The sequence below is a fragment of the Psychroflexus torquis ATCC 700755 genome (assembly GCF_000153485.2).
Classification (GTDB): domain Bacteria; phylum Bacteroidota; class Bacteroidia; order Flavobacteriales; family Flavobacteriaceae; genus Psychroflexus; species Psychroflexus torquis.
Window position 1 is genome coordinate 1038088 of record NC_018721.1, and the last position, 57671, is coordinate 1095758.

At 35.6% G+C, this 57671-nt stretch carries 63 protein-coding genes (2 of these 63 only partly in view); 17 read left to right on the forward strand and 46 right to left on the reverse strand.

Annotation, left to right across the window (positions count from 1 at the left end):
* The 3 genes from P700755_RS04480 to P700755_RS04490 all read right to left on the reverse strand — a co-directional run.
* Positions 1–1140 carry the beginning of an efflux RND transporter permease subunit gene (locus P700755_RS04480; protein WP_015023550.1) on the reverse strand. The gene continues 2124 nt to the left of window position 1, outside the view, so 1140 of the gene's 3264 nt are visible here — the first part of the coding sequence; it begins with the start codon at positions 1138–1140; the stop codon falls past the left edge of the window.
* Positions 1137–2294, reverse strand: a complete 1158-nt coding sequence (locus tag P700755_RS04485) for an efflux RND transporter periplasmic adaptor subunit (protein ID WP_015023551.1) — start codon at positions 2292–2294, stop codon at positions 1137–1139. Before P700755_RS04485 ends, P700755_RS04480 begins: the two co-directional genes overlap by 4 nt.
* Before the next feature lie 62 nt (positions 2295–2356).
* Entirely contained in the window at positions 2357–4267 is a 1911-nt protein-coding gene (locus P700755_RS04490) for an ABC-F family ATP-binding cassette domain-containing protein (RefSeq protein ID WP_015023552.1), read from the reverse strand.
* Between the two features lie 63 nt (positions 4268–4330).
* Between P700755_RS04490 and P700755_RS04495 the strand changes: the two genes are divergently transcribed.
* Positions 4331–4726 carry a DUF983 domain-containing protein gene (locus P700755_RS04495; protein ID WP_015023553.1) on the forward strand — a complete coding sequence of 132 codons (396 nt, stop codon included), beginning with the start codon at positions 4331–4333 and terminating at the stop codon, positions 4724–4726.
* Here the strand turns inward: P700755_RS04495 and P700755_RS04500 are convergent.
* The 7 genes from P700755_RS04500 to topA form a co-directional block, all read right to left on the reverse strand.
* Positions 4698–5747, reverse strand: coding sequence for an NAD(P)/FAD-dependent oxidoreductase (locus P700755_RS04500; protein ID WP_015023554.1), 1050 nt, complete (start codon positions 5745–5747; stop codon positions 4698–4700). The genes P700755_RS04495 and P700755_RS04500 overlap by 29 nt on opposite strands.
* Positions 5748–5802: 55 nt before the next feature.
* Positions 5803–6828, reverse strand: coding sequence for a type IX secretion system ring subunit PorN/GldN (gene porN / locus P700755_RS04505; RefSeq protein ID WP_041758619.1), 1026 nt, complete (start codon positions 6826–6828; stop codon positions 5803–5805).
* 10 nt (positions 6829–6838) lie between these two features.
* Entirely contained in the window at positions 6839–8407 is a 1569-nt protein-coding gene (porM, locus tag P700755_RS04510) for a type IX secretion system motor protein PorM/GldM (protein ID WP_015023556.1), read from the reverse strand.
* Positions 8408–8431: 24 nt separating this feature from the next.
* Positions 8432–9082, reverse strand: coding sequence for a type IX secretion system motor protein PorL/GldL (porL, locus tag P700755_RS04515; protein ID WP_015023557.1), 651 nt, complete (start codon positions 9080–9082; stop codon positions 8432–8434).
* A 33-nt stretch (positions 9083–9115) separates the two neighbouring features.
* Positions 9116–10471: a T9SS ring complex lipoprotein PorK/GldK gene (gene porK, locus P700755_RS04520; protein ID WP_015023558.1), complete on the reverse strand. Its 1356-nt coding sequence runs from the start codon at positions 10469–10471 to the stop codon at positions 9116–9118.
* Between the two features lie 74 nt (positions 10472–10545).
* Positions 10546–11697 carry a formimidoylglutamase gene (locus tag P700755_RS04525; RefSeq protein WP_015023559.1) on the reverse strand — a complete coding sequence of 384 codons (1152 nt, stop codon included), beginning with the start codon at positions 11695–11697 and terminating at the stop codon, positions 10546–10548.
* A gap of 9 nt (positions 11698–11706) precedes the next feature.
* Positions 11707–14343 (reverse strand): type I DNA topoisomerase, encoded by a 2637-nt coding sequence (topA, locus tag P700755_RS04530; RefSeq protein WP_015023560.1) that lies wholly within the window; start codon positions 14341–14343, stop codon positions 11707–11709.
* Positions 14344–14553: 210 nt separating this feature from the next.
* Here topA and miaB point away from each other — a divergent pair, with 210 nt between their 5' ends.
* The 8 genes from miaB (at position 14554) to P700755_RS04570 (ending at position 22814) form a co-directional block, all read left to right on the forward strand.
* Positions 14554–16011, forward strand: a complete 1458-nt coding sequence (gene miaB, locus P700755_RS04535) for a tRNA (N6-isopentenyl adenosine(37)-C2)-methylthiotransferase MiaB (RefSeq protein ID WP_015023561.1) — start codon at positions 14554–14556, stop codon at positions 16009–16011.
* Positions 16012–16025: 14 nt separating this feature from the next.
* Positions 16026–17297 (forward strand): sigma 54-interacting transcriptional regulator, encoded by a 1272-nt coding sequence (locus P700755_RS04540; RefSeq protein ID WP_015023562.1) that lies wholly within the window; start codon positions 16026–16028, stop codon positions 17295–17297.
* Complete coding sequence (locus P700755_RS04545; protein WP_015023563.1) at positions 17297–17797, forward strand: LptE family protein; 501 nt, start codon at positions 17297–17299, stop codon at positions 17795–17797. The genes P700755_RS04540 and P700755_RS04545 overlap by 1 nt, the downstream gene beginning before the upstream one ends.
* Positions 17797–18564 carry a hypothetical protein gene (locus tag P700755_RS04550; RefSeq protein WP_015023564.1) on the forward strand — a complete coding sequence of 256 codons (768 nt, stop codon included), beginning with the start codon at positions 17797–17799 and terminating at the stop codon, positions 18562–18564. Before P700755_RS04545 ends, P700755_RS04550 begins: the two co-directional genes overlap by 1 nt.
* The gene (gene secG / locus P700755_RS04555; RefSeq protein WP_015023565.1) at positions 18564–18887 is read left to right on the forward strand and encodes a preprotein translocase subunit SecG; all 324 of its coding nucleotides are present in this window, start codon (positions 18564–18566) and stop codon (positions 18885–18887) included. The genes P700755_RS04550 and secG overlap by 1 nt, the downstream gene beginning before the upstream one ends.
* A 139-nt stretch (positions 18888–19026) precedes the next feature.
* Positions 19027–19302 (forward strand): co-chaperone GroES, encoded by a 276-nt coding sequence (locus P700755_RS04560; RefSeq protein ID WP_015023566.1) that lies wholly within the window; start codon positions 19027–19029, stop codon positions 19300–19302.
* 27 nt (positions 19303–19329) lie between these two features.
* On the forward strand, positions 19330–20961 hold the full coding sequence (groL, locus tag P700755_RS04565) for a chaperonin GroEL (protein WP_015023567.1): 1632 nt from the start codon (positions 19330–19332) through the stop codon (positions 20959–20961).
* 359 nt (positions 20962–21320) lie between these two features.
* A complete protein-coding gene (locus P700755_RS04570) occupies positions 21321–22814 on the forward strand; it encodes a S10 family peptidase (RefSeq protein ID WP_015023568.1) in 1494 nt (497 codons plus the stop codon).
* 70 nt (positions 22815–22884) lie between these two features.
* Here the strand turns inward: P700755_RS04570 and azu are convergent, their stop codons facing one another.
* The 3 genes from azu to eno form a co-directional block, all read right to left on the reverse strand.
* The gene (azu, locus tag P700755_RS04575) at positions 22885–23391 is read right to left on the reverse strand and encodes an azurin (protein WP_015023569.1); all 507 of its coding nucleotides are present in this window, start codon (positions 23389–23391) and stop codon (positions 22885–22887) included.
* 37 nt (positions 23392–23428) lie between these two features.
* A complete protein-coding gene (locus P700755_RS04580; RefSeq protein ID WP_015023570.1) occupies positions 23429–24715 on the reverse strand; it encodes a citrate synthase in 1287 nt (428 codons plus the stop codon).
* A 299-nt stretch (positions 24716–25014) separates the two neighbouring features.
* Positions 25015–26307: a phosphopyruvate hydratase gene (gene eno / locus P700755_RS04585; RefSeq protein ID WP_015023571.1), complete on the reverse strand. Its 1293-nt coding sequence runs from the start codon at positions 26305–26307 to the stop codon at positions 25015–25017.
* Between the two features lie 218 nt (positions 26308–26525).
* Here eno and P700755_RS04590 point away from each other — a divergent pair, with 218 nt between their 5' ends.
* Positions 26526–27071, forward strand: coding sequence for a fasciclin domain-containing protein (locus tag P700755_RS04590; protein ID WP_015023572.1), 546 nt, complete (start codon positions 26526–26528; stop codon positions 27069–27071).
* A 49-nt stretch (positions 27072–27120) separates the two neighbouring features.
* Here P700755_RS04590 and carA read toward each other — a convergent pair whose 3' ends face one another.
* The 33 genes from carA to rpsL all read right to left on the reverse strand — a co-directional run bounded on the left by carA (position 27121) and on the right by rpsL (position 45196).
* Entirely contained in the window at positions 27121–28239 is a 1119-nt protein-coding gene (carA, locus tag P700755_RS04595; RefSeq protein WP_015023573.1) for a glutamine-hydrolyzing carbamoyl-phosphate synthase small subunit, read from the reverse strand.
* 74 nt (positions 28240–28313) lie between these two features.
* Entirely contained in the window at positions 28314–28796 is a 483-nt protein-coding gene (rplQ, locus tag P700755_RS04600; protein WP_015023574.1) for a 50S ribosomal protein L17, read from the reverse strand.
* Between the two features lie 27 nt (positions 28797–28823).
* A complete protein-coding gene (locus P700755_RS04605) occupies positions 28824–29816 on the reverse strand; it encodes a DNA-directed RNA polymerase subunit alpha (RefSeq protein WP_015023575.1) in 993 nt (330 codons plus the stop codon).
* A gap of 21 nt (positions 29817–29837) precedes the next feature.
* A complete protein-coding gene (gene rpsD, locus P700755_RS04610) occupies positions 29838–30443 on the reverse strand; it encodes a 30S ribosomal protein S4 (protein ID WP_015023576.1) in 606 nt (201 codons plus the stop codon).
* 74 nt (positions 30444–30517) lie between these two features.
* A complete protein-coding gene (gene rpsK, locus P700755_RS04615) occupies positions 30518–30901 on the reverse strand; it encodes a 30S ribosomal protein S11 (RefSeq protein ID WP_015023577.1) in 384 nt (127 codons plus the stop codon).
* Between the two features lie 9 nt (positions 30902–30910).
* Positions 30911–31285, reverse strand: a complete 375-nt coding sequence (gene rpsM, locus P700755_RS04620; protein ID WP_015023578.1) for a 30S ribosomal protein S13 — start codon at positions 31283–31285, stop codon at positions 30911–30913.
* Positions 31286–31287: 2 nt separating this feature from the next.
* Complete coding sequence (gene ykgO / locus P700755_RS19080) at positions 31288–31404, reverse strand: type B 50S ribosomal protein L36 (protein ID WP_003442659.1); 117 nt, start codon at positions 31402–31404, stop codon at positions 31288–31290.
* A 5-nt stretch (positions 31405–31409) separates the two neighbouring features.
* Positions 31410–31625 carry a translation initiation factor IF-1 gene (gene infA / locus P700755_RS04625; RefSeq protein WP_003442661.1) on the reverse strand — a complete coding sequence of 72 codons (216 nt, stop codon included), beginning with the start codon at positions 31623–31625 and terminating at the stop codon, positions 31410–31412.
* 1 nt (position 31626) lies between these two features.
* On the reverse strand, positions 31627–32967 hold the full coding sequence (secY, locus tag P700755_RS04630; RefSeq protein WP_015023579.1) for a preprotein translocase subunit SecY: 1341 nt from the start codon (positions 32965–32967) through the stop codon (positions 31627–31629).
* An 11-nt stretch (positions 32968–32978) separates the two neighbouring features.
* A complete protein-coding gene (rplO, locus tag P700755_RS04635; protein WP_015023580.1) occupies positions 32979–33431 on the reverse strand; it encodes a 50S ribosomal protein L15 in 453 nt (150 codons plus the stop codon).
* A gap of 4 nt (positions 33432–33435) precedes the next feature.
* A complete protein-coding gene (gene rpmD, locus P700755_RS04640; RefSeq protein WP_015023581.1) occupies positions 33436–33618 on the reverse strand; it encodes a 50S ribosomal protein L30 in 183 nt (60 codons plus the stop codon).
* 11 nt (positions 33619–33629) lie between these two features.
* Positions 33630–34154: a 30S ribosomal protein S5 gene (rpsE, locus tag P700755_RS04645; RefSeq protein WP_015023582.1), complete on the reverse strand. Its 525-nt coding sequence runs from the start codon at positions 34152–34154 to the stop codon at positions 33630–33632.
* A gap of 4 nt (positions 34155–34158) precedes the next feature.
* Entirely contained in the window at positions 34159–34515 is a 357-nt protein-coding gene (rplR, locus tag P700755_RS04650) for a 50S ribosomal protein L18 (RefSeq protein WP_015023583.1), read from the reverse strand.
* A gap of 2 nt (positions 34516–34517) precedes the next feature.
* Positions 34518–35060, reverse strand: a complete 543-nt coding sequence (gene rplF / locus P700755_RS04655) for a 50S ribosomal protein L6 (protein ID WP_015023584.1) — start codon at positions 35058–35060, stop codon at positions 34518–34520.
* A gap of 18 nt (positions 35061–35078) precedes the next feature.
* A complete protein-coding gene (gene rpsH, locus P700755_RS04660; RefSeq protein ID WP_015023585.1) occupies positions 35079–35477 on the reverse strand; it encodes a 30S ribosomal protein S8 in 399 nt (132 codons plus the stop codon).
* 22 nt (positions 35478–35499) lie between these two features.
* The gene (gene rpsN, locus P700755_RS04665) at positions 35500–35769 is read right to left on the reverse strand and encodes a 30S ribosomal protein S14 (RefSeq protein ID WP_015023586.1); all 270 of its coding nucleotides are present in this window, start codon (positions 35767–35769) and stop codon (positions 35500–35502) included.
* Between the two features lie 2 nt (positions 35770–35771).
* Positions 35772–36323, reverse strand: coding sequence for a 50S ribosomal protein L5 (gene rplE / locus P700755_RS04670; protein WP_015023587.1), 552 nt, complete (start codon positions 36321–36323; stop codon positions 35772–35774).
* Between the two features lie 2 nt (positions 36324–36325).
* Positions 36326–36637: a 50S ribosomal protein L24 gene (gene rplX, locus P700755_RS04675; protein WP_015023588.1), complete on the reverse strand. Its 312-nt coding sequence runs from the start codon at positions 36635–36637 to the stop codon at positions 36326–36328.
* A gap of 9 nt (positions 36638–36646) precedes the next feature.
* Positions 36647–37015 (reverse strand): 50S ribosomal protein L14, encoded by a 369-nt coding sequence (gene rplN, locus P700755_RS04680; RefSeq protein WP_003442681.1) that lies wholly within the window; start codon positions 37013–37015, stop codon positions 36647–36649.
* Between the two features lie 2 nt (positions 37016–37017).
* Positions 37018–37275, reverse strand: coding sequence for a 30S ribosomal protein S17 (rpsQ, locus tag P700755_RS04685; protein ID WP_003442683.1), 258 nt, complete (start codon positions 37273–37275; stop codon positions 37018–37020).
* Between the two features lie 11 nt (positions 37276–37286).
* Positions 37287–37478, reverse strand: a complete 192-nt coding sequence (gene rpmC / locus P700755_RS04690; RefSeq protein WP_015023589.1) for a 50S ribosomal protein L29 — start codon at positions 37476–37478, stop codon at positions 37287–37289.
* A 6-nt stretch (positions 37479–37484) separates the two neighbouring features.
* Positions 37485–37904 (reverse strand): 50S ribosomal protein L16, encoded by a 420-nt coding sequence (gene rplP / locus P700755_RS04695; protein WP_015023590.1) that lies wholly within the window; start codon positions 37902–37904, stop codon positions 37485–37487.
* Positions 37905–37926: 22 nt separating this feature from the next.
* Positions 37927–38637, reverse strand: a complete 711-nt coding sequence (gene rpsC / locus P700755_RS04700; RefSeq protein ID WP_015023591.1) for a 30S ribosomal protein S3 — start codon at positions 38635–38637, stop codon at positions 37927–37929.
* A gap of 7 nt (positions 38638–38644) precedes the next feature.
* Positions 38645–39052 carry a 50S ribosomal protein L22 gene (gene rplV, locus P700755_RS04705; protein WP_015023592.1) on the reverse strand — a complete coding sequence of 136 codons (408 nt, stop codon included), beginning with the start codon at positions 39050–39052 and terminating at the stop codon, positions 38645–38647.
* Between the two features lie 7 nt (positions 39053–39059).
* Entirely contained in the window at positions 39060–39338 is a 279-nt protein-coding gene (gene rpsS, locus P700755_RS04710; RefSeq protein ID WP_003442697.1) for a 30S ribosomal protein S19, read from the reverse strand.
* A 3-nt stretch (positions 39339–39341) separates the two neighbouring features.
* Positions 39342–40169 carry a 50S ribosomal protein L2 gene (gene rplB, locus P700755_RS04715; RefSeq protein WP_015023593.1) on the reverse strand — a complete coding sequence of 276 codons (828 nt, stop codon included), beginning with the start codon at positions 40167–40169 and terminating at the stop codon, positions 39342–39344.
* A 9-nt stretch (positions 40170–40178) separates the two neighbouring features.
* Entirely contained in the window at positions 40179–40469 is a 291-nt protein-coding gene (rplW, locus tag P700755_RS04720) for a 50S ribosomal protein L23 (protein WP_015023594.1), read from the reverse strand.
* A gap of 5 nt (positions 40470–40474) precedes the next feature.
* The gene (gene rplD, locus P700755_RS04725; protein WP_015023595.1) at positions 40475–41104 is read right to left on the reverse strand and encodes a 50S ribosomal protein L4; all 630 of its coding nucleotides are present in this window, start codon (positions 41102–41104) and stop codon (positions 40475–40477) included.
* Positions 41104–41718, reverse strand: a complete 615-nt coding sequence (gene rplC, locus P700755_RS04730) for a 50S ribosomal protein L3 (RefSeq protein ID WP_015023596.1) — start codon at positions 41716–41718, stop codon at positions 41104–41106. The genes rplD and rplC overlap by 1 nt, the downstream gene beginning before the upstream one ends.
* 177 nt (positions 41719–41895) lie before the next feature.
* Positions 41896–42201, reverse strand: a complete 306-nt coding sequence (gene rpsJ / locus P700755_RS04735) for a 30S ribosomal protein S10 (RefSeq protein WP_003442714.1) — start codon at positions 42199–42201, stop codon at positions 41896–41898.
* Between the two features lie 12 nt (positions 42202–42213).
* Positions 42214–44322 carry an elongation factor G gene (fusA, locus tag P700755_RS04740; protein ID WP_015023597.1) on the reverse strand — a complete coding sequence of 703 codons (2109 nt, stop codon included), beginning with the start codon at positions 44320–44322 and terminating at the stop codon, positions 42214–42216.
* Positions 44323–44325: 3 nt separating this feature from the next.
* The gene (gene rpsG, locus P700755_RS04745; RefSeq protein WP_003442717.1) at positions 44326–44802 is read right to left on the reverse strand and encodes a 30S ribosomal protein S7; all 477 of its coding nucleotides are present in this window, start codon (positions 44800–44802) and stop codon (positions 44326–44328) included.
* A gap of 19 nt (positions 44803–44821) precedes the next feature.
* Positions 44822–45196: a 30S ribosomal protein S12 gene (gene rpsL / locus P700755_RS04750; protein ID WP_019039484.1), complete on the reverse strand. Its 375-nt coding sequence runs from the start codon at positions 45194–45196 to the stop codon at positions 44822–44824.
* A gap of 326 nt (positions 45197–45522) precedes the next feature.
* On the opposite strand from rpsL, the gene P700755_RS04755 reads away from it, so the two are divergent.
* The 7 genes from P700755_RS04755 to P700755_RS20555 all read left to right on the forward strand — a co-directional run.
* Complete coding sequence (locus P700755_RS04755; RefSeq protein ID WP_245536003.1) at positions 45523–47091, forward strand: ShlB/FhaC/HecB family hemolysin secretion/activation protein; 1569 nt, start codon at positions 45523–45525, stop codon at positions 47089–47091.
* A gap of 119 nt (positions 47092–47210) precedes the next feature.
* Positions 47211–50276, forward strand: coding sequence for a SusC/RagA family TonB-linked outer membrane protein (locus P700755_RS04760; RefSeq protein WP_015023600.1), 3066 nt, complete (start codon positions 47211–47213; stop codon positions 50274–50276).
* 18 nt (positions 50277–50294) lie between these two features.
* On the forward strand, positions 50295–51734 hold the full coding sequence (locus P700755_RS04765; protein ID WP_015023601.1) for a RagB/SusD family nutrient uptake outer membrane protein: 1440 nt from the start codon (positions 50295–50297) through the stop codon (positions 51732–51734).
* Between the two features lie 12 nt (positions 51735–51746).
* Positions 51747–52178, forward strand: a complete 432-nt coding sequence (locus P700755_RS04770; protein WP_015023602.1) for a hypothetical protein — start codon at positions 51747–51749, stop codon at positions 52176–52178.
* Positions 52179–52277: 99 nt separating this feature from the next.
* On the forward strand, positions 52278–54137 hold the full coding sequence (locus tag P700755_RS04775) for a S8 family serine peptidase (RefSeq protein WP_015023603.1): 1860 nt from the start codon (positions 52278–52280) through the stop codon (positions 54135–54137).
* A gap of 356 nt (positions 54138–54493) precedes the next feature.
* A complete protein-coding gene (locus P700755_RS04780; RefSeq protein WP_015023604.1) occupies positions 54494–56332 on the forward strand; it encodes a S8 family serine peptidase in 1839 nt (612 codons plus the stop codon).
* Positions 56333–56653: 321 nt separating this feature from the next.
* Positions 56654–57671 carry the 5' portion of a T9SS type A sorting domain-containing protein gene (locus P700755_RS20555; RefSeq protein ID WP_015023605.1) on the forward strand. The gene runs 71 nt beyond the window's last position, so the window shows 1018 of its 1089 coding nt (coding positions 1–1018); it begins with the start codon at positions 56654–56656; its stop codon lies beyond the right edge, outside the window.

Below are 57671 nucleotides of genomic sequence, written 5' to 3' on the forward strand. Positions count from 1 at the left end.
GATAGTCACTCCAAAGGCACTAGCAAAAATAAACATACCCAAAAACGAAATCGGTAAACCAAAGGCCACCCAAAAAGCCAAACGTGTATTTAGAAAAAGGGATAAAAACACCAAAACCAAAAGTATACCCACGGTTCCATTTTCAATCAACAAATCGGTACGCTGACTTAAAGTAATGCTCCGGTCGTCTTCCACGATAATTTCAATGGTATCGTTTTTCTCGTTAAACTCCTTGACGTATTGCCTCACTTTTTCTGCTGCAGCCATCAGATCCTCGTTGTTGGTCGTTGAAATATTGACACTTACCGCTACTCTCCCATTGATATAAGACGCATTGGGAGTTTCCGAAAATCGATCACGGATAGTCGCCACATCCCTTAGAGTCACTAGTGTCCCGTCCGGTTGAGATTTCACCACCAAATTATTTAATTCCTTACCATAATAAGACCGATTATCAGCCCGAATAAGAAAGTCCTCTGCTTCTGTTTTTATACTTCCGCCAGTAGTCAAAATATTAGCTCTAGATACGGCTTCAGCAACTTCAGCGAAGGTGAGGTTATAGGCCAATAAATTATTTTCATCTACAGCGATTTCAATTTCTTCTTCAGGATACCCTTCGATTTCAATTTGCGAGAGTCCGTCCATAGCTCGTAGATCATATTCCATTTGCCTCGCAATCTGCTTCAGAGTGGCAAGATCTACATCTTCACCACTTACAAAATAATCGAAGGTTTCACGAATGTTTTCTTGTTTCGCCACCACCAAAGGTTCCATACCCGAGGGGAAATTGGGCACACGATCTACTGCATTTTTAACTTCGGTCAACATGACATCAATATCCTCATCGGTCTCGATTTCAACCGTGATGCTTCCTCCATTTTCACGGGAAGTTGAAGTCACCCGTTCTACACCAACCAGTCCTTTTAAATTGTCCTCAATCTTGAGAACAATACCCTCCTCAATCTCTTCAGGAGCAGCCCCCGGATAAGTCACGTTTATAGTGATGATTTCCGACTCAATCAAAGGAAAGTAGGACGATTGTAAGCTAAACATCCCGACAACACCAAAAATCACGAAAGCTAAGATCATGACATTCACAGCCACATGGTACTTTATAAAATAAGAGATTATTTTTCTCATTGGTTAACCGCTTCTAGGCTTGTATTAGATTCGCTTTTGCTTAGACTATCGCCAACAACTTTAACCAGCATGCCTTTATAAGCCCCTGAAATTTGCTTCGCTAAAATAACTTCTCCGTCAGGAATTCCTTTCACCACGACGTGTTTGTCTGAAAAGTAGATGGGTTGCACCTTAATAGTGCTTAAAATAGTATCCTTTACTACAAACATCTCATCGCTATCGTTTACTAAACTGCGATCTAAAGCGATAGCATTCTCTACTTTTTTCGCTTCAATATCAGCTTTTAAATACATGCCTTCTTTTAAAGAAGAGCCTCTGACTTCAATAAACACGCTTACAGTTTGAGTCGACTGTTCTATACTAGCATTAATTCGACTCACTGTACCGGTATAGCTTTGTGTTTTCTTGTTGTTGCTTAATGAAACTGATTCCCCTTCCTGTAAGAGGTCGGCATACTCTTTAGCAATTGCTACTTGGAGCTCGTAGACTTCAGGATCGATATATTCACCCAACTTTTGCCCACTTCGTATAAGAGTACCCTCAGTCACAAGAGCCTCGATCAGTACCCCGTTAAAAGGCGCCGTAATTTTGTATTTCACCAAGCGCTCTTCTAAATTTTTAACATTATAGTAGGCTGTATTGATACCTCTACCATAAATAAAAAACCGCTCTTTATCCGTTTTAGACTCAGGAAGTGGTAGGACCGCTTTATCAATGTTAAAGCGGTTGAGATAGTTAAGCCACTTTGGATGGACCTCAGGGAAGTCCAGTCTCAAATCGGGCATGATAGCTGTGATTTGATTATACAAATCGCTCTTGGCAGATTGTACCGAAGCTCGGTATTCTAATGCATCCATTTTGATCAAAACTTGACCTTTTTTATACCTCTGTCCAGCCCTAAAGGGCTTTGCACTAAATTTAAAGACCCCTTGCACCTCAGCATAAAGCTCTACCCTATGTTTAGCTATAAGATTCCCGTTGGCGGGAATAAGGATTGGAACCGTAGAGTTATGAACGGTCTCTACAAATACAGTTTTGACAGTTTTTCGGATTTTTGTTTCTGGAGGTTCTTTGCTATCGATGATAAACTTGGCTCCAAAAATAGCTCCAACCAATAAAACAACCCCAAGGACGAATAATATAATTTTTCTCATAGTACTTTTAGGACGATACAGAAGGATGAAGGTTACACCCTACTTTAAAATTTTGTGAAAACTTAAAGACTTTCAATTTTAACCTGAAGGTCCTCCCAAGATTTCATGAGAGTTTCCAACTGGCTTTTTTTGGCATTATAAGTGTCAAAAAAGTGAGGTTGTTTTATAGTCTCTTCATATTTCAAGACAAGATCTTGATCACTTTTCTTGATTTCTTTTTCCAACTTGGAGATTTTAGACTCTACTCCGCTTAGTTTATTCTGAAGGGATTTTTGCTTCTTCTGAAATTCGTAGTCGTTTTTGTTTGAATTCGCTGTTTTCTCTTGCTTTTTTTGTTTGTCCTTTTTTTCAACTTCACGCATGGACTCTAGCTCACGATATTTCAAATAATCGTTGATATCCCCTAGAAATTCTTTGACTTGGTGATTTCTGAATTCGTAGATAGAATCTGCTAAACCTTGAAGAAAGTCCCTATCGTGCGATACTAAAATCAGGGTGCCTTCAAAATTATTAAGCGCTGCCTTCAAAACATTTTTAGATTGAATATCTAAATGGTTGGTAGGCTCATCCATAATCAAAACATTGAAGGGAGTTAACGACATTTTGGCCAAGGCCAAACGGTTTCTCTCTCCTCCAGAAAGGACTTTAACGAACTTGCCTACGTCATCTCCCTTAAATAAGAATGACCCTAAAATATCTCTTACACGGCTTCTGTTGCTTTGGTTAGCAGCATCAAGCATAGTGTCTAAAACAGTTTTATTGCCGTCTAGATATTCTGCTTGGTTTTGGGCAAAGTATCCAATCTGGACATTATGGCCTAGCTTTATGTGTCCTCCATGCTCAAGTTCTCCTACAATAATTTTAGCCAAAGTAGATTTCCCCTGACCGTTCTGCCCTACAAAAGCTATTTTGGAATTCCGCTCTATAAGAAAGTTTACATCTTTAAAAACCGTATCCTCTCCAAAGGCTTTAGAAAGGTCTTCTGCTTCAATCACAACTTTTCCAGGGTTTTTAGAAGTGCTAAATTTGACATTCATAACTTTGTTGTCCTCTTCATCCACTTCGATGACTTCAGTTTTTTCAAGTTTTTTAATGAGGGATTGAGCCATAGACGCTTTACTAGCTTTGGCTCTAAACTTACTGATCAGTTTTTCGGTTTGTTCAATTTCCTTTTGCTGATTCTTTTGAGAAGCCAATTGTTGCTCTCTCAATTCTTCTCTTAAAACTTTGAACTTGGAATAAGGTTTATTATAATCGTAAATTTGACCTAAAGACAACTCGATCGTTCTATTGGTGACGTTATCCAAAAACATCTTATCGTGAGACACGATAACAACACAACCAGCAAAATTTTGTAAAAAGCCTTCCAACCATAGAATACTCTCTATATCTAGGTGGTTGGTGGGCTCATCCAGTAGTAAAATATCATTGGTCTGTAAAAGCAGTTTAGCAAGCTCTATACGCATTCTCCAGCCTCCAGAAAAGGTATCCGTTTGCTTTTCAAATCCTTCCGTTGTAAAGCCAAGGCCCTTTAGAACTTTCTCTGTCTCTCCTTGGTAATTATAACCACCCAAAATCTCATACTGATGCTGATAATCATTAAGATCAATCATCAACTGATTATAAGATTCGCTTTCATAATCTGTTCTTTCTACCAATTGATGATTGATATGGTCTAATTTGGATTCTATCGTTTTTATAGCTTCAAAAGCCTGATAAGTTTCCTCCAAAACGGTTCTTCCTTGCTGAAAATCTATATCTTGCTTTAAAAAACCGATACTTATCTCTTTATCTTTTGCAATTTGACCTGTATCTAAGGTCATTTCACCAGAGATAATTTTAAGCATTGTTGATTTTCCGGCTCCGTTTTTACCTATGAGACCTAGCCTGTTTCCTGAGCTTAGCTTGAAACTGATCTCCTTAAAAAGATACTCTCCACCAAATGAAATGGAAAGATTATGAATATGTAGCATATGTTACTTAAAATTTCTGCAAATATTGTTATATTTACTCAACAAAGCTAAATTTTATTAAAAATGCTTAAAGGCTCAAAATTATACAGCGTATTTACAGGAAAATGTCCGGTATGCCATGGGGATAAAATGTATAAAGAATCCAATCCTTTCAAACTGAATAAAATTTACGACATGCATAAGAGATGCTCTGTTTGTGATACTAAATACAAAATAGAACCTTCCTTTTTTTATGGAGCTATGTATGTTAGTTATGGCCTGGGAGTTGCATTTTCAGTCGCGGCTTTTATTACCTCCTATTTCATTGTAGGTTTAGGAGTTATCCCCTCTTTCATCTCTATTATTGTAGTCTTAGTCCTTATGATGCCGATTAACATGAGGCTAGCTAGAAACATATGGATTAATTTATTCTTATCTTACGATAAAGATGCTAAGAATAAAATTTCAAAAACCGATTAATGTCAGTTTCCTTATCAATAGGTTTCCCTTCGAATATATGTTCCGTTAATTCACGTGATAAAGTTGGTGCACACATCACCCCCCTACTTCCAAATCCATTAAGAATATAGAGATGTTGATGCTCTGGATGCTTGCCTAAAACAGGTATTCGGTCTCTTACAGTAGGGCGAACTCCCGCAATCTGATCTATAATTTTAAAATCACACTGAATAAGCTCTGATAGTTTTTCCACAAGATCTTTTCTACCCTCTGTGGTTGGTAAGTCATTAAGCTCATCTCTAGAATAAGTTGCTCCATATTTATAAATATCATTTCCAAGGGGAATAATAAAATAACGCGATTTCAAGATACTTGAATTGGCCTTTAGGTCTTTTGACTCAAATATCAAATACTCCCCTTTGTTCCCATACAGGGGAAGCCAATTAAAAAAGGGATTGGAATGCACTCCATAGCCTTCACAAAAGATAACCTTGCGGTATGTGTTCTCATGGTAACTTACATGATCCTCGCCGACTTTCAGATCGGCATATGAAAAGGATTCACTTTTAAAGTTATGAAGTGTATTAAATTTATTTTTTTGAATAGCTAACAATCTTTTTAAATGAAGGAGATGAGATTGAAGGACTTGCCCACGTTTGAAAGAAGACGATACTGAAGCGGACACCTTTTGGATAACAGGATCTATAAATGGCTCAAGAGCAAGCTGGTCTGAGGCTACTGTCCAATTATTTTGATCTTCAATAGAAGAAAATAATTTATAAACAGGAATGGCTTCAAAAAATGATTCAGAATAATCAGTATTGAATTGAGTATAGAAATCAATTGCTTCAGGCATAAATTTAGCCGCATTCCAGGCTAAATTATAACGTTTTAGAGCTACAGGATTAAGAACTCCCCCAGCTACTTTTGAGGACTGCTGACTTTCATCTGATATAATGTCAAAGGTTTTAGAAGATTCCTCTAACCTTCTGGCTACACATAGACCAGAAATACCAAACCCGACAATCAAAACATCTTTCATAAAAAAGCCCTTACAATTATAAGGGCTAATTTAAAGGTTTTAAAAAGAATAAGGTTTAGTAATTCCACATATCCAATTCAAAGTTTCTAATTCCTTCTTTTATTCTATTGGACTCCAAAAGTTGCAGTAAGGCATTATCTTGAATATAATCTGAAATCTCTCTATCTTCATAAACATTTTGAGTTTTATAAATAAATGCATCGAAACGTCTAGAGTTAAGAAGATGATCAAAACTAAAAGGCATTGAACTATTATTATTATTTATAACTTTTGCGCTGTGCAGTACTTGCCTAGCATCAGAAAACCAAACCCAAAAATAAGGAACAATTTGTGGATTACCGGAGAAGCTTTGATTTTGGCTCTGAATATCGAAACCTGCTGGAGCTATGCCAAGCAGACGGTATTTCATTTCACCTTGAAGCTTATCAAAATACCACATCCCTTTAATATGATATTCAAGAATATCCCTACTTGTAATTGCAGTAGGAATCAAAAAAGGCTCCATCTTTGCCACTAGCTCTTGAGAGTAAAGTTGTGGAAACTCAGAAAGTTTACCTACTAAAGATCTATTGATAAATGTTTGAACATTTTCTGTTCCTGTAACACCATATTGGCCTAAAACATCTAGAGCTACATCGGGGAGAAAAAGCGACTTCGTTGAGCTTAAAATATCTGCGTAAGTTTTTCTCTTATTAAAATAACTTGTCGCATACACTTCTGTAATTGCAGAAGTGGAAGTAGAGTCCACAGAACCTTCTTCAATAGCATCTAAGAGAACTTTGTACAAAGAGCGTCTTCCTCTTGGAAAAGCACCATCTTGTGTAGGATAGAGCAAAGGGAAATTAATTCTTTGCTTTAAATCTATCTTTTCCCAAACGATCTTAGACCATAAAATATCTCTATCACCAATATATCCGTATTCAAGTGGCTTATCATCATCAGAAATCTTTTGACTTTCTGTGAGTACACCAACCTGTGAAGGTTCGGAAGCGTTCAGAATATTAGACGACTGCGCTAAAGCTGAACTTGAACTTAGAACTATCGCTGAATATAAAAAGAATTTAAGATTTGAATAACTCATCATCATCATTTTAGTTTGTTAATTGGACTAATATTGCGGGCATATTTTTAACGTTCACGCCAGGAACATCAGCTTTAATATCGAATATTTGAATAATATCTCCTGCTCTAGCTAAATCTAAAAGGCCTTGTGCTTTTGAATCCATTCTGCTACCATTGACAACGACTGAGGGCTGTCCTGGAATACTTAGCGTGAATTGCTTAACAACTGGAGTAATATCAAAATCGAAATTTTCAAATGTAGCACCGATTGGGGAAATCTTTAGAGCATTCTTAGGCATCTGTATAGCAGCACCCTCTTGTATCTGTCCTCTTACTGTAGGCGTGGGTCTTGGTAAACTTTTAATTCTAAAAATCGCTGAAGAGGGAATTATTTCTCCTTCAATTTCACCAGTTACATTAATTTTTAATTCAGTTCCAGTTGTAGGTTTCACCATATATTGAGAACCCTTTATGCGTCTCAAACCATCAGCAGATGCATTGACTTTATTCTCTGGTACTCCTGGCATAGAGACCGTAATTGGATTCTCAATACCACGATACACCACATTCATTTTATCGGCTGAAACAATCGCTTGATTCGGCTTAGGAATTACTGAAAATGATTTGTCAACTGAAACAGGTATATTTTTACCATTTTGAATAAAAATAAGGACACCTTCAATTTTATGATCACCAACACTTCCTGCGCTAACATTTAGCTTAACCTGGCCCCCTTCGAGTGTGAAATCTTTACCCTTAACAAGACGTCTACCATCTAAGGTCAGTTTGACTTCATTTGGAACGGTTTCACTATCAGTACGACCTAAAACGATAGATCCATCAAATATATTACCTTGATAATAAGCGCCTCTACTTTGTTCTAATAAGGTTGAATAATTATCCATCGAAGCAATCTGAGTTAATTGACCAGAAAGCATAGAGGATAATATTTCATTTTCAAGAACCTTTAAGTTATTTTGAAGAGCGGTAATTTTAGTTATGGATGAAATTAATGGATATTCAACAAAATGATGTCTAACGTAATTTACTTTGGCATTCTTAACCCCAGAATCAGGAGAAACTGGATCTCCACTAAATTTATCATTAATAGTGGATAAAAAAACATCATACTTTGTATTACCCGCTAAAGTTTGATTCATCTTATCTTTATAGGATCTCATCTTAATCAAGAACTCTTCTCCGGCTGGTGTTAATTTTTCACCTTTGACAAATAATTCATTTGCATAAGATGATTTATCCATAGTTTCATAGTCTTTTGGATCTTCAACTGAATTATACATCCCTTCTTTGAGCCCAGCGAAATAGGTGAATAATTCTGAAGTTGCTGTAGAGACAATTTGTGCATTTTTGAAAACTTCTTTAAATTGCTCTTCAGATTCATCAGCCTTCACAGCAAGACCCGCAAGTGCTGCATCATTTTTGTCTTCAAAATTAGTATTGGTATCTTCTAAGGATTCATTAATTGTTCCAAATGCAGATAATACTTCTCTAGACATATTCAAAGCTAGCATTGCAATGAAGACTAAATACATCATGTTAATCATCTTCTGTCTTGGGGTTTCCTTTCCTCCAGCCATAATGGTAAATTTATATAATTATAATTAAGCTTTTGGTCTCATAGCAGTTAACATTCCGCCATAAACACCATTAAGAGAATTTAAATTAGCGGTTAAGGATTCCATTTGATCTTTGAGCTTTCCTGCATTATTTGTTACTGCTTCGTTAACTTCAGCTTGACGCATAGCTGAATCCACTTGGACTTTATACAAGTTATTTAAGGACTCCATTTGTTGAGCAGCCATTGAAATTTGATCACCATATTTCTTTTGCGAATTCATTGAATCTGTTGTTGGAGCAATGTTTTTTGCAGCACCCTCAAAGTTTTTAATACTTTCTCCAAGGCTCTCCATAAGTTTAGAATCTATCTTTGCTTCCTTAAGCATATCATCTAATTTCTGTGATAAAAGACCACTTTCCTCTTTCAAATCTTGCTTTGGATTTTTAGATGAAGGATTATTTCCAGTTAATTCTGGGTAAACTTTTTCCCAATCTAGTTCTTTGTCTACTGGCTCAAATGCTGAAATTGTAAATATTACTGCCTCAGTAATAAGCCCAATAGTCAACATTAAACCACCTGTTATAGGTCCAATAGAAATATGCTGAATTTTAAATAGTGCCCCAATAATTACAATAGCCGCTCCAAGGCCATACACCATACTCATTACTTTCTTTCTTTTGTTTGAGTTTGCCATAATAAAATATTTGATTGTTTAGTTTTCTTTTTTTTAATTTAAATAAAGTGAATTCCCTAAGAAATCTTGTACGGTTCTAAAACCAATATAACTTCTTGCAGAATCTGAATATTCATAATCTCTTGTACTTACTTGCAGATAATAGCTTACATCTTTCCAAGACCCTCCACGAACAACTTTACGCTTATTTTCAGAGTTGTTTACATTAGGATTCATAGATGACATGTATTCATAAGAAGCTGGATCGTAGGACGTATTAACCCACTCCGCAACATTTCCAGACATATTATATAAACCGTAGTCATTGGGTTCGTAAGCATCAGATTCTACTGTATATAAAGCCTCATCAGCCGCATAATCACCTCTATAAGGCTTGAAGTTAGCCAAAAAACAAGCCCTATCGTCTTTAGCATAAGGCCCACCCCAGGGGAAAGTCCCACCTTCTATACCACCTCTGGCAGCGTATTCCCATTCTGCCTCTGAAGGCAATCTAAAAAAATTGACGTTTGCTTCTTTTTTTTGTTTTCTAAAATCATTCAGATATTTGGTTCTCCAATTCGCAAAAGCCTTTGCTTGGCCCCAAGTCACCCCAACAACTGGATAATTATCGTATGCTGTATGAGAAAAATAATCATTATGCATAGGCTCGTTGTAAGAGTAATTAAAATCTTTAATCCAAACTGTTGTATCTGGATAAACCATTACTTCTTCTTCTGTAATAAAGTTGGTTCGCACCCCTTTAGCTCTTGCAGCGGCATCGAGATCTATCGTTTTATAACTATACTTAAATTTAGTAACATCAAGCATTCTTCGTCCATTATAGGACTGGTCGTTAGAGAGATAGAACTCATCCATGACATAAACATAGTCTTCATCTGGATATTGGGCTGGATCCCAAATAATTTCTGTATTCCAATTTAAAGCTTGATCTAATGGGTCATAATATCTAGAAAATTCCTGAAATGGACTTAAATCATCATCTGAATTCGTGTTCTTAAAAGCGAAATTTTGGACAGAACGGTTATTATTTCCATCTCCATCTCCCGCCAATTCTGCTGCTTCAGCCAATTTCTGTCTAATTACAGAATCTCTGACATGAGAAACAAATTGCCTGTACTCAGAATTTGTGATTTCAGTTTCATCCATATAAAAGGAAGGAACTGTAACTGTTTTAGGTGGAGCATTTTGGACACTAGCCAAGTCATCGTCAGACTTACCCATAATGAAGGAACCTCCCTCGACTAGAACCATCCCAAAGGGCTTTTCTGGGTACCATCTCTTCCCTTCCACTCCTACAAGTTGACCTTTGTCACTTTTTCCACAACTCAAGACTAAAAGAGCTATAAATGCAAAGCAAAAGCCTTTAAAAAATGTAAAATATAATTTCATAACAAAATGATTAAATTCAAGTCTGACTACAAATAAACAATTTTTTTCTTAACAACAATTAAAATAAATTCAAACTAAGTGGTGTTTTTATATTTCGCTTTCAACCATCTATCTGGAATCACAGATCCTGTCGCATCAATATAATCTTGTTTATCACAAGCTAATAACGAAGGTTTATAAACATTATTTTCATTTTGTATTTTAATCCACCACCGATTTGAAATCTCACTCTTAAAAAAAACTAAAATTTCATCTTCGATCGGAACACTATATTTTATGAAATTCGGGCTCTTTTCAGTAATGTGCTCATTTAACCTCAAACTAAAACCTTCTACAAAATACCATAACATCTGAGCTATCAAACTGATAAGTCCTTCAGATTTCTGCATCGACTGCAATTCATAAACACCAAAAGAACTCAATTTATCACTCATACCTGCATATCTACACAGCTTACATAAATCAAAAGTGCTGAATCCGTTAATATTTTCGTGATTTGGATCAGCAATTTCTGAAGACTTAACACAATGTATGTCAATACTAAACAAGTCAGTGTCTCTTAAGATAGGCTCAGCCTTTGTGAAATCTGACTTCAGAGTTCCTAACCTTAGTGCATCAAAAAAAAGTTTTTCCATTAAATCAATCTCTTCTTGAGGAGATAAATACGTCTGATACCCCAGATTAGCAAAATTAAACAAGTTATAAGGCTCATCAATAATCATTTTACCCACATAAGATTGACTATCCATTGGTAACTCTGAATTACCAATATCAAACTTATGATCTGCTGTTGCTAAATTGATCATATATTTAATTCCGTCGTAGGCTCTATATTGCGAAAACGTGAGGTCTTGACTCCCTCCTAAAATAATAGGCAAAATAGATTTCTTATAAAGACTAGACAGTATATTTTTTACTACATAAGCCGTGTCGGAAACCTTATCCCCCCTGTTGATATCTCCTAAATCAATAATATCCACTTGCCAATTACCTACATACATCGCATATAAGCTCAACCTTATTTCCTCATAAAAAAAATCTGATTTTCTTGGATAGACACTATTTCTTTCCTCTTTAATACACACTATAGCTAACTGAAACTTATTGAGCTGAATGTCCTCATCCTCATCAAAAAAACTGACGTAATTTGATAAGGTTTGGTTTGAGAAATTTTTAATTTTATTTTGAAGCTCAGGATGAACAGGTTCTAAAAATTCGAATGCCATTAACGTGGGTTAAGATTTAGTTGTCTTTTTTGTGCTTGTTTTCTTTTTGGCAGTCGTTTTTTTAGCTGGCTTTTTCTTCACAGCAGTTTTCTTCTCAGTTGTTTTCTTCTCAGTTGTTTTTTTAGCAGCAGTTTTCTTCGCAGTTGTTTTCTTCGCAGCTGTCTTTTTTACAGCAGTTTTCTTAGTCGTTTTTTTCTTAGTCTTTGTGTTTTTGGCTAAAATAGCTTCAGCCTCATCCAACGCCATTCCTTCTGCTTCCGTAGTTTTAGGCAATTCTACTTTTGTATTTCCCTTAGAAAGTTTAAAACGTCCCCACCTTGCCTTTTCTAGTTTTATACCTTGTTCTTCCCAATGATGGATTAATTTATCTTTTTCTTTCTGAATTTTATCTTCGATCAATTCAACGATATCCTCTTCAGAAAGATTGTCAAAATCATATTTTTTATTCACATTGATGAACATGCCGTCCCATTTCAAGTACGGACCAAAACGACCTACTCCTTTCTGGACTCCTTTTTCGTTATGATAGCATACGGGCTCTTCTGCTTTTTCTTTTGCCTTTATAAGCTCAATAGCACGATCGTAAGTGACGTCCAAAGGATCATCATCTTTTTCTAAAGAGACAAACTTTTTGCCAAACCGGACGTAAGGACCAAAACGGCCAATGTTGGTCTCCACCTCTTCTTCCTTATATTCTCCCAGTTGTTTGGGAAGTTTAAATAAGTCCATGGCTTCTTCATAAGTCACAGAAGATAAGGTTTGACTGGGTTTTAGGCTTGCAAACCTAGGCTTTTCATCGTCTTCCACAGAACCAATTTGAACCATAGGACCAAATTTTCCCAGACGTGCACTCACAGGTTTGCCTGATACAGGGTCTTCTCCTAAGACTCGCTCGCCTACTTCTCGTTCTGCATTGGCAGCAACGTCTATGACCTTAGGATGAAAATGTACATAAAAGTCACTCATCACTCTGGTCCACTTGGCGTTACCCTCAGCAACCTCATCGAAGTCTTGTTCGAGTTTAGCCGTAAAATTATAATCTAAAATAGCTTCAAAATGTTTCACCAGAAAGTCATTAACCACCATACCAACATCTGTTGGCACAAGTTTGCCTTTATCGCTTCCTACTTTTTCAGATAATGTTTTACTTTTTATATCGGTATCTTTTAAAGTATATTGAATATACTCTCTATCGGTACCGTCAATACTTCCTTTTTCGACATATTTCCTGTTTTGAATTGTCGAAATCGTGGGAGCATAAGTCGATGGGCGTCCAATTCCTAATTCTTCTAATTTTTTCACTAGAGACGCTTCTGTATATCTAGACGGTGGCCTTGAATAGCGCTCTGTCGCTTGAATATAAGAATTCTGTAATTTCTCTCCTACAGACATGGCTGGAAGCAATCCACTTTGCTCTTCGTCTTCTTCATCCTGACCTTCTAGATAAACTTTTAGAAATCCATCAAACTTAATAACTTCACCGTTCGCCGTAAAGTGACGATCGTCTTTATCTGAAGATATCTTCACGTTGGTTCTTTCAAGTTCAGCATCGCTCATCTGCGAAGCAATACCCCGTTTCCAAATCAGCTCATATAAACGCTGTTGGTCCCGTTCTGCATCGATTTGATGTTCAGCAAAATTTGTTGGTCGTATAGCTTCATGGGCCTCTTGTGCTCCTTTAGACTTTCCTTTATAATTTCTAGCTTTATGGTATTTATCACCATAAGCACTTTTAATCTCATCTTCAGCTCCTTCTTTAGCTTGAGAAGATAAATTTACACTATCGGTTCTCATGTAGGTGATATGTCCAGCTTCATACAGTCGCTGAGCCATATTCATGGTTTTACTAACAGAAAAATATAACTTCCGAGCAGCTTCTTGTTGTAATGTAGAGGTCGTAAATGGTGGTGCTGGAGATTTTTTTGCAGGTTTTTTGGTCAAGTCATCTACATTGAAATTGGCCTGTTTCTGGATTTCTAAAAAATCTTCTACTTCTATTTGAGACTCAAGGTTCTTAGGTAGTTTTGCTTTAAAGCTTGCGCCATTTGTAGTTTGGAATTGAGCATCTACTCTATAAAATACGTGAGGATCGAAGTTTAATACCTCTCTTTCCCGCTCTACTATTAATCTAACGGAAACCGATTGAACTCTACCGGCAGAAAGGCCCCCTTTCACTTTTCTCCATAAGATTGGAGATAATTCGTACCCTACTAAACGGTCTAAAATCCGTCTCGCTTTTTGAGCATTAACTAAATTATAATTAATTTCTCTCGGATTCTTTATCGCCTTTTGTATAGCTGATTTGGTAATTTCGGAAAAGACAATTCGCTTGGTTTTTTTTTCTTCTAGCTTCAGTTCATCGGCTAGATGCCAAGCTATGGCCTCTCCTTCTCTATCTTCATCACTCGCTAACCAAACAATTTCGGATTCTTTTGCTAGTTTGGCGAGCTTTCTAACAACATCTTTCTTATCAGCGTTAACTATATATGTAGGCTTGAAGTCGTTGTCTACATCCACCCCCAGCTCTTTAGACGGTAAATCCGCAATATGACCAAAACTTGAGGCCACTTTATAATCTTTACCTAAAAATTTTTCTATTGTCTTAGCTTTGGCAGGAGACTCAACTATTACTAGATTTTTTGCCATTGTTGATTTATTTATGATACAAAAGTATACGAATTTTTGGATTTTAATTTTAGAAAGCGCTATAAAGTAACTTTTCAAATCGATTTCAACATCTTATACCAAAGCAAATTTTGCTAAAGGAACTAAATTTATAACTCATAAAATTGATAAAATGACAGTTTGTCAGTAATTTCATAACTTGTATCTTTGCTTAAAATATTACAACTTCATATGGAGAAGATTATTGATGAGACTCTACAGGGGCAAACCTTGGTTAAAGAAAAGAAGGAAAATAACACTAAGAAACTTTACATTGAAAGTTACGGTTGCGCTATGAATTTTAGCGATAGTGAAATCGTAGCATCTATATTGAATAAAGAAGGATACAATACTACCAACGAACTTTCTGAAGCTGACCTTGTTTTGGTTAACACCTGTTCTATACGAGATAAAGCAGAGCAAACGGTAAGAAAACGGTTGGAAAAATATAACGCGGTCAAGAAAATCAATCCTTCTATGAAGGTAGGCGTTTTGGGCTGTATGGCAGAACGCTTAAAAAGTAAATTTCTTGAAGAAGAGAAAATTGTAGACCTGGTTGTAGGACCAGATGCCTACAAGGATTTACCAAACTTACTGGAGGAGGTTGAAAGTGGTAGAGATGCCATAAACGTGATTTTATCTAAAGAAGAAACTTACGGAGATATTTCACCGGTACGTTTGCAAAGCAACGGTGTGTCCGCTTTTGTGTCGATTACAAGAGGCTGTGATAATATGTGTACCTTTTGCATAGTACCATTTACTCGCGGTAGAGAACGAAGCCGTGATCCTTTAAGCATTATTGATGAAGTAAATGATTTGTGGAGTAAAGGCTTTAAGGAAATCACTTTACTAGGCCAAAATGTAGATAGCTATTTGTGGTATGGTGGCGGTTTGAAAAAAGATTTCAAAAGCGCAACGGAAATGCAAAAAGCTACAGCAGTCGGGTTTTCACACTTACTTGACATTGTAGCAAAAGCTCAGCCAGGAATGCGCATTCGCTTTTCTACTTCAAATCCACAGGATATGACGATAGATGTGATTGAAGTCATGGCAAAACACAACAACATTTGCGATTATATACATCTTCCCGTACAAAGTGGAAGTGATAGGATTTTAAAGAAAATGAATAGGCTACACACCCGCGAAGAATACTTTAGGTTGATAGATAATATTAGAAAAATAATACCTGGCTGCGGTATCTCTCAAGATATGATCATTGGATTTCCTTCAGAAACAGAAGAAGATCACAAAGACACCCTATCCTTAATGGAAAATGTAAAATATAATTTCGGGTATATGTTTGCTTATTCTGAGCGACCAGGAACTCTTGGCGCCAAGAAATTTGAAGATGATATTCCAGAGGCTACAAAGAAAAAACGCCTTCAAGAAATCATAGACGTTCAGCAAAAACATTCACGTTTTAGAACGGAACAGCATCTCGGCAAAATTGAAGAGGTCTTAGTTGAAAAAGAATCTAAAAAATCCGACTCACAATGGAGCGGACGAAACACTCAAAACACAACCGTTGTCTTTCCTAAAAAAGACTACAAATTAGGAGATTATGTTTTAGTAAAAATGGAAAAGTGCACAAGTGCCACTTTAATCGGCGAACCTGTTGGTTATGGTCCTATGCAAGCTCTTTCATCTTAAAATAAATTTAAAATATGGAATCTCCACAAGCTGTTAAGCAGCGATTTGAAATTATAGGGAACGACCCCAACCTCAATAGGGCTATAGAAAAATCTATACGCGTGGCACCTACAGATATTTCTGTTTTGGTCACAGGAGAAAGTGGAGTTGGTAAAGAAAGTCTACCCAAAATTATACATTCCCTTTCTCATAGAAAACACGCTAAATATATCGCTGTAAACTGCGGTGCTATCCCAGAAGGCACTATTGATAGTGAATTATTTGGACACGAAAAGGGGGCTTTTACAGGAGCCAATCAATCCAGAGATGGCTATTTTAAAGAAGCCGACGGAGGGACTATTTTTCTAGATGAAGTAGGAGAATTACCCCTCACCACTCAGGTAAGGCTTTTGAGAGTTCTAGAGACTGGAGAATTTATAAAGGTAGGATCCTCTAAAGTTCAAAAATCTGATATTAGAATCGTTGCGGCAACCAACGTAAATATGATTGAAGCTATAAAAGAAAATAAATTTAGAGAAGATTTATACTACAGACTCAATACTGTTGAAATTCAACTTTCCCCCTTAAGAGAACGCCGATCGGATATTCACTTATTGTTCAGAAAGTTCGCTTCAGATTTTGCGATTAAATATAAAATGCCAACGATACGTTTGACAGACCAAGCCATTAAAGCGCTAGAAAAATGCGGCTGGCCAGGTAACATCAGACAGCTCAAAAATGTTGCTGAACAAATATCAGTATTAGAGACTAGCCGAGAAGTGGATGAAGCCATACTAACGCATTATTTACCGAGTAACAGTTCCAATCTACCCTCTGTAATTTCAGAATCAAAAAGCAACAAAAGCGATTTTAGCAACGAAAGAGAAATTCTTTACAAAGTTCTTTTTGATATGAAAAACGACCTTCATGATCTTAAGAAATTGACTCTAGAGTTCATGGAAAAAGAAAATGATGAAGCCTTTAAAGAAGAAAACAGAAGCTTAATTAGGAAAGTATACGGCGATTCCGACACAAAAGAATTCTCTGAAGAATCTCATCAAGAGCAGCTAGAAATTTTGCAAATCCCTGAAAAAAAGAAAACAAAGCCGATTGAGCAACACATAGAAAATCCTTACGATTATGCTGAGGATATCGAAGAAGAGGAGACTTTGTCGCTTCAAGATAAAGAAGTGGAACTCATCAAAAAATCTTTGAATAGACACCAAGGAAAACGAAAGCCTGCTGCAGATGAATTGGGAATTAGCGAAAGAACACTATATAGAAAAATAAAGCAATACGATTTATAATGAAGATAAAAATAATTGGAATTTTAGTGCTGATTTTTAGTCTACAGTCGTGTGGTTATTATTCTTTTACAGGAGCCGACACTGGAAATGCAGAAACCTTTCAAGTGAATTTCTTTCAAAATAATGCCAAACTCATTGAACCAGGTATTGATAGAGATTTTACGTTGCAACTCCAAGATTTAATACAAAACCAGACCAAATTGAGCCTTACAAACTCCAATGCAGATCTTGTCTATGAGGGAGAAATCACTCGATACTACGTGGCGCCTATGACTGCCACAGCAGATAGCCGAGCTGCCCAAAATCGACTAACCATTGCCGTAAATGTTCGATTTTATAACACTTTAGATCCAGAAAAAGATTTTGAACAAAATTTTTCATTTTATTTTGATTTTCCAGCAAACGAACAATTAAGTGGCGCTACAAGGGATGTAGCTATTGAAGAAGTGTACCTAAGGATTACTCAGGATATATTTAATGCCTCTTTAACAAATTGGTAATGGACAAAGAAACGGTTTTAAATCTTATTAAATCTCCAAAGGAATTTGAGGTGAATAGCTTAACAGCTATTACTGAGATGATTCTCAAGTATCCCTATTTCCAACCTTTATATGCTATAAAGCTAAAATTACAGAACTACTATGGGAGTTTTCAATACAATACCTTTTTGAAAACTACGGCTGCTTATACTCAGGACCGATCCGTTTTGTTTGATTTTATTACATCTGAAAAATTTCATCAACTGGATGTTGCCAATAAAATTGATTTGCTGATTGAGCGAAATAGAGAACATTCAAATGAAGGGTTTGAGATTAATAAACAGATGGCTGACCAAATTAACGATCCAGACCTTTTTGTAGAGAAAGAAGAATCAAAATCTAGCAAACAAGGACAGCCTTTGGATATTAATTCTTCCGATGCTCATTCTTTTCAAGAGTGGCTGAAGTTAACTCAATTACAACCCATAGATAAAAAAGAAAGTGAGTTAAAGATCAATCCTCAGTTTAGAGTCATAGACGAATTTATAAGGAATAACCCTAAAATTGTTCCTACGAAATCTTATGAATCTGCAGAAAAAATAAAAGCCAAGTATGAGCCGTCAACTCACCTTATGACTGAGACTTTGGCTAGAGTTTACACTGAACAAAAGCGATATAATAAAGCGATCCAAGCATTTAAGATATTAATTTTGAATAATCCCAAAAAAAGTTCTTTCTTTGCAGACCAAATTCAAGAAATAGAAAGACTTAAAGAAAATAAATTATAATGAGTACATTTTCCATATTTTTAGTTTTAATTTTAATAGTAGCATTCCTACTTATCGTTGTTATCATGGTTCAAAATCCTAAAGGTGGAGGCCTTTCCTCTTCTTTTGGAGGAGGAGGATCTCAACAAATTGGAGGCGTCAAGCAAACCTCTGACTTTCTTGATAAAAGCACATGGGCTTTAGCCACCTTATTACTGATTTTAATCTTATTATCAAACGTTACTATTATAAACAATAGAGCTGTTCAAGATTCAAAATTATTGGACGGTATTCAAGCTCCCATTGAAAATACACAATCTAACGATTTACCACCTGTAGAGTAACAGTAAACAGGGATTCTAAATTATTTCAAAATGCCAGCTTATGACAAGCTGGCATTTTTTGTTGGTAATTGACAGCCCTTATTTATTGGCACGCTTTTAGACTACTATTTTTAAAATTAAACCAAAAAAAATATTTATAATGACATTAAACATTAAACCTTTGGCAGACCGAGTGCTTATAGAGCCTCAAGCCGCAGAAACCAAAACAGCATCTGGAATTATTATTCCAGAAACCGCAAAGGAAAAACCACAACGCGGTAAAGTGGTTGCCGTTGGGAATGGTAAAAAGAAGCATACGATGACTGTGAAAGTTGGAGACATAGTTCTTTATGGAAAGTTTTCAGGTACAGAGTTAAAGTATGAAGAAAATGATTATCTCATCATGAGAGAAGACGACATTTTAGCTATAGTATAATTCACAAATAAACAAAACCACAATATAATGGCAAAGAATATAATTTTTGATATAGAAGCAAGAAATGGTGTTAAGCGAGGTGTAGATGCTTTAGCAAACGCCGTAAAAGTGACTTTAGGGCCTAAAGGTCGTAACGTGATTATAGGTAAATCATTTGGTGCACCAATGGTTACCAAAGATGGGGTAAGCGTTGCTAAAGAAATAGAGCTTGCAGATCCCTTAGAAAATATGGGAGCACAAATGGTTAAAGAAGTGGCTTCCAAAACCAATGATTTAGCTGGTGACGGTACCACTACAGCAACTGTTTTAGCTCAGGCTATTGTTCATGAAGGACTTAAAAACGTAGCTTCAGGAGCTAACCCACTTGGACTTAAAAGAGGAATAGACAAGGCTGTAGAAGCTGTTGTTGCAGAATTAACGAAACAAGCAAAATCTGTTGGAGATACATCAGAAGAAATTAAGCAAGTCGCTTCCATTTCAGCAAATAACGATGAAAAAATCGGTGAATTAATTGCAGAAGCTTTTGGTAAAGTAGGTAAAGAAGGGGTGATCACTGTTGAAGAAGCCAAAGGAACTGAAACTTACATGGAAGTTGTAGAAGGTATGCAGTTTGATAGAGGTTATCTTTCTCCATATTTCGTCACAGATAGTGAAAAAATGACTGTTGATCTTGAGAATCCATACATTTTGATCGTGGATAAGAAGATTAACTCTATGAAGGATTTACTTCCTGTATTGGAACCAGCTGCTCAAAGTGGTAAACCACTATTGATTATTGCAGAAGATATCGAAGGTGAAGCCTTAGCTACACTTGTTGTAAATAAATTGAGAGGTTCTTTAAAAATAGCTGCTGTAAAAGCACCAGGATTTGGTGATCGTAGAAAAGCTATGCTAGAAGATATCGCAATTTTAACTGGAGGCACTGTTATTTCAGAAGAGCGTGGATTTACACTAGAAAACGCTACTCTAGATATGTTGGGTACTGCAGAAAATGTCACTTTAGATAAAGACAATACAACTATAGTAAATGGAGGTGGTGAAAAAGAAAACATCACTAACCGTGTGAATCAAATTAAAGCTCAAGTAGAATCTACAACAAGCGATTATGATAAAGAGAAATTACAAGAACGTCTAGCTAAATTATCTGGCGGAATTGGAGTTTTATATGTAGGAGCTGCTTCTGAAGTAGAAATGAAAGAGAAGAAAGACCGTGTGGACGACGCCTTACATGCTACTCGTGCAGCGGTAGAAGAAGGTATAGTTGCTGGTGGTGGCGTTGCCTTCATCAGAGCGCTTAAAGCACTCTCTAAGCTTAAAGGTGATGATGCCGATGAGCAAACAGGAATCAACATTATTGCAAAAGCGATTGAATCTCCAATGAGAACTATCGTAGAAAATGCAGGTGGTGAAGGCTCTGTAGTTATCAATAAAGTCTTAGAAGGTGACCTAGGCTACGATGCTAAAACCAACACTTATGTGGATATGATAAAAGCAGGTATTATAGATCCTAAGAAAGTAGCGAGAATTGCATTGGAAAATGCAGCTTCGGTTGCAGGAATGATTTTAACTACTGAATGCGCTCTTGTAGACATAAAGGAAGACGATAATGGTGGCGGCGGGATGCCACCAATGGGAGGCGGAATGCCGGGAATGATGTAAGTCATCAGCCCATATAGAGTAAAATTAAAGCCGCTCTAAAAAGAAGCGGCTTTTTTCATTTTTACATTTTAAAAGTGGGTTATCATTAGAACTTCAAATAAATCTTTAGAGAATTATACCAATTTGGCATTCAAATGTCGGATAAAATCAGTTTCTTTTTTCGCGTGCGATTTATTTTTAAATTCAATCAATCAAAAAACCTGTGCTGAGCTAAGTCGCAGTATAATTCAATTTATTCATACGGCATTATAAATATAATTTGGTATTATAAGAGAATTAGAAGTGGTAAAACAAAAAATGAGAATAATAAGTATCAAGAATTTGAAAAGCTTAATTATATTAGGGCTAAAATTAAAATTATGAAATATTTTTTGGCATTACTTACTATTTTTGTGACTTCTCTAATCTACTCTCAGTCTGTTGAATTTAATCTAGATGAAACTGTCGTTACCAACCATGAAGTAACTATAAATAGTAAACAAATTAATTACACTGCAGAAACAGGGATGCAACCCGTTTGGGACCAACAAGGAAAACCTATTGCAGGACTTCAATACACGTATTATAAAGTTTCCAATCAGAAAAAAAATGAGACTTCTAAAGAAAGACCACTGGTTATTTCATTTAACGGTGGCCCAGGCTCAGCTTCTGTCTGGATGCATCTTGCATATACAGGTCCAAGAGTTCTGAACATAAGTGATGAAGGCTTTCCTGTTCAACCTTATGGGTATAAGGAAAACCCTTACAGTATTTTGGATGTTGCAGACATAGTATACGTCAACCCAGTAAATACAGGATATTCAAGACCTGTGCTAGACGAGAAAGGCAATTTCGATAAGTCAAAATTTTTCGGAGTTAATGCCGATGTGGAGTATTTGGCAGAATGGATCAACACTTTTGTAAGCAGAAAAGACAAATGGCTTGCACCAAAATATTTAATCGGTGAAAGTTATGGTACAACAAGGGTAGCAGGATTAGCCAATAGGCTTCAAAATTCTCATTGGATGTATATCAACGGAGTCATTTTGGTTTCTCCTACAGAATTGGGGATAGAAAGGGATGGCCCTATTGAGATCGCCAATAGGTTGCCTTATTTTACTGCAGCAGCTTGGTACCACGATAAGCTGAGTCCTGAATTACAAGACAAACCTATTTTAGAAGCACTTGATGAAGTAGAAAGGTTCACTATTCAAGAACTTATACCAGCCCTTACAATGGGCGGGTTCTTAGATTCTGAAAAAAAGAAAACTATAGTAGAAAAAATGTCCTATTATTCAAGCATAGATGAAAAAGTCTTTCTTCAAAACAATTTAGAATTACCCTTTAATACGTTTTGGAAAACTTTGAAAATTGACGACGGCTATACGGTTGGACGTTTAGATTCAAGGTACTTGGGTCTCGACGGCAAAGAAGCGGGAACTCGACCAGATTACAATGCTGAATTAACGGCATGGTTACAGTCATTTACCCCTGCGATAAATGATTACCTTAAAAATGAACTTAACTATAAGACCGATTTAAAATACAACATGTTTGGCAATGTCTATCCTTGGGACAGAACTCAGGACAATAACACAGGCAAAGAGTTAAGACAAGCTATGGCTCAAAACCCTAGTATGGAGGTCATGATTCAATCTGGTTTGTTCGATGGGGCTACTACTTATTTTAATGCAAAGTATACCATGTGGCATATAGATGCAAGTGGAAAAATGAAAGACAGGTTACATTTCAAAACCTATGAGAGTGGACATATGATGTACCTTAGAAAAGAAGATTTAGAAACGGCTAACAATGACATTAGAGAATTCATAAAGACCAGTTTACCAAAAGCTAATTCTCCAATTAAGTATTAGATGTTGTTAAAACATAAAAAAGCCTGTTTGTAATTACAAACAGGCTTTTTTAGTTAAACTAAGTTATTAATTACTCTACAGTAAAAATACCATTCATTAAAGCAACGTGACCAGGGAAACTACATATAAAATCGTAATCTCCTTTTTCAGGCGCTTGAAATGTAATTGTAGTCTTTTGACCACCACCTAGCATTTCAGTATGAACAATAATAACATCACTGTCTTCAGGTATGTAATCATTGTCTTTATATTCTAAAGCTTCTTGTCCAAACTCTTGAACATTTGTTCCTTTTTTTAACAAAACAAAATTGTGTCCCATAACTTCTTTTGGCAGTTTCCCTGCATGTTCGAACGTTAACACAACTTCATCACCAGCTGTAACCGTAATTTGGCTTTTATTATATTTCATTTGATCACTACCAGATAGATAAACTTCAGATATCCCTTCCTCTTTTACCTTTTCATTAGAACTGGAGTTGATCTTGATACTTTGTTTTTCCTCTGATTTTTTACTTTCCCCTCCACATCCTATTAAAAGGCTAGTAGATAAAAAAAGTAAAGCAAGTGTTTTTTTCATTTGATTTATTTTATCCTATTAATTATTTTAATTTGACTTATCTTTCTTCTATTGTTTTAAACTCACGTTTAACCTCACCTGTATAAACTTGCCTTGGTCTTCCGATAGGCTCATTTTGCAGACGCATTTCTTTCCATTGTGCAATCCATCCTGGAAGTCTTCCTAGTGCAAACATCACGGTAAACATAGAAGTTGGAATTCCAATCGCTCTATAGATAATTCCTGAATAAAAATCAACATTAGGGTAAAGTTTTCTTTCAATGAAATATTCATCATTTAGAGCTACTTCCTCTAAGCCTTTAGCTATTTCCAAAATGGGATCATCAATACCTAATTTAGCTAAAACTTCATCAGCAGCTTTCTTAATAATTTTTGCTCTAGGATCGAAATTTTTGTAAACTCTATGTCCAAATCCCATTAGTCGAAATGGATCATCTTTATCTTTAGCCTTTGCCATGTACTTTTGTACATCACCACCATCTGCTTGAATGGCTTCCAGCATTTCTATAACAGCTTGGTTAGCTCCTCCATGGAGTGGTCCCCACAATGCACTTATACCAGCTGAAATTGAAGCATATAAACTTGCGTGTGAAGATCCAACTACTCTTACCGTGGCAGTTGAGCAATTTTGCTCATGGTCTGCGTGAAGTATTAGTAATTTATCAAGCGCATTAGCTATAACAGGATCTACCTCATATTCTTCTGAAGGAACTGCGAACATCATTTTTAAGAAATTCGAACAATAATCTAAACTATTGTCAGGATAATTTGCCCTATGACCTACCTTATTCTTATATGCCCAAGCAGCCATAGTAGGCATCTTAGCTATAAGCCTTTTGACAGTTTGGTCTACTTCATTTGCAGATCTGTTTGGATCTAAAGATTCAGGATAAAATGCGGTTAATGAAGACACCAGAGAACATAGTACACCCATTGGATGGGAGTTGGATGGGAAACCATCAATTATGTTTTTAATATCCTCGTGAATTAAGGTATGGTATGTAATCTCTTTTTTATAAGATTCCAGTGCAGTTTTGTCTGGTAATTCACCATAAATTAATAGGTAAGAAACTTCTAAAAAACTTGCATTCTCTGCTAAATCTTCAATGGAGTAACCTCTGTATCTTAATATCCCTTTTTCACCATCTAAAAAAGTAATACTGCTAGAGGTTGACCCCGTATTCTTAAAACCACGATCTAGTGTAATGTAGCCTGTAGAGGCTCTTAAAGAGCTTATATCTATGGCCTTTTCATTTTCACTACCCGTAACTATTGGAAGCTCAATTTTTTTTCCATCTAAAATTAATTCCGCTTTATCTGACATTTTATAATTGTTTAATTCAGTATGCAAATTAAGGTATAAAGATGCGATTACAAAATTTGGTTTATTAAATATATGTGAAGCTATTGAAGATAATATTGAACATATTCAATTTTGATTCCTGAAAGTGTAAAAGAGTCTTATTTTATCTTCAAATTACTAAAATATTGACGGATGTAGAAATACTAATTTAGCTTTTATAATATAAAGAACCAGTTTGCCTTAAAAAAAATAACCAAACCCTTTTTAACAGGTTTGGTTATTTTAGAAAAAAATTCAAAAGGGATAATTTAGACTTGTCATTATATTTGAATCTTGAACGCATTGAGTTGTGGGAAATAAGCATTATCCCCTAACTCCTCTTCTATTCTAATAAGTTGATTATATTTTGCCATCCTGTCACTTCTAGACGCAGATCCTGTTTTGATTTGCCCTGTGGACAAGGCTACAGCTAAATCTGCTATAGTATTGTCTTCTGTTTCACCCGATCTGTGAGACATAACCGACGTATAACCAGCATTATGAGCCATATTAACTGCGGCAATAGTCTCTGTTAAGGTTCCTATTTGATTTACTTTGATAAGAATTGAGTTTGCTATGTTGTTTTCAATACCTTTCTTTAAACGTTGAACGTTAGTCACAAATAAATCATCGCCGACCAGTTGTACTTTTTTACCAATCTTTTCGGTTAAAATTTTCCAACCTTCCCAATCGTCCTCATCCATTCCATCTTCTATAGAAATAATAGGATAATTTTCTGATAGTTCAGTTAAGTAACTAGCCTGCTCTTCGGAAGTCATTACTTTAGCGGAGTCTCCTTCAAACTTCTTATAGTTATATTTTCCGTCTTCATAAAATTCAGCTGCCGCACAATCTAAAGCAATCATGACTTCATCTCCGAATTTGTAGCCTGCATTTTCAACAGCTAGTTTAATGGAGTCAAGAGCATCCTCTGTTCCTTCTAATTTTGGAGCAAAACCACCTTCATCACCAACAGCTGTACTTAAGTTTCTGTCTTTTAAAACTTTTTTAAGGTGATGAAAAATTTCGGTCCCCATCTTTAGGGCATGAGTAAAACTCTCTGCTTTTACGGGCATGACCATAAATTCTTGAAAAGCAATAGGAGCGTCACTATGTGAACCCCCATTAATAATATTCATCATTGGAACGGGGAGAGTATTTGTAGAAACACCACCTATATATCTATAAAGAGGCAAATTCAATTCATTTGCAGCAGCCTTAGCTGCAGCAAGAGATACTCCTAAAATTGCATTAGCTCCAAGTTTTGATTTATTATCCGTACCGTCTAAATCAATCATGATTTGATCAATTTCAGATTGTTCAAATACTGAAATCCCTAATAATCGATCTGCGATTGTTGTATTTACATTTTCTATGGCTTTCGACACCCCTTTACCCATGTAATCTTTGCCACCGTCTCTTAACTCCACGGCTTCATGAACTCCAGTTGATGCTCCAGATGGAACGGCAAACCTCCCCAAGGTGCCAGTTTCAGTGATTACATCTACCTCTAAAGCTGGATTCCCTCTAGAATCGAATATTTGCCTTGCATGTATGTCTAAAATAGCGCTCATAATTTATTTATTTGTTTATCGCAATTTAAGAAATAATCACTAAATTATTTGAAAAGTTGATTCTTATTTGAATGATAGCCAGCTACAACGTTAGAGTTAAATATAATTTAAGAAACATATTTAAATCAATCTTACTAAAGATCACGTTAAAGTTATTACTATTTAAAACTGCACGAGGCGAGCCTCTGTATATTTAAGAAATAATAAAATAGAAAACTATGAAAAATTTGAAAATTCAATTGGTATTGGTAATGAGTGTTATTATGACAACACTGAGTTACGGTCAGACTAAAATGGAAGTGAGTACAGAGATGTCTCCTTCAAAAAACATTGTAGAAACTGCCGTAGATTCTGAAGTTCACACTACTTTAGTAGCTGCTATTAAAGCTGCGGATCTTGTTGAAACTCTATCAAGTGATGGGCCTTTTACTGTATTTGCACCTACTAATACTGCTTTTGGAAATTTACCTGAAGGAACGGTAGAAACTTTGCTAAAACCAGAAAATATAAAACAATTACAAGCAGTTTTGACCTACCACGTTATCGCTGGCAAATTTAGCGCAAGCGATGTTGTTGCTGCAATTAAAAAAGGCGAAGGGAAAGTGGAGCTTAAAACTGTAAATGGCGGTATGATTACTGCGATGCTTGACGGTAAAAGCGTAAAAATTAAAGATTCTAAAGGAAACGTCGCTACGGTAACAATTGTGGATTTAGATCAATCTAACGGTGTTATCCACGTTATAGACACAGTACTTTTACCATAATTAATTCATTACCTTTAAGATAAAAAGTGGGCCAGATGGCCCACTTTTTTTATACTGAAACATGTTCAGAAGACATCATTACAAAAAATTCGTCAAACAAATAGCTAGCATCATTAGGACCGGGACCAGCTTCTGGGTGATACTGTACAGAAAAACAAGGCTTGCCCTTCACTTTGATACCGGCTATAGAATGATCATTTAAATGCATATGTGAAATTTCAACTTTGTCATTGAACTCTGTAGACTTCTTGTCTATCGTAAATCCATGATTTTGAGAAGTAACCTCGCTCTTACCAGAAACTAAGTTGAGAACGGGATGATTTATCCCTCTATGACCATTATGCATTTTAAGGGTTGGTATTCCAACAGACAGGGCAATAACTTGATGCCCAAGACAAATACCAAAGGTAGGAATGGCATTACTGATGCATTTCTTAGCTAAGTTGATAGCAGAAGTTAAAGGTTCTGGATCACCGGGACCGTTAGAAAGTAATATACCTTTAGGATTCCATTCGATCAACTCCTCGTAAGTGGAGTTGTAAGGAAAAACCTTTATGTATGCCCCTCTAGCTTCAAGACGCCTTAAAATATTTTTCTTCACCCCTAAATCTAAGACAGCGACTCTAAAATCAGATAATTTATCGCCTAACGTATATCCTGTTTTTGTAGATACTGAAGAAGCAAGTTCTAAACCTTTCATAGAAGGATGGTTTGCTAATTCGGCTTTAAGAACCTCCAAATTTTCGACGTCGGAAGAAATGATAGCATTCATTGCACCATGCGTTCTGATGTGTGAGACCAATGCTCTTGTATCTACATCAAAAACAACTGGGAGATCTGCTTCACCTAAAAATTCTTCTAAACTAGAGTCAGAATTAACTCGGGAAGGCGCGAATGAAAAATTCTTACAAACCAAGCCAGAAATCTTAACACCATCAGATTCACTTTCGTCGACGTTTACCCCATAATTACCAATATGGGCATTTGTGGTCACCATGATTTGTCCAAAATAAGAGGGATCTGTAAATATTTCTTGATAGCCTGTCATTCCAGTATTAAAACAGATCTCACCCGATCTATTGGAATCAAACTTTACTGAAGATTGACCTTTAAATACTGTTCCATCAGCTAGTAAAATAACTGCAGGACTTTTTAAGTTGTATTTCATATGTATAGATTTAAAAAAAGGGATAAACTAATGAAAGTTTATCCCTTTGATTTTACAAAAAAATGCTGAAGTTATTAGGCCTCATCTGTTTTAGAATCTGAATTATCAGTAGTTTCTACTTGATTCTCTTCTTTTCCTTTTTTACCAGAACGTCTAGTAGATTTCTTCTTAGCTTGTTTCTTACCAGGTGTATATACCTCGTTAAAGTCTACAAGCTCAATCATTGCCATTTCTGCAGCATCACCAAGTCTGTTACCAAGTTTGATGATACGAGTATAACCTCCAGGTCTTTCTCCAACCTTAGGCGCTACTTCTCTAAAAAGTTCAGCTACCATGTATTTATCCTTCAATTTGGAAAAAACCAAACGACGGTTATGGGTAGTATCAGTTTTAGATTTGGTAACTAATGGTTCTACATATTGTCTTAGAGCTTTAGCTTTAGCAACAGTAGTGTTTATTCTTTTATGCTCAATTAGGGAACAAGCCATGTTTGAAAGCATAGCTTTCCTATGTGAGGATGTTCTCCCTAAGTGATTTAATTTCTTTCTATGTCTCATGATTAATGTATTTTGTACTTAACAAATTTAGTCTTTGTCAAGTTTATATTTAGAAAGGTCCATACCGAAGTCAAGTCCTTTATTTTCTACAAGTTCTTCTAGCTCAGTAAGTGATTTTTTACCGAAGTTTCTAAACTTCATCAAGTCACTTTTGTTATGAGAAACCAAATCGCCTAAAGTCTCAACTTCTGCGGCTTTTAAACAATTCAAAGCACGAACAGATAAATCAAGATCTACAAGTTTAGTTTTGAGTAATTGTCTCATGTGAAGAGATTCTTCATCATAAGTCTCAGCTTGTGACATTTCTTCTGTTTCAAGTGTAATACGCTCATCAGAGAAAAGCATAAAGTGATGAATCAGTGTTTTCGCAGCTTCAGTAAGAGCATCTTTTGGATGGATAGAACCATCACTGATAATTTCGAAAATTAATTTCTCATAATCAGTTTTTTGTTCAACCCTAAAGTTTTCAATACTATATTTTACATTTTTAATAGGTGTAAAAACAGAATCTGTAAAAATGGTTCCAATAGGAGCTTTTGAAGTTTTGTTTTCTTCAGCAGGAACATATCCCCTACCCTTTTGAACAGTAAGCTCAAGGTTAAGAGAAACTTTCTTGTCCATAGTACAAATTTCAAGATCTGGGTTTAAGATATCAAAGCCTGTAAGGTACTTCTGAAAGTCACCTGCAGTCATTTTATCATTACCGGAAAAAGAGATAGAAACCGTTTCGTTGTCTACATCTTCAGCTCTTTTCTTAAATCTGATTTGTTTAAGGTTCAATATCATTTCGGTAACGTCTTCGACGACACCTTCTATTGTTGAAAACTCGTGATCAACACCTTCAATTCGTACTGAAGTGATAGCGAATCCTTCAAGGGATGATAACAAAACTCTACGAAGAGCGTTACCGACAGTTAGACCATAACCTGGTTCTAAGGGTCTAAACTCGAAAGTCCCCTCAAAATCAGTCGAATCTATCATGATAACTTTATCGGGCTTCTGAAAATTAAATAATGCCATAAATGTGAGTGTTGTCAGTTATTATTTAGAGTATAATTCAACGATGAATTGCTCATTAATTTTTTCTGGAATCTGTGATCTTTCTGGAACTTTTACAAAAGTCCCTTGCATTTTCTCACTATTCCAAGTCATCCATTCGTTAACAGATTTATTGTTGGATAAAGACTCTTGAACCACGTTAAGTGATTTAGATTTTTCTCTAATACTAACAACATCATTTGGTTTAATTTGGTAAGAAGGAATGTTTACTAACTGACCATTTACAGTAATATGTTTGTGGGAAACTAGTTGTCTAGCACCACTTCTTGTAGGTGCAATCCCTAGTCTATAAGTAACGTTATCAAGTCTAGATTCACATAACTGCAATAATATCTCACCTGTAATACCAGTGGATCTATTCGCTTTACTAAACATATTACGGAATTGCTTTTCTAAAATACCGTAGGTATATTTAGCCTTTTGCTTTTCCATGAGTTGCACTGCATACTCAGATTTTTTACCTCTTCTCCTGTTGTTACCATGTTGGCCAGGAGGATAATTTCTTTTTTCGAAAGATTTGTCGTCACCAAAAATGGATTCGCCAAATTTTCTAGCTATTTTAGTTTTGGGACCGGTATATCTTGCCATTGTCTTGTATTTAATTTACTCTATTATGAATTAAGGTCTTATCCTTCGATAATAGTATCAATTGATTTATATAATTAGACTCTTCTTCGTTTTGGTGGTCTACAACCATTATGTGGTATTGGAGTTACATCAATAATTTCAGTAACTTCTATACCTGAGTTATGTAAAGATCTGATGGCGGATTCTCTTCCGTTACCAGGACCTTTTACATAAACTTTTACTTTACGTAAACCAGCTTCGTGAGCAACTTTACTCGCATCTTCAGCAGATAATTGTGCAGCATAAGGGGTATTCTTTTTACTACCTCTAAAGCCCATCTTACCAGAAGATGACCATGAAATAACATCGCCCTTTTTGTTGGTTAACGAAACGATGATGTTATTGAAAGAGGCAGAAATATGAGCTTCGCCATATGCATCTACAATTACTTTACGCTTTTTTGTTGATGATTTTGCCATTGTTAATTATTATTTAGTTACTTTTTTCTTATTAGCAACTGTTTTTCTTCGTCCTTTTCTTGTACGAGAGTTGTTTTTGGTTCTTTGACCTCTTAATGGTAAACCAGATCTATGTCTAATACCTCTATAACATCCAATATCCATCAATCTTTTGATGTGAATTTGAACTTGAGATCTCAATTCTCCTTCGATAGTATTTTTACCGACTTCATCTCTAATCTTACCGATTTGATCATCATTCCAATCTGAAACTTTGATACTTTCGTCTACACCGGCTTCTTTGAGAACTTTCTTAGCTCTACTGTTACCGATTCCGAAGATATAGGTTAAAGCTATAACTCCTCTTTTTTGTTTTGGTATATCTACACCTGCAATTCTAGCCATAATTAACCTTGTCTTTGTTTGAATTTAGGATTTTTCTTATTGATGACATAAAGACGTCCTTTTCTACGAACTATCTTACAATCAGAACTTCTTTTCTTTATTGATGCTCTAACTTTCATAATATTTAGTATCTGTAAGTTATTCGAGCCTTAGTTAAATCGTAAGGACTCATTTCTAATTTTACTTTATCGCCAGGTAATAATTTTATGTAATGCATTCTCATTTTACCAGATATGTGAGCAGTAACAATATGCTCATTTTCAAGTTCCACACGAAACATCGCATTAGACAGTGCTTCTATAATTGTACCGTCTTGTTCTATTGAGGGTTGTTTTGCCATATTATGCGACTGCTTTTCTATTTTTACCAGATTTCATTAATCCATCGTAATGTCTATTCAAAAGGTATGAGTTTACTTGTTGTATAGTATCGATTGCAACTCCTACCATAATCAATAATGAAGTTCCACCAAAGAATAAACCCCATCCTTGCTGTACATTAAGTAATGAAACAATTACTGCAGGAAAAACTGCAATAAGGGCTAAAAATATAGATCCAGGTAATGTGATTTGAGACATTACTCTATCTAAATATTCAGACGTTTCTGATCCAGGACGAATGCCTGGAATAAAACCACCACTACGCTTTAGATCATCAGCCATTTTATTGGTAGGAACCGTTATTGCCGTATAGAAATAAGTAAACACAATAATTAAGATTCCAAACACTAAGCTATACCAGAATCCAAACATATTTTGGAATGCTGCTGTAATACCTTGGGCCATTTCAGAATCTGAAAGACCTGCAACAGCTGCTGGAATAAACATAATAGCCTGAGCAAATATAATAGGCATTACTCCTGAAGCATTAAGCCTAAGGGGTATAAATTGTCTAGCACCTCCAACTGAAGCCTTTTCAAATTTACCTGAAGCGTTCTTCCTTGCATATTGAACAGGAATTTGTCTTACCGCTCTTACTAACATCACGGCTGCTAAGATGATAACGAACCAAATAACCAATTCAATTAGTATTAAGATTAAACCACCATTAGATTCAGTAACTCTAGATATAAATTCTTGAATAAAAGCTTGAGGTAAGGTTGCAATAATACCAACCATAATTAAAAGTGAAATTCCATTACCAATACCTTTATCTGTAATTTTCTCACCTAACCACATTGCAAAAATACAACCTGTAGTAAGAATTATAACAGAGGATACCACGAAGGTGAAAGTACTATCCATTAAGAAGGCGGAGGAAGGAAGTATATTATATAAATTAATAATATATCCAGGTCCTTGCACCAATGTGATAGCAATGGTTAACCAACGCGTGATCTGAGTAATTTTCTTTCTACCACTATCGCCTTCCTTCTGTAATTTTTGAAGATACGGAATAGCTATAGTCATCAACTGGACTACAATAGACGCAGAGATATATGGCATAATTCCTAAAGCAAAAACTGAAGCGTTAGAAAAAGCACCACCTGTAAAAGCATTTAATAAACCCAAAATACCACCGTCTGTCTGGTTAGAAAGACTAGCTAACTGAGCTGCATCGATCCCAGGCAAAACAATTTGTGCACCAAATCTATACACCAATAACAAACCAAGAGTAAGAAGAATTCTATTCTTCAACTCCTCAATTTTCCAGATATTCTTTAATGTTTCAAAAAACTTCATATGGTAGTTAGTTAAGTAGTGATAGCTTCTCCTCCAGCTGCTTCAATTGCTAATTTTGCAGAAGCGGAAAATTTGTGAGCAGAAACTTTCAATTTAGCTTTCAATTCACCTCTACCTAAAACTTTAAGGGGAAGGTTTTTATTGACTTGATCCATGCTGTGTAAAATATCAAAATCAATAGAATCTGTAATCAATTTATGATCCACAAGTTCTTGAAGACGATCCAAATTAATGGTTTGATATTCTACTCTATTAGGATTTGTAAATCCGAATTTAGGAACTCGTCTTTGAAGTGGCATTTGACCACCTTCAAATCCAATTTTTCTCGAGTAACCTGAACGGGATTTAGCACCTTTATGTCCTCTACCAGCAGTACCACCGTTTCCAGTCGCCTGACCTCTACCAAGTCTTTTGGTAGTGGTTTTAACGGAACCTCTGGCAGGTTTTAAATTATGTAATTCCATAGTTTTAGTTTATTTCTTGTACAGAAACTAAATGTTTAACTTTATTAACCATTCCCATTAAAGAACTTGATACGTCAAATTCGTTAGAGTGGCCAATTTTTCTTAAACCCATAGCCTCTAATGTAAGCTTTTGGTTTTTTGGACGCTTAATAGCGCTCTTGGTTTTAGTAACTTTAATTCTAGCCATAATAATGTATCTTAACCATTAAATAATTTCTCGAGGGTAATTCCTCTTTGTTTAGCTATTTGATCTGCACCTCTTAATTTAAGTAAGGCATCAAAAGTAGCCTTTACCATATTGTGAGGATTAGAAGATCCTTGGTTTTTAGATAGTACATCGTGAACACCAACAGCTTCTAAAACCATACGTGTAGGTCCACCAGCTATAACACCGGTACCTGCAGAAGCTGGTAATAAAAATACTCTGGCACCACCATACTTACCTAACTGCTCGTGCGGTAAAGTAGATTTGTGTAAAGGAATTCTAACTAAGTTTTTCTTAGCATCTTCTACACCTTTAGAGATAGCGTCAGCAACTTCCTTGGATTTACCCAATCCGTGACCAACTACTCCATTTTCATCACCTACTACAACAATAGCAGAGAATCCAAAAGCTCTACCACCTTTAGTGACTTTAGTAACTCGTTGAACTCCTACTAGACGATCTTTAAGATCTAATCCACCAGGTTTTACAGTTTCAACGTTTTTATAATCTTGATACATATTTTTAGAATTTTAAGCCTCCCTTACGAGCACCTTCGGCTAATGATTTAACTCTACCGTGGTATAAATAACCACTCCTATCGAAAGAAATTGAATCAATCTTCTTATCCAAAGCCTTTTTGGCTATGGCCTCACCAACAATAACAGAAGCTTCGCTTTTTGTTTTGTTAGCAACGTCAATTCCTTTATCTCTTGATGATGCAGATGCAACTGTTATTGCATTTACATCGTCAATCAATTGCGCATAGATCTCGTTATTACTTCTGAATACGGAAAGTCTTGGTTTTACTGGAGTACCAGTAATAGTCTTTCTTATACGCTTGCGTATCTTGTGTCTTCTTTTTTCTTTAGAAAATCCCATAATTAAGCTGATTTACCTGCTTTTCTTCTTATATATTCACCAACATATTTAATACCTTTTCCTTTATAAGGTTCTGGTCTTCTAAATGAACGAATTTTAGCAGCGACTTGTGAAACAAGTTGTTTGTCAAATGACGTTAATTTTATAATTGGATTCTTACCTTTTTCTGAAATAGTTTCGAGTTGTACTTCAGACGCTAAATTTAAAACAATGTTATGAGAAAAACCAACGGCGATATCTAATTTTTGACCTTGATTGGTAGCTCTGTAACCAACTCCAACAAGTTCTAATTCTTTAGTAAAACCTTTAGTAACTCCTTCTATCATATTAAACACTAGAGATCTATAAAGACCATGCTTAGCTTTATGTGTTTTTTTATCGGAAGGTCTTTCAAAAAATATTTCATTATCCTCTATCTTGACCGTAATTTCTTGGAAAGTTTGTTTCAACTCACCAAGCTTACCCTTTACTGTTATAGTATCGACTGTTAAGTCGACTGTAACACCATCTGGAATACTAATTGGACTGTAACCTATTCTTGACATAATTTTTGTCTTTTTAAATTAGTATACGTAACAAAGAATTTCACCTCCAACATGTTCTCTCTGAGCTTGTCTTCCTGTCATAACTCCATTAGAAGTTGATACAATTGAAATTCCTAAGCCATTTAAGACTCTAGGGATTTCCTCGGAACCGGAATACTTTCTCAAACCAGGTCTACTCACTCTCTGTAATTTTTTGATTACCGGATCGTTTGTAAACTTATCATATTTTAAAGCTATCTTAATAACACCTTGATTATCGGCATCAATAAACTTATAACTTAAAATATATCCCTGATCGAACAAAATTTTTGTGATCTCCTTTTTTAGGTTAGAAGCCGGTATTTCAACAACTCTGTGAGTGGCCAAAACTGCGTTTCTAACTCTAGTTAAATAATCTGCAACTGGATCAATATTCATTTTATTGCACTTTTTAAATTAATTACCAACTTGCTTTTTTTACCCCTGGAATAAGACCTTGATTAGCCATTTCTCTAAAAGTAACTCGAGAAAGACCAAATTGTCTCATATATCCCTTAGGTCTACCTGTAAGCTTACATCGGTTATGCATTCTCACAGGAGAAGCATTCTTAGGTAGTTTTTGTAAACCTTCAAAATCTCCAGCTTCTTTCAAAGCTTTTCTTTTTTCGGCGTATTTTTCAACCGTTTTCTGGCGTTTCACCTCACGGGCTTTCATTGATTCTTTTGCCATAATTATTTCTTTTTAAATGGTAATCCCAATTCAGTCAATAATGATTTTGCCTCTTGATCAGTATCTGCTGATGTGACAAAACTTATATCCATCCCTTGAATTCTATTCACTCTATCAATGTTTATTTCCGGAAAGATTATTTGCTCAATAATACCTAAGTTGTAATTTCCTCTTCCATCAAATCCATCTGATTTGATACCGCTGAAATCTCTTACTCGTGGTAAAGCTGAAGTGATTAATCTATCCAAAAATTCATACATTCTATATCCACGTAAAGTTACTTTAACACCTATAGGCATTCCCTTTCTTAATTTGAAAGAGGCAACATCCTTTTTTGATATAGTCTGAACAGCTTTCTGACCTGTAATTGTTGAAAACTCTTCGATAGAATGATCTATCAATTTTTTATCAGCAATTGCAGCACCAACACCTCTACTTAAAACTATTTTTTTAAGTCTTGGCACCTCCATAGGATTGGAATAACTAAACTCTTCACGAAGAGCAGGAAGTATTTTGCTGTTATATTCTTCTTTTAATCTTGGTACGTAACTCATAATTAAATAGCTTCATTGGTTTTCTTAGCAACTCTAATCCTTTTGCCATCTTCAACTTTAGTACCTAATCTTGTACTCTTACCTTCTTTAGTGATAAGAGATAAATTAGACATGTGGATTGGGGCTTCTTTCTTAGTAATTCCACCTTGTGGATTAGTTGCAGAGGGCTTTTGATGTTTAGAAATCATGTTGATTGCTTCAACAATAGCCTTTTCTTTTTTAACAAGTATATCAAGTATCTTACCTTCTTGTCCTTTATGATCACCAGCAATTACTCTTACTTGATCACCTTTTTTTATTCTACTTCTTTTCATAATGATAGATTAAAGCACCTCTGGTGCAAGTGAAACAATTTTCATAAACTGATTCTCACGAAGTTCTTTGGCAACTGGACCAAATACACGTGTTCCTCTCATCTCTCCTGTAGGGTTTAATAAAACGCAGGCATTGTCGTCGAAGCGGATGTAAGATCCATCTGGACGTCTTACCTCTTTACTTGTTCTAACAACCACGGCTGTAGAAACAGCACCTTTTTTAATATTACCATTGGGAGTTGCTTCTTTAACGCTGACTACAACTTTATCGCCAACAGAAGCATATCGCCTATTCGTACCACCAAGGACACGAATAACTAAAACTTGCTTAGCACCAGTGTTATCTGCTACTCTTAATCTTGATTCTTGTTGTACCATAGTTATTTAGCTCTTTCAATTATATCAACCAATCTCCAACGTTTTGTTTTGCTGAGAGGTCTGGTTTCCATAATTCTTACGGTATCACCGTCGTTACAGTCATTCTTTTCGTCATGCACAACATACTTTTTCGTTTTCAAAACGAACTTACCATACATTGGATGCTTTATTTTCTTGACTTCAGAAACGACAATGGACTTATCCATTTTGTTGCTTGTCACAACACCGATACGTTCTTTTCTTAAATTTCTTTTTTCCATTGTAAGTAGAATTAATCTAATTCTCTTTTTGTGATTTCGGTAGCGATTCTCGCAATTGATCTTCTAACTTTTTTAATTTCAGAAGGGTTTTCTAAAGGAGAAAGCACGTGAGTCATTTTCAAATCGGACAACTTTGTCTTATTATTTGTTAATTCTTCATATAATTCTTCTACCGAAAGTTCTTTTACTTCAGATTGTCTCATCTTTATTTATTCTTGATAATCTCTAGCGACTATAAATTTTGTTTTAACAGGTAATTTTTGAGCTGCTAATCTTAGTGCTTCTTTTGCAACACTATGAGGAACACCCCCGATTTCAAATAAAATACGACCAGGCTGAACAACAGCTGCCCAATATTCTACAGAACCTTTTCCTTTACCCATACGGACTTCAAGAGGCTTTTTAGTGATAGGTTTGTCTGGAAAAATCTTGATCCAGATAGAACCTTCTCTTTTCATGTAGCGAGTTGCTGCGATACGTGAAGCCTCAATTTGTCTTGCAGTAACAAAAGAAGAATCTAAAGATTTAATTCCAAAAGTTCCATTTGAAAGTCTATGACCTCTTTGTGAGACCCCTTTCATACTTCCCTTTTGCTGCTTACGAAATTTTGTTCTTTTAGGCTGTAACATCTCTTATATTAATCTTTAATGATTATTTTCTACGACGAGCTTTAGGTCGTCTCGCTTTTCCTTTGGTGTCACTGTTAGCAAGGCCAACTAATGGAGATAACTCACGTTTTCCATATACTTCACCCTTCATGATCCATACTTTGATACCCAATCTACCATAAGTAGTGTGAGATTCAACCAATGCATAGTCAATGTCTGCTCTAAATGTGGACAAAGGAATACGTCCTTCTTTATAAGTTTCAACTCGAGCCATTTCTGCTCCGTTTAAACGTCCAGATACTTGAATTTTAATACCTTCAGCATTCATTCTTATAGCTGCTGCAATTGCCATTTTTGTAGCTCTTCTGTAAGAAATTCTGTTTTCAACTTGTCGTGCCACACTGGTAGCAACAAGAAAGGCATCTAATTCAGGTCTCTTGATCTCAAAGATGTTGACCTGGACTTCCTTATCCGTAATGTTTTTGAGTTCTTCTTTTAACTTGTCTACTTCCTGACCACCTTTCCCAATAATAATACCGGGTCTTGCAGTAGTAATAGTAACGGTTACAAGTTTAAGCGTACGCTCAATAATTACGCGCGAAACACTAGCTTTAGTTAAACGAGCATGGATATACTTTCTAATCTTGTGATCTTCTGCAAGATTATCACCGTAATCGTTACCTCCGTACCAGTTGGACTCCCATCCTTTAATGATACCAAGTCTATTGCCGATTGGATTTGTTTTTTGTCCCATAGTCTATCTAGCTTTCAGTGTTAATTTTTTCTCCTAGTATAAGAGTGACATGATTTGAACGTTTACGTATTCTATGTGCACGGCCTTGTGGGGCTGGGCGAAGACGTTTTAACATACTGCCACTATCTACTTTAATTTCCTTTATAAAAACTCTAGCTTGCTCTAAATCTGCATCCTCATTTTTGGCTTGCCAGTTGGCAATAGCAGAAAGAACTAACTTCTCTAATCTACCTGATGCAATTTTAGTACTAAACTTTAGTATTTGCAATGCATGAGCAACATCTTTACCTCTAACCAAATCGGCTACTAACCTCATTTTACGGGGTGAGGTTGGACAATTATTCAATTTTGCAATAGCAAGTTGACTTTTTTCCTCTTTAAGCATTTCTGCTTTATTTCTTTTTCTTACTCCCATTGTTCAATTATTTTTTTCCTTTATTCTTTGAACCCTGATGACCACGAAAAGTACGAGTTGGAGAAAATTCTCCAAGCTTGTGACCTACCATGTTTTCTGTAATAAAAACAGGTACAAATTGTCTACCGTTGTGGACACCAAAAGTCTGACCAACGAAATCAGGAGTAATGGTGGAGGCTCTAGACCATGTTTTGATCACAGACTTTTTACCTGAATCTAGGTTCTGAGCAACTTTTTTATCTAATTTATAATGGACAAAAGGTCCTTTCTTTAATGAACGTGCCATATCTTATTTCTTTTTACGTTCTATGATGTGCTTATTACTAGGCTTAGTCTTAGAACGTGTTTTAAATCCTTTAGCTGGAATACCATTTCTTGATCTTGGATGACCACCTGAAGACTTACCTTCACCTCCACCCATTGGGTGATCAACTGGGTTCATCACAACAGGTCTTGTTCTTGGTCTTCTACCCAACCATCTACTTCTACCAGCTTTACCAGATATAGTTAACTGGTGATCACTGTTCGATACAGCACCTACGGTGGCTATACATGCAGACAATATCATTCTGGTCTCACCAGAAGGAAGCTTAATCGTTACGTACTTACCATCTTTGGCCATCAATTGTGCAAAAGTACCTGCACTACGAGCCATAACAGCTCCTTGTTCAGGTCTTAATTCTACACAAGAAATTATGGTTCCAAAAGGGATTTGAGATAGTGGCATTGCATTCCCTATTTCAGTAGGAACATTAGAAAGACCAGAAACAATTTTCTGACCCACTTTAATTCCACTGGGAGCAACGATATATCTTTTCTCTCCATCCTCATAATTCAATAAAGCGATGAAAGCTGTTCTATTAGGATCGTATTCCACAGTCATGACTTCAGCTTGGATATCTTTCTTATCTCTTTTGAAATCAATAATTCTGTAACGTTTTTTATGACCACCACCAATATAGCGCATAGTCATTTTCCCTTGATTATTTCTACCACCGGAACGTTTACGAGAGGCAAGCAAAGATTTCTCAGGCTTGCTAGCAGTAATGGCATCAAAGCCATTAGCAACCTTAAATCTCTGTCCTGGTGTATTTGGTTTTATTTTTTTAACCGACATGTTTTAAGCTTATAGATTACTATACAAATCAATTGTTTCTCCTTCAGCTACTTTAATAATAGCCTTTTTGTATGCGGATGTTTTTCCAGTCACCATTCCCGTTTTTGTATAACGAGATTTGATTTTTGGAATAACATTCAACGTACGCACTCCTTCAACCGTAACGCCATAAGCGGACTCAACAGCCTCCTTTATTTGGATTTTGTTAGCATTACGATTTACAGCAAAAGTAAAAGCATTTCTTAATTCGCTTTCATTTGTTGCCTTCTCTGTAATAATTGGTTTTACCAAGATGTCCATAGCTATTATTTGTTGAGATTATTTTGTAATTCATCTAATCTGCTTTCGGAAATTAATAAAAAGTTGCTGTTCATGATATTGTAAGTGTTTAATTCTGAAACATTTACAACTTTAGCAGTTTTCAAATTACGGGACGATAAATATACATTTTTATTCGACTCATCCAAGACTATCAAAGACTTTTTGTCTCTAATGTTCAGGTTATCAAGAAGGTTTAAAAACTCTTTTGTCTTCGGAGCTTCAAATCCAAAATCTTCAACAATCATCAACTGATTGTTTTTAAGTTTTTGGGAGAGAACAGTCTTTCTCGCAAGACGCTTAAGCTTCTTGTTTAATTTGAAATGATAATCTCTAGGTCTAGGACCAAATACGCGACCACCACCTCTAAAAATAGGAGATTTAATGCTACCTGCACGAGCTGTACCCGTTCCTTTTTGCTTCTTGATCTTTCTTGTACTACCAACGATCTCCGCTCTCTCTTTTGCTTTATGCGTTCCTTGGCGTTTATTAGCCAAGTGCTGCTTTACATCAAGATAAACAACGTGATCATTAGGTTCCAATCCAAAAACAGATTCGGAGAGTTCGACCTCTCTACCTGTTTCTTTTCCTTTTATATCTAATACTGATACTTTCATTACTTCTGAATAGTTACATAAGTGTTGTTATGTCCAGGAACACAGCCCTTGATAACGATCAAGTTCTTTTCTGGAACCACTTTCAACACTCTTAGATTTTGAACTTTTACTTTTTGACTTCCCATTTGTCCACCCATTTTCATTCCTTTGAAAATACGAGCTGGATATGAGGCAGCACCTACAGAACCTGGAGCTCTCAACATACTTTGTTGGCCGTGTGTTCGTTGTGAACCTGCAAAGCCATGACGTTTTACAACTCCTTGGAATCCTTTACCTTTAGATGTAGCACTTACGTCTACAAATTCATTTTCTTTAAATAAGTCTACTGTGATGTGATCACCTAACTTATACTCTTCTTTGAATCCCTGGAATTCAATGACTTTTCTTTTGACAGAACTACCAGCTTTCTTAAAGTGACCTAAGTCTGCTTTAGTGGCGTTTTTGTCTGATTTGTCATCGAAACCAAGTTGAAGCGCTTCATACCCGTCAACCTCGTTGGTTCTGACTTGGGTAACTACACATGGTCCAGCCTCTATAACGGTACATGGAATATTCTTTCCATTCTCATCGAAGATGCTAGTCATGCCGATTTTTTTTCCTATTAACCCAGACATAATTGATTTTTGATTATTACTATTTATTTAAAAAAAATTCAGGCCCGAAAAAAACGTTCGACCTGAATGTATTTTTCCTCCGTTTTTCCCTCGTCAAATGCTCGGGACATGTTACCCTAAACCTAGTTTAGGATTTGTTATTGGAAAGTTACATTAAGTATCTTCCCAATATTTAGATTAAACCTTGATCTCTACTTCTACACCACTTGGTAACTCAAGCTTCATCAAAGCATCGATAGTTTTTGATGAAGAGCTATAAATATCTAATAATCGCTTAAAAGAATCTAATTGAAATTGCTCTCTCGCTTTCTTGTTAACGTGTGGAGATCTTAATACAGTAAAGATTTTACGTTGCGTAGGTAATGGAATTGGTCCAGTAACCACAGCACCAGTTGTCTTAACTGTCTTGACAATTTTCTCAGCAGACTTATCCACTAAGTTATAGTCATATGATTTTAGTTTAATTCTTATTTTTTGACTCATAATAAGTTCTAGTTATTCGTTTAAACCTTTAGCACTTTTGATTACTTTCTCAGAAATACTCGAAGGTGTTTCTTCAAATTTTAAAAATTCCATTGTGGATGTTGCGCGTCCTGATGATAAAGTTCTTAAAGTGGTCACATAACCAAACATTTCAGAAAGTGGTACGTCAGCTTTGATAATTTTCGCACCAGATCTGTCCGACATGTCATTAACTTGACCTCTTCTTCGGTTCAAATCCCCAACAATATCTCCCATGTTCAATTCTGGAGTCACAACTTCTACTTTCATAATAGGCTCTAAAACAATAGCTCCCGAAGCTTTTGCAGCTGACTTATAACCAAGCTTTGCAGCAAGTTCAAAAGAAAGTTGATCGGAATCTACAGGGTGGAAAGATCCGTCCAAAAGAGTCACTTTTAATGTATCCATTCTAAATCCAGCAAGAGGACCATTCTTCATGGCTTCCGTAAATCCTTTTTCTACAGCAGGAACGAATTCTTTAGGAATTCTACCTCCTTTAATTTTATCGATAAATTGTAAACCAGCACCTTCAAAATCTTCATCAACAGGTCCCATTTCAAAAAGGATATCAGCAAACTTACCACGACCACCAGATTGCTTTTTGTAAACTTCTCTATGGTTTGCAGTTTTAGTTACAGCTTCTTTATATTCAACTTGAGGCTCACCTTCGTTAACTTCAACATTAAATTCACGTTTTAAACGATCCACAAGAATTTCAATATGAAGCTCACCCATACCAGATATAATTGTTTGGCCTGAAACTTCATCAGTCTTCACTTTAAAAGTAGGGTCTTCTTCTGCGAGTTTACCTAAAGCAACGTTTAGTTTTTCAACATCAGCTTTGGTTTTAGGCTCAACAGCTATACCAATAACTGGCTCTGGAAACGACATAGATTCCAGAACAAGTGGATTTTTAAGATTTGTAAGTGTATCACCAGTCTTGATGTCCTTAAAACCTACAGCGGCACCAATATCTCCAGCTTCAATATAATCAATTGGCTCTTGTTTATTGGAGTGCATTTGATACATTCTTGAAATGCGTTCTTTTTTACCGGAACGGTTATTCAATACGTATGAACCTGCTTCTAGTCTACCTGAATACGCTCTAAAAAAGGCTAAACGACCTACGAAAGGATCTGTAGCAATTTTAAATGCTAAAGCTGAAAAAGGAGAATCAACATGAGGCTTTCTAGTTTCAACTTCACCTGTATCAGGATTGTGTCCTTCAATAGCTTCAACATCTACAGGAGATGGAAGATATCTCATTACGGCATCAAGCATAGCCTGAACACCTTTATTTTTAAAAGCGGAACCGCACATCATGGGTATGATAGACATATCGATAGTTGCAGCTCTTAAAGCAGCAATAATCTCATCTTCGCTAATTGAGCTTTCATCTTCGAAAAACTTCTCCATCAACTGATCGTCATACTCAGCAACAGCTTCAACTAGTTCAGTTCTATATTTTGTTACTTCAGCTTCTAACTCAGCAGGAATATCAATTTCTTCATAAGTCATACCGAAGTCCTCTTCATTCCAGATAATTGCTTTCTTAGAAATTAAGTCAACAACGCCTTTAAAATCAATTTCGTCACCAATTGGTACTTGTAGGGGTACAGGATTACCTCCTAACATCTCTTTAACTTGCGTACACACGTTAAAGAAATTTGCCCCTTGTCTATCCATTTTATTAACGAAACCAAGACGTGGTACTTTATATTTATCAGCCTGTCTCCAAACAGTTTCAGATTGTGGCTCAACACCATCAACTGCGCTGAACAAAGCAACAACACCATCCAAAACTCTCAAGGAACGCTCTACTTCAACCGTGAAGTCAACGTGACCTGGTGTATCGATGATATTAACCATATAATCTTGTTCCCTATATAGCCATGTACAATGTGTCGCTGCAGATGTAATAGTAATTCCTCTTTCCTGCTCCTGCTCCATCCAATCCATAGTGGCTGCGCCATCATGAACCTCACCTATCTTATGACTTATACCGGTATAATATAGAATCCGCTCAGTAGTCGTTGTTTTACCAGCGTCAATGTGAGCAGCAATCCCTATATTTCTAGTAAATTTTAAATCTCTTTGTGCCATTATTTAGAATCTAAAATGTGAGAATGCTTTATTGGCTTCAGCCATTTTATGTGTATCTAAGCGTTTTTTAACTGCTGCACCTTCTTCTTTCGCAGCTGCCATAGACTCACCAGCTAATTTAGCTGCCATAGTTTTTTCATTTCGCTTTCTAGAATAACCTATCAACCATTTCATAGCAATAGATATTTTTCTATCTGGTCTTATTTGAGAAGGTATCTGAAAAGTAGCACCTCCTACACGTCTACTTCTTACTTCAACGTGGGGCATTACATTAGATAATCCTTCTTTCCAAATTTCTAAAGCGGATTTTTCATCATCCTGCTTTTTCTCTTCAATGATATCCATTGCATCATAAAAGATTTTGAAAGCAATTGATTTTTTTCCGTCCCACATCATCATATTCACAAATCGGGTTACCAATTGATCGTGAAATTTTGGATCTGGAAGTATAGGACGTTTCTTGGCCTGTCTTTTTCTCATTTCTTTACTTTAACTCTGATTATTTTTTAGGTCTCTTAGCACCATACTTAGATCTGCGCTGCAGACGGCCTTCTACTCCTGCTGTATCTAAAGCACCACGAACAATATGATACCTTACACCAGGTAAATCTTTAACTCTCCCGCCTCTAACTAATACTATCGAATGCTCCTGTAGATTATGTCCTTCACCTGGAATGTATGCGTTTACTTCCTTACCATTTGTTAATCTAACACGAGCAACTTTACGCATTGCTGAATTAGGTTTTTTTGGTGTAGTTGTGTAAACTCGCGTACAAACTCCACGTCTTTGAGGACAAGAATCTAAAGCCGCCGATTTGCTCTTCTTAGTCATCTTGCGTCTTCCTTTTCTTACTAACTGTGAAATTGTTGGCATAGTTTTACTTGAATTGTTTAAAAAAACTCTTATTTTTAAGGTTTGCAAATGTAAATATATAATTTTAAATAACAAATTATAATTGATTAATTTTCAGCAATTAAGACATTTCAGATTTCTTACGCTCCTCATTATTAAACAATCCAATTCAACATTGCAAAATCAGACATACACTTCGCCTATAAAAATCGTTTGTATATCTATGCAATTACAAAAATAACCTAGACCTCTGCAGCAAAATGCTAAAACTACTATTTACTTTTTTATGCGTTGTGGGTCTTACTTTTTATTCACACAGCCAAACAATACACTTACAAGTGAATACCATGAAGGATTCCTTGCTAAGCTCCAAACGGTATACACTTGACTCCTTCGATGCTGCTGAAACTGAATTGAAACTAAAAATTGATAGTTTGAGAAGTATTGGGTATCCTTTCTTAGAGTTAAACCAAAAAATTACCGATAAAAAACTTCTAGCTTCTATCCGTTTAAACCAAAAAATAGACACCTTATATATTGAAATAAAAAAAGAGGACTTAGATTATATTCCTAAGACTATTAAAATTGATGATCTAGAAATTAGCTTACCCTACCGGGATGTTCAGATCTTTCAAAAAACTATCATTGAAAAATTGAAAACTCAGGGCTTATCTTTTGGTAAATCATTTTTAACAGATCTGGAGTTTAAAAATGATCATGCTCTAAATGCAAATCTTGTGATAGACAAGGGCCAGAAAAGGAGGATTGACAAAGTCAATATAAAGGGATACGAATCTCTACCAAAAAGCTATATTTCCTATTTTACAGGTCTTAAAATAGGGTCTGAATTCATAGAGTCACGAATACAACGAAACACAGAAAAGCTCGACAACATTCCTTTTATATCTGTTAAAAAACCTACTGAGGTTTTATTTAAAAAGGACTCTACAGAACTCTTCCTATATTTAGAAAAATTTAATTCCAACACCTTTGATGGTTTTCTGGGTTTTGGGAATAATGAAAGCAACGACTTTGAATTGAATGGCTATCTAAACATGGTGCTTTTAAATAACCTGAATTTTGGAGAACGCCTTGGAGTGATTTATAAAAACGATGGGGATGGACAACGGACTTTTGAAGGGAATATCGAATTACCATTTGTGTTTACCTCTCCTATAAGCGTTGGTGCAGACTTAAGAATCTTCAGAAGAGACTCTGCATTTTCAAATAGCTCACAAACTGTTGAGTTAAAATATTATCTCAATGAAAAGCTCAACTTAAAAGGCACAGCAGAATTCACAAACTCGACAAGCCTAGAATCGGAAGACCTTAATTCGATATCAGAGATAGAGAGTTACAGCTCATCATTCTATGGGATTGGTGCAGAATTTCTAAAATTAGGCCCTAGGCGGCTATTTGGGGTAAATACGTATGTAAATGTAAATCTTTCTCTAGGAAATAGGAAAACAAAAAATAACACGGACCAGTACAAGCTGACTTTGAACGGCCAACACCAAATTAACATCAATTATCGCAACAGGCTCTACCTGAATCTCAATAGCCAAATCCTAATTTCTAATGACTTTCGTAACAATGAATTATTTCGCTTTGGTGGTGTTAACTCTATACGTGGATTTGCCGAAAACAGCCTTTTAGCCTCTAGATTTGCAGTCCTACAGACTGAATATAGATACATTTTGGATACAAATTTGTATGCAAATACTGTGATTGATGTAGGAAATTATGAAAATAAACTCAATAATATTAACGAAAACATAATGGGATACGGTGCAGGTATTGGTCTGAAGTCGAAAGCAGGGGTTTTTAATCTCATCATAGCAAATTCGGTATCTAACGTGCAAGAATCAAACTTTTCTAACACAAGAATACATATCAATTTCACATCTTTTTTCTAATAAAGATTATGTTGATATTAAGTTTTAACATGATCAATATTAAAATAATACTAATATAAGTTGTAGGATTAACTTTATTTTTTGATTTTTGGCGTAGGCTAATTCAAATAAACAAAAAAATGAGAACAAAGTTAAATGGAATTTTAACACTAATTTTAGTGTTATTCGTGCAGATAACCTTTGCACAAACAAACACTGTTACTGGAACGGTAACAGATCCTGACGGTCTCCCGCTACCAGGTGTAAACATTTTAATAAAGGGAGATAATACTGGAACACAGACAAATTTTGATGGAAATTATTCTATTCAGGCAAGTTCGAATCAAACCTTAATTTTCAGGTATGTTGGGTTTACAACTAAGAATGTAAAAGTAGGTAACCAACTTCAAATAAATGTGAGCATGGCTATCGACTCTGCTACATTGGATGAAGTTGTAATTACAGGCTATTCAAACAGGAATCAAACAGTAGCAACTTCTGCTTCAGTATCGATTTCAGCTGAGGAGATTGCTGAACTTTCTCCTACAACTAGTATTGATAATTTACTTCAAGGTAAAGCTGCTGGTGTACAGGTAACTGCTGCTAACGGTAAACCTGGGCAAGGTGCATTTGTAAGAATACGGGGTGTTACTTCGCTTGCAGCTGGAGCATCTTCTCCACTATACTTAGTGGATGGTGCACCTATTAGAGAGCAAGATTTAGCATCTATTCCTAATTCTGATATTGCTAATATTGAGATTTTAAAAGATGCATCTAGAACTGCAAGATATGGTTCTAGGGGTGCTAGTGGTGTTGTTATAATAACTACTAAAAGTGGTAACCGTAACAAAGACGCTAAAATAACTTTTAATTCAAGATTTGGAGAAACGCAACGTGTAGAGCCGAACTTTAAAATGATGAATGCTCAACAAAAGTTACAATATGAATCTGAAATGTTTGCTTTAGGTATTTCTGGTGCTGGAAGCTTACCTGGTGTTACAACCGAACCTGGAAGTGTAGAACGTCAATTTCTTTTGGATAACCAAACAGACTGGGAGGACCTTACTCTTAGAAAAGGAATAGTACAAAGCAATGCTATATCTGTTTCTGGTGGTGCAGATAAAATGGATTATTTCTTCTCTGCAGGTCACGATAGAAACACAGGTATAATAGATCAACTAGGCGGTTTTGAAAGAATAAACACACGTCTAAATGTGAATTTTGATGCTAAAGAATGGTTAAAAATAGGTGTAAGTGTTGGTTACTCTAGATCTACTAGTGACGAGCCTAGAGATAGAAACAACGTACAAAATCCATTTAGAGCAATGTTGGATTATAATCCATACGAAACAGAATTTGTTTTAGATGATGAAGGGAATCCTGTTTTGGATGCAAATGGAGATCCAGAATATTCAACAACTTCTACAGGATTTAATAATAGAGGTGCTTTATTATCGGAACCTTCTGTAGATATTAACAATCTTTTATCCTCAAGTTTTAGTGCTGATATTTTATTATCAGATAGTTTTACTTACAGTTTTAGAACCTCTATCAATAGTCTTAACTTTAGAAGTGATGGATATTCTAAACCAGGTGGTATTCTTGATGCCCTAATTGGAAGTGATGAATTCCCAGGAAACAAATTGGACAATGGTACTTATCGCTTTGACTTGACAGTAACTAATTCTTTAAACTATAATTTTACAAAAGGAAAGAATACCTTAAATGTACTTGGTTTATATGAGTATAACTTAAACGAATTTAGATCGTATTCTGTAAGAAGTAGAGGTTTTACTTCTCCACTGTTAACAACACAAATAAATGCTGCTGAAGTAACTGCCGGTAATACTAGGAGAAGTGAGTTAGCTTTGGTATCTTATGGTCTGTTTGCAGATTATGATTTTGATCAAAAATATCTTTTTACTGCATCAGGACGTGTTGACGGGTCCTCAAACTTCGGATCTGGAGAACAATACGGTTTCTTTTTTAGTACTAGTGCAGGTTACGATATCTCTAAAGAGAGCTTTTTTGACGTGGCATCTGTAGACGAATTAATCTTTAGAGGTTCTTATGGAACAACAGGTAACAGAGCAGGAATTAGTAGATATGCTTCGCAAGGAACAGTAGGTTTTGGATCTTACCCTGGAGGAAGTGCTACTGTACCAGCAAATATTGCAAATCCTGCTTTGAAATGGGAAACTTCTTTGAACACGAATATTGGTGTACAACTTAGCATGTTTAACGGTAGATTAACAGCCGTAAGTGATTATTTTATTAGAGATACTGAAGATCTATTATTCCAAATCCCTAGAGCTGATGAGGCAGGTGTAGGTTCTGTAGCTGGAAATCTAGGTGAAATTCAAAATAAAGGATTAGAAATCTCTTTACGAGGAGATATTATAAGAAACGATGACATAACATGGACAGTTGGAGGAAATGTTTTATTCTTAGATACGGAAATTGTTAGCTTACCCGACGGTGAGGATATAGCACCAAATTCTTTTAATATATTATATAGAGAAGGTTCTAAAATTAATGAACACTACTTAGTGAGATGGGCAGGTGTGGATCCAGCAACTGGACGTTCACAGTATCTGGATGCAAATGATAATGTTGTTTTCGCTGATGCTTTAACAGCCGAAGGTGCAGAAGATGCTCGTACACTTCAAGGAAAATCTACAATAGCAGATGTAGAAGGTGGTTTCTACAATGTTTTTAGATACAAAAACTTAAGTTTAAGAGGGGATTTCGTTTTTAAAAGTGGAAACTGGATCAATAATTTTGTAAGACAACAAAGAAACTCTGATGGTGATCAAATAAACAGCAACCAAGCAACTTCAGCTTTCAATTACTGGAAACAACCAGGGGATACGAATGTTCAACCAAACCCACGTTTTAGACAAGACGATATTGATGTAAATTCTGATAGATTTCTTGAAAAAGGTGATTATATAAGACTAAGAAATGTCACGTTATCCTATAATTTTTCTAAGGAAATATTGGATAAGACACCTTTTAGTTCTGTAAGATTGTATGCACAAGGGCAAAACCTTTTAACCTTTTCAGATTTTTACGGAGATCCTGAAGTTGGACTTTCTTCTGGTGAAACTATTTCTTTTGCAAATTCAGTTGCTCCAGGTGAAGCAACTCTGTATAGCTATCCGAATTTGAAATCATTCCAAATGGGACTTGATATAAGTTTCTAATCATAAAATCATAAAAAAATGAAAAATATATTTATTAAAAGTTTAATTTTTGTTTTTACCATTGGGTTTTTGACCTCATGTGAAGACAAGCTAGACCAAATTCCATTTGATGAGTTTGGAACTGAAAATGCATTTGTATCCGCCTCAGATTTTGAAAACGGAATAAGGGGTGTTTATGCCAATTTGGTAAGTGGGGGTCTTTATGGTTCATCAGATAATGGTTCTATTTTGACTGCGGCAGATGTTCTTTCCGATAATGTCACTTTAGCCACCGTTGGAAATGGAAGGCTAACTAAAAGATATTTACATGAATATACATACAATGTAAATATTACTATGTCAACCATGTATAGCAATGCTTACTCTCTTATATTTAGAGCAAATCAAATTTTACAATTTGCCGAAGCTTTTGACGGACAGAACAAAGCTAATATTGTAGCTGAAGCGAAAGCCTTAAGAGCACTTGCTCATTTTCATGTAGTAACATTTTGGGGAAAGATACCAACACAATCCGCGGATGCAAATTCCGGTTTGGGTGTCGCGTATCTATTTGAAGCAGACCCAAATGTAGAACCAGCAAGAAATACAGTTGGAGAAGTTTATGGTTTTATCGTTGACGATCTTACAGATGCTGCTAGGGATATAAATGAAAGTAATCCTGATGCTCGTATGGGTAAAGATGCAGTTAATCTATTACTTTCTCGTGTTTATTTATACATGGGACAATGGCAAAATTCGATTAATGCTGCAAATCAAGTATCTACGCCAGTTGCTGAAAGAGATGGTTTTGTAGGGATTTGGGATGACAGTACGGTTTCCGATAATGGATTGATCTTCTCAATTGAAAACGTAAATCCAATCTTGAACATCCAAATTGGAACAGCTTGGAACCAAGGAGTACCTCAAGCTTTAATTGCTGAATATGTAGCTTCCAAAGAACTTGTAGACTTATATAAAGAAGACGATATTCGCAAAGAAGCTTATATATTTGATGCTACTACTTCTGGTAACGACCTAAAGGCTATAAGAAAGCTTTTCGGAAGAGAAGGAGAAAATGATGGTGTAGTAGATTATAAGATATTCAGAGCTTCTGAAGCTTCATTAAATAGAGCTGAAGCTCACTTCAGATTAAACCAGTCTGCACAAGCATTAGCAGCTCTTAATGAAGTAAGAACAGAACGCTATTTAAACCCAGCAGATGGTGAATCTGGAAATGCATTATTAAGCGCCATAAAATTGGAAAGAAGGCTTGAATTTGCTTTCGAATATCAAAGATTTTTAGACATAAAAAGATATGGCGAAAGTGTACAAAGAGAAGCATTTGGTGATATCGCAGATGGTTCAGGCACACCTTCAGTACCACTTCTTCTTGAAGCAGGAAGCTTTAGATTCCAAATGCCTCTTGGTCAAAGGACTTTAGATACCAATCCAAACGCACAACAAAACCCAGGATATTAAAAAAATAAAATTATGAAACATATTTCAAGATTAATTGTCCTTCTATTGTTAACGTCCCCATTCATTTCTTGTGATGATTATGAAGATTTTGAAGAAGACAGAGATACAGTTGTAGGATTTAGTAGAGTTTTAGGAAGCAGCAATGTAAATCTGGATCCAGGAGATTCTAGAGATAAAACTGCTGTTGTGTTCGTTTCAGATGTATCAAATTCCGAAAGAAGCTTTGGAATAGAAATAGATACAGAAGAAAACGAAATTACAACTGATAATTTTACGTTTGATTCTCAAGTAATAATTCCTGCAAATGAAAGGACTGCAGAAATTACAATAACGGTGACAAACAATAGCTTACCCATAGAGTCTCAACGAATTGCTATAAAAATTGTAAATTCTCCGAATTATGTAACTGGAGGAAATGCAGGTTTGAATTCTAGAACGAGGTAATTACAGATTATTAAATCATGATAAAAAGGGCTATGTTATAAACACTTAGCCCTTTTTTTATATCAATAATATATTTTATTGTATTTTTAAACAAAAAAAATGAAAACAATTACAAGAATATTATCAATTCTTTTAGTCTTTGTATCCTTTATTAGTTTCAGTCAAGATGGCAAAATAATTACAGAAGAAATTGAAAGCTATGAAGAAGCAAGAAAAGAAAAAGTTAGAGTTTATTTAGAGAATCACCAGAATTATAAATCAAATCGGTTTAGTGTTTTAGTAGATATCATTAATGGAAAACCCATTCATGTCGAAAACCACAATCAGAAAGCTGCCAGAGCTACCAGAACCAATTTATTACAATTGGGCGGAGATTTAGGTTTAGATTTAGAAGGTGAAGGCTTAAAAATTGGCCTTTGGGAAGTAGGTGGTCACCCTTTACTCAACCACTTTGAATTCAGAGATGATAATGGAGACAGTAAAATAACTGTCTCAGACAATGTAAGTCAATCTAGTTTCCACGCCACTCACGTAGCTGGTACTTTGGCCGCTAAAGGTTTGAATTCAGGAGCTACTGGTATGGCCACAAAAGCAAACTTACTAGCTTTCGATAATTTAAGTGATGTTACAGAAGTTTTGGCACAGGCAAGAGATAACGGCTTATTATTGTCGAATCATTCTTACGGTATTCCAGTTAGAAACTTAGATGATAATGAATGGGTTATGGGTGCTTATAATAATTCTGCTAGAACGTGGGATGCTGTTATCGAATTAAATCCATCTTATTTAATGGTAGTCTCCGCTGGAAATGATGGTAATGCAGTATATGATGGTGGTTTAGGGTCAAGATTGGATAAATTAACTGGAGAAAAAAATGCTAAAAATAATTTGGTTGTAGCCAATGCTTCAGATGTTGAATTAGATGATGATAGCAACATGGTTTCTGCGACAATTAATAGCAGTAGTTCACAAGGACCAACTGATGATGGAAGAATAAAGCCAGATATCACCGGATTGGGAACTCAACTTATATCCACAAGTAATGCTAGCACCTCAGCTTATGGCGTAGCTACAGGAACTTCGATGTCTGCTCCAAATGTAACTGGCTCTGCAGCTCTATTACAAGAACTTTATAGTCGATTAAATAACAAATACATGTTAGCTTCAACACTAAAAGGTTTAATATGTGTAACAGCTGATGATTTTGGTCTAGAAGGGCCTGATCCAATTGGAGGATGGGGTATAATGAACAGTAAAAAAGCGGCTGAAGCCATTATAAATAACGAAGATATAACGATGATCTTTGAACATACACTTGTAAATAATTCAACCTATACGTTTAATATAACAAAAGATCAATTTCAAGAATTGGAAGTTGGAGTAGTGTGGACGGATGTAAGAGGTGATGCCTTAGAAAACGATATTAATAACCCAAGACCAGCACTGGTTAATGATATTGATTTAAAAATTATCGGCTCTGATGAAACAGAATATTTTCCATGGAAATTAGACCTGGAGAATTTAACTTCGCCAGCAATCAAAGGAGATAATACTGTAGATACTGTTGAAATTATCAACATAGACAATAGTTCTAATGATACCTATACAGTTGAAGTTTCACACAAAGGGACACTTGATGATGAAACTCAGATTGTAAGTATAATAGTAACAGGAATAACCACAAGCACGCTAAGTTCTGAAAACTTCACTACAGAATCTATAAGCTTTTGGCCAAATCCAGTTAAAGATAACCTGAATATTTCATCAAAAGATTTTGGATTCAGTAATGATGTAAGCGTATCCATTTATGACATGATGGGTAGAGAAATCTTAAGTGTAAGTGATTTCAGCAATCCCAATGCTTTGAGTGTAGATCTAAGCTCTCTATCAAATGGTGTATATATTGTAAACTTAACTGATGGTGAACAAACTATCAATAATAGAATCATTAAAGAATAAGTAAGTATTTTATAAGTTTACTAAAGGGATTGACATGATTTTGTCAATCCCTTTTAATTTTAAAATTATGTAAAAATTCCACATTATTTCTGGAATACATAATAGTGTTGAAGCCCTAAGACAAAAAGATATCACAAATGATACTTGACTTATCATTCAGATTTAAGATTTTGAAGCAAATGCGGGATGTGGAACTGGAAGTTACCCAGTAGCCCTAAGATTCACAAAACAGACTGGAAACTAAAATTTGATAATTTTTAAAAATTTTAAAGCCGCTTCATTTTGAAGCGGCTTTTTAATTTATAAAAAATTAACTTGCGTTAAAGTATTAAAATACATACATTTAATAAAAAAAAATGAAAAGCATATTTACATTATTATTTTTATACATTTCAATTAGTGCGACTGCTCAAATGAGTCCTCAGGAATTTTTGGAGGAAAACAAGAAAATACAACAAGAAAAGCAAAACCGCATCACTAGTTATTTGGAGATACATCCAAATACAATTTTAAAAAATGAGAACTCTCTCCTATGGGATGTCATAGACAATCACCCGATCTACATTGAAAATTTTAATGCAAAAGCAGCAGAAGCTACAAGAACAACATTTTTAGCTCCAGATGGAGGGTTAGGTTTAAATTTGATGGGAAGAGGCTTAAACATTGGGATTTGGGAAGTAAGTGGAATACCACAACTAGATCATCCAGAATTCGTAGATAGAGTGGTCCAAGTGGATGATGAAGATGAAGTGAGCTTCCATGCTACACATGTCGCCGGAACACTCATTGCAAGCGGTCTAGATGAAGAAGCAAAAGGTATGGCTCCACTTGCAAGGTTAAGTTCGTTTGGAGCTTCAAATGATGTCGCTGAAGCTTTTAACGCTTCTACACAAAATGGTATGATTATATCCAACCATTCTTATGGAGTACCAGTAAGAAATGCTGATGGGGTAGAATGGCTGATGGGAGCTTATAGTTCAAGTTCAAGATTATGGGATGCCATTTCCAATAGCGCGACTTTTTACTTATCTGTATTTGCTGCGGGAAATGACGGAAATGACGAATACGAAGGAGGGCTACAAGAAGGATATGATAAACTTACAGGAAGTACAACCTCTAAAAATGTACTTGTTGTGGCTAATGCTAGACTTGTTAGTTTAGACGATGAAACAGGAGAAATGACAAATGCCTTTATGAATTCAAGTAGCTCACAAGGACCAACAGATGATGGTCGTATAAAGCCAGATATTACAGGATTAGGGACCTCTATTAAATCTACAGCTCCGGGTAATGGTTATGGAACAGCAACGGGGACTTCTATGTCTTCACCAAATGTGGCAGGCTCCGCTTCACTATTGCAGGAACTTTACACTAATTTGAACGGAACCTTTATGCTATCTTCCTCCTTAAAAGGACTTATTTCAATAACAGCAGACGATGCTGGACCTTTAGGACCAGATCCTGTATTTGGTTGGGGTGTAATGAATTCAAAAAGAGCAGCAGAAGCTATCATAAACGATCAGGGAAGTGACTTTATTAGGGAGAAAACTTTAGCTCAAAATGAAATTCATACCCTTCGATTTGAGAATACATCAGGACTGATAATGAAGGTTGCCATCGCTTGGAACGATCCTGCTGGAATTGCCTTGAATAGTGTTTTTAATGACAGAGCACCCGACTTAGTAAATGATCTTGATCTAAGGGTGACAAACTCAACTGATAGTGAAGAAGTATACGAGCCATGGCTATTAAATATGGCGGACCTTGGGGGTCCTGCACTAATTGGGGACAATAGTGTAGACAATATTGAAATTATAGAAATAGATCAACAAGGTATATTTGATATAAAAATATCACATAAAAATGAATTGTCTCAAGAAGAGCAAGTTTATAGCCTTATTGTTCTAAACGGTAAAGAGCAAACTTTATCTAACACAAATTTCGGATTAAATTCTATCACTTTCTGGCCTAACCCAGTTAATAATAATCTTAACATTACCGCCAAAGATTTTGGGTTTAGTAATGGTGTAAGTGTTTCAATCTATGATATGATAGGTCGAGAAATCTTAAAGGTGAGTGATTTCGGCGATCCCAATGCTTTGAGTGTAGATGTAAGCTCACTATCAAATGGTGTATATATTGTGAATTTAACGGATGGTCAACAAACTATCAATAGAAGAATCATCAAAGAATAAGTGGGTATTTTATAGGTTTACTAAAGGGATTGACATGATTTTGTCAATCCCTTTAGTAAACCTATAAAATTATGTAAAAATTCCACTTCATTTTTGGAATACATAGTAGTGCTAAAGCCCTAAGACAGAGCAAAGATATCAAAAATGATACTGAACTTATCATTAAGATTTAAGATTTTGAAGCAGATGCAGAGTGTGGAACTGAAAGTTACCAAGTAGACTTAAGATTCACAAAACAAACTGGAAACTAAAATTTGATAGTTTTTACAGACAAAAAATAACTTGTGTTAAAACATTAAAATACATACATTTAATAAAAAAATGAAAAACTTAATCACAGTATTCTTATTATATATTTCATTTAGTGCCACAACACAAATGAATTCTCAGGAGTTTTTAGAGGAGAACCAGGAAATACAACAAGAAAAACAAGACCATATTAATAGCTATTTGCAAATGCATCCAAATGCGATTTTAAAGAGTGAGAACACTCTCCTATGGGATGTCACAGACATTAACCCAATTTATATTGAGGATTATAATGCAGAAACAAGAAAAGCGACAAGGACAATATTTTTAGCTCCAAATGGTGGAAGCCCAGAACCCGATCATCCAGAATTGGTCATGAATGAAGGAAGAATGTTCGCCACGACAAACGATGATATTATTGTAACAGATGGTCCATTTTTCCGTTCTCCTTTTCAAGACAACTCTAATGTGACTTATTTTATACCAGAAGATTATTTTGTTGGTGAATACACGGTTGGACAAATATCAAAACAACAAAATGCTTTTGCTGGTTCAGCTGGTCCTGCTTTTTCAGAAGCTGAACAAACTGTTACTGTTGAACGTAATGGGACTCAAAGAATATTTACTTACACTTATTTCCCTGAAGTTTTTGCTAGTGAAATTACGATAACACTCGATTTAATTTGTGGTGAAGTTTTCGTAACAGGAACAGGAAGTAACTTATCTTGTGATACAAATATATCTTTTATTGGACAATCTACACCTGAAGTTCCGTCGACTTATAGTGTCGAAAATGACATAGAGATTTTATTAGATCTCATAGATTTCGAACCAGATGGAGGTTGTGGAACAGGTGGTTACCCAGTAACCTTAAAATTTACAAAACAAAATTTATCTAACACAAAATTTGAATCGAATTCTATCTCTTTCTGGCCTAACCCAGTTGACAATAATCTTAATATTACCGCCAAAGATTTTGGATTTAGTAATGATGTTAGCGTATCCATTTATGACATAATGGGTAGAGAAATCTTAAGGGTAAGTGATTTCAACAATCCCAATGCTTTAAGTGTAGATGTGAGCTCACTAT

What these genes read in the sequence shown, in the direction of transcription:
- P700755_RS04590 (WP_015023572.1), top strand. Translation starts at nt 26,526, where the DNA reads ATGAAAAATTTGAAAATTCAATTGGTATTGGTAATGAGTGTTATTATG.
- P700755_RS04550 (WP_015023564.1), top strand. Translation starts at nt 17,797, where the DNA reads ATGGACAAAGAAACGGTTTTAAATCTTATTAAATCTCCAAAGGAATTT.
- rplN (WP_003442681.1), bottom strand. Translation starts at nt 37,015, where the DNA reads ATGGTACAACAAGAATCAAGATTAAGAGTAGCAGATAACACTGGTGCT.
- fusA (WP_015023597.1), bottom strand. Translation starts at nt 44,322, where the DNA reads ATGGCACAAAGAGATTTAAAATTTACTAGAAATATAGGGATTGCTGCT.
- rpmD (WP_015023581.1), bottom strand. Translation starts at nt 33,618, where the DNA reads ATGGCTAGAATTAAAGTTACTAAAACCAAGAGCGCTATTAAGCGTCCA.
- carA (WP_015023573.1), bottom strand. Translation starts at nt 28,239, where the DNA reads ATGAAATACAACTTAAAAAGTCCTGCAGTTATTTTACTAGCTGATGGA.
- P700755_RS04540 (WP_015023562.1), top strand. Translation starts at nt 16,026, where the DNA reads ATGGAATCTCCACAAGCTGTTAAGCAGCGATTTGAAATTATAGGGAAC.
- P700755_RS04490 (WP_015023552.1), bottom strand. Translation starts at nt 4,267, where the DNA reads ATGCTACATATTCATAATCTTTCCATTTCATTTGGTGGAGAGTATCTT.
- rplF (WP_015023584.1), bottom strand. Translation starts at nt 35,060, where the DNA reads ATGTCAAGAATAGGTTACAGTCCAATTAGTATTCCAGATGGTGTTACA.
- P700755_RS04765 (WP_015023601.1), top strand. Translation starts at nt 50,295, where the DNA reads ATGAAAAATATATTTATTAAAAGTTTAATTTTTGTTTTTACCATTGGG.
- rpsG (WP_003442717.1), bottom strand. Translation starts at nt 44,802, where the DNA reads ATGAGAAAAAGACAGGCCAAGAAACGTCCTATACTTCCAGATCCAAAA.
- P700755_RS04755 (WP_245536003.1), top strand. Translation starts at nt 45,523, where the DNA reads ATGAAGGATTCCTTGCTAAGCTCCAAACGGTATACACTTGACTCCTTC.
- rpsL (WP_019039484.1), bottom strand. Translation starts at nt 45,196, where the DNA reads ATGCCAACAATTTCACAGTTAGTAAGAAAAGGAAGACGCAAGATGACT.
- P700755_RS04570 (WP_015023568.1), top strand. Translation starts at nt 21,321, where the DNA reads ATGAAATATTTTTTGGCATTACTTACTATTTTTGTGACTTCTCTAATC.
- rplR (WP_015023583.1), bottom strand. Translation starts at nt 34,515, where the DNA reads ATGGGATTTTCTAAAGAAAAAAGAAGACACAAGATACGCAAGCGTATA.
- rplV (WP_015023592.1), bottom strand. Translation starts at nt 39,052, where the DNA reads ATGGGAGTAAGAAAAAGAAATAAAGCAGAAATGCTTAAAGAGGAAAAA.
- rpsJ (WP_003442714.1), bottom strand. Translation starts at nt 42,201, where the DNA reads ATGAGTCAAAAAATAAGAATTAAACTAAAATCATATGACTATAACTTA.
- rpsS (WP_003442697.1), bottom strand. Translation starts at nt 39,338, where the DNA reads ATGGCACGTTCATTAAAGAAAGGACCTTTTGTCCATTATAAATTAGAT.
- rpmC (WP_015023589.1), bottom strand. Translation starts at nt 37,478, where the DNA reads ATGAGACAATCTGAAGTAAAAGAACTTTCGGTAGAAGAATTATATGAA.
- eno (WP_015023571.1), bottom strand. Translation starts at nt 26,307, where the DNA reads ATGAGCGCTATTTTAGACATACATGCAAGGCAAATATTCGATTCTAGA.
- P700755_RS04605 (WP_015023575.1), bottom strand. Translation starts at nt 29,816, where the DNA reads ATGGCATTATTTAATTTTCAGAAGCCCGATAAAGTTATCATGATAGAT.
- rplD (WP_015023595.1), bottom strand. Translation starts at nt 41,104, where the DNA reads ATGAAAGTATCAGTATTAGATATAAAAGGAAAAGAAACAGGTAGAGAG.
- porL (WP_015023557.1), bottom strand. Translation starts at nt 9,082, where the DNA reads ATGGCAAACTCAAACAAAAGAAAGAAAGTAATGAGTATGGTGTATGGC.
- rplX (WP_015023588.1), bottom strand. Translation starts at nt 36,637, where the DNA reads ATGAAAAGAAGTAGAATAAAAAAAGGTGATCAAGTAAGAGTAATTGCT.
- P700755_RS04495 (WP_015023553.1), top strand. Translation starts at nt 4,331, where the DNA reads ATGCTTAAAGGCTCAAAATTATACAGCGTATTTACAGGAAAATGTCCG.
- porK (WP_015023558.1), bottom strand. Translation starts at nt 10,471, where the DNA reads ATGAAATTATATTTTACATTTTTTAAAGGCTTTTGCTTTGCATTTATA.
- rpsE (WP_015023582.1), bottom strand. Translation starts at nt 34,154, where the DNA reads ATGTATCAAGATTATAAAAACGTTGAAACTGTAAAACCTGGTGGATTA.
- porM (WP_015023556.1), bottom strand. Translation starts at nt 8,407, where the DNA reads ATGGCTGGAGGAAAGGAAACCCCAAGACAGAAGATGATTAACATGATG.
- P700755_RS04780 (WP_015023604.1), top strand. Translation starts at nt 54,494, where the DNA reads ATGAAAAGCATATTTACATTATTATTTTTATACATTTCAATTAGTGCG.
- rplQ (WP_015023574.1), bottom strand. Translation starts at nt 28,796, where the DNA reads ATGAGACATAGAAAGAAATTAAATCACTTAGGGAGAACATCCTCACAT.
- secY (WP_015023579.1), bottom strand. Translation starts at nt 32,967, where the DNA reads ATGAAGTTTTTTGAAACATTAAAGAATATCTGGAAAATTGAGGAGTTG.
- P700755_RS04545 (WP_015023563.1), top strand. Translation starts at nt 17,297, where the DNA reads ATGAAGATAAAAATAATTGGAATTTTAGTGCTGATTTTTAGTCTACAG.
- rpsN (WP_015023586.1), bottom strand. Translation starts at nt 35,769, where the DNA reads ATGGCAAAAGAATCAATGAAAGCCCGTGAGGTGAAACGCCAGAAAACG.
- P700755_RS04760 (WP_015023600.1), top strand. Translation starts at nt 47,211, where the DNA reads ATGAGAACAAAGTTAAATGGAATTTTAACACTAATTTTAGTGTTATTC.
- infA (WP_003442661.1), bottom strand. Translation starts at nt 31,625, where the DNA reads ATGGCAAAACAACCCTCAATAGAACAAGACGGTACAATTATAGAAGCA.
- P700755_RS04580 (WP_015023570.1), bottom strand. Translation starts at nt 24,715, where the DNA reads ATGTCAGATAAAGCGGAATTAATTTTAGATGGAAAAAAAATTGAGCTT.
- azu (WP_015023569.1), bottom strand. Translation starts at nt 23,391, where the DNA reads ATGAAAAAAACACTTGCTTTACTTTTTTTATCTACTAGCCTTTTAATA.
- P700755_RS04560 (WP_015023566.1), top strand. Translation starts at nt 19,027, where the DNA reads ATGACATTAAACATTAAACCTTTGGCAGACCGAGTGCTTATAGAGCCT.
- rplW (WP_015023594.1), bottom strand. Translation starts at nt 40,469, where the DNA reads ATGGACATCTTGGTAAAACCAATTATTACAGAGAAGGCAACAAATGAA.
- topA (WP_015023560.1), bottom strand. Translation starts at nt 14,343, where the DNA reads ATGGCAAAAAATCTAGTAATAGTTGAGTCTCCTGCCAAAGCTAAGACA.
- P700755_RS04770 (WP_015023602.1), top strand. Translation starts at nt 51,747, where the DNA reads ATGAAACATATTTCAAGATTAATTGTCCTTCTATTGTTAACGTCCCCA.
- P700755_RS04500 (WP_015023554.1), bottom strand. Translation starts at nt 5,747, where the DNA reads ATGAAAGATGTTTTGATTGTCGGGTTTGGTATTTCTGGTCTATGTGTA.
- rpsQ (WP_003442683.1), bottom strand. Translation starts at nt 37,275, where the DNA reads ATGGAAAAAAGAAATTTAAGAAAAGAACGTATCGGTGTTGTGACAAGC.
- rplO (WP_015023580.1), bottom strand. Translation starts at nt 33,431, where the DNA reads ATGGAATTACATAATTTAAAACCTGCCAGAGGTTCCGTTAAAACCACT.
- rpsD (WP_015023576.1), bottom strand. Translation starts at nt 30,443, where the DNA reads ATGGCAAGATATACCGGTCCCAAAACTAAAATAGCTAGAAAATTTGGC.
- groL (WP_015023567.1), top strand. Translation starts at nt 19,330, where the DNA reads ATGGCAAAGAATATAATTTTTGATATAGAAGCAAGAAATGGTGTTAAG.
- miaB (WP_015023561.1), top strand. Translation starts at nt 14,554, where the DNA reads ATGGAGAAGATTATTGATGAGACTCTACAGGGGCAAACCTTGGTTAAA.
- rpsM (WP_015023578.1), bottom strand. Translation starts at nt 31,285, where the DNA reads ATGGCTAGAATTGCAGGTGTAGATATACCAAAACAAAAAAGAGGAGTT.
- rplC (WP_015023596.1), bottom strand. Translation starts at nt 41,718, where the DNA reads ATGTCTGGGTTAATAGGAAAAAAAATCGGCATGACTAGCATCTTCGAT.
- rpsC (WP_015023591.1), bottom strand. Translation starts at nt 38,637, where the DNA reads ATGGGACAAAAAACAAATCCAATCGGCAATAGACTTGGTATCATTAAA.
- secG (WP_015023565.1), top strand. Translation starts at nt 18,564, where the DNA reads ATGAGTACATTTTCCATATTTTTAGTTTTAATTTTAATAGTAGCATTC.
- rpsH (WP_015023585.1), bottom strand. Translation starts at nt 35,477, where the DNA reads ATGAATATTGATCCAGTTGCAGATTATTTAACTAGAGTTAGAAACGCA.
- porN (WP_041758619.1), bottom strand. Translation starts at nt 6,828, where the DNA reads ATGAGTTATTCAAATCTTAAATTCTTTTTATATTCAGCGATAGTTCTA.
- ykgO (WP_003442659.1), bottom strand. Translation starts at nt 31,404, where the DNA reads ATGAAAGTTAGAGCATCAATAAAGAAAAGAAGTTCTGATTGTAAGATA.
- P700755_RS04775 (WP_015023603.1), top strand. Translation starts at nt 52,278, where the DNA reads ATGAAAACAATTACAAGAATATTATCAATTCTTTTAGTCTTTGTATCC.
- rplB (WP_015023593.1), bottom strand. Translation starts at nt 40,169, where the DNA reads ATGTCGGTTAAAAAAATAAAACCAAATACACCAGGACAGAGATTTAAG.
- P700755_RS04485 (WP_015023551.1), bottom strand. Translation starts at nt 2,294, where the DNA reads ATGAGAAAAATTATATTATTCGTCCTTGGGGTTGTTTTATTGGTTGGA.
- P700755_RS04525 (WP_015023559.1), bottom strand. Translation starts at nt 11,697, where the DNA reads ATGGCATTCGAATTTTTAGAACCTGTTCATCCTGAGCTTCAAAATAAA.
- rplE (WP_015023587.1), bottom strand. Translation starts at nt 36,323, where the DNA reads ATGAGTTACGTACCAAGATTAAAAGAAGAATATAACAGCAAAATACTT.
- rpsK (WP_015023577.1), bottom strand. Translation starts at nt 30,901, where the DNA reads ATGGCAAAATCATCAACAAAAAAGCGTAAAGTAATTGTAGATGCATAT.
- rplP (WP_015023590.1), bottom strand. Translation starts at nt 37,904, where the DNA reads ATGTTACAGCCTAAAAGAACAAAATTTCGTAAGCAGCAAAAGGGAAGT.